Source organism: Burkholderia sp. PR2 (assembly GCF_052372875.1).
Lineage (GTDB): Bacteria > Pseudomonadota > Gammaproteobacteria > Burkholderiales > Burkholderiaceae > Burkholderia > Burkholderia diffusa.
Genome location: NZ_JBQRWH010000004.1, coordinates 1014776 through 1068935 on the forward strand (window position 1 = coordinate 1014776; position 54160 = coordinate 1068935).

Annotated in this window: 58 protein-coding genes and 2 tRNA genes (2 of these 60 cut by a window edge); 35 read left to right on the plus strand and 25 right to left on the minus strand. The window is 66.3% G+C overall.

Annotation, left to right across the window (positions count from 1 at the left end; translation table 11 throughout):
• The 9 genes from rpsA to cysM all read left to right on the plus strand — a co-directional run.
• Positions 1-1442: the 3' portion of a 30S ribosomal protein S1 gene (gene rpsA, locus ACT2FV_RS21950; RefSeq protein WP_059599019.1), read on the plus strand. 271 nt of this gene lie to the left of the window's left edge; only the last 1442 of its 1713 coding nucleotides appear in the window; its start codon lies off the left edge, out of view; its stop codon occupies positions 1440-1442.
• Between the two features lie 22 nt (positions 1443-1464).
• Entirely contained in the window at positions 1465-1788 is a 324-nt protein-coding gene (locus tag ACT2FV_RS21955; protein WP_006750752.1) for an integration host factor subunit beta, read from the plus strand.
• Positions 1789-1998: 210 nt separating this feature from the next.
• Positions 1999-2292 carry a lipopolysaccharide assembly protein LapA domain-containing protein gene (locus ACT2FV_RS21960; RefSeq protein ID WP_059530004.1) on the plus strand — a complete coding sequence of 98 codons (294 nt, stop codon included), beginning with the start codon at positions 1999-2001 and terminating at the stop codon, positions 2290-2292.
• Positions 2293-2345: 53 nt separating this feature from the next.
• The gene (gene lapB / locus ACT2FV_RS21965) at positions 2346-3518 is read left to right on the plus strand and encodes a lipopolysaccharide assembly protein LapB (protein WP_444504793.1); all 1173 of its coding nucleotides are present in this window, start codon (positions 2346-2348) and stop codon (positions 3516-3518) included.
• Between the two features lie 90 nt (positions 3519-3608).
• The gene (locus tag ACT2FV_RS21970; RefSeq protein WP_444504794.1) at positions 3609-5009 is read left to right on the plus strand and encodes a UDP-glucose dehydrogenase family protein; all 1401 of its coding nucleotides are present in this window, start codon (positions 3609-3611) and stop codon (positions 5007-5009) included.
• 7 nt (positions 5010-5016) lie between these two features.
• Positions 5017-5967, plus strand: a complete 951-nt coding sequence (gene rfaE1 / locus ACT2FV_RS21975) for a D-glycero-beta-D-manno-heptose-7-phosphate kinase (protein WP_170296363.1) — start codon at positions 5017-5019, stop codon at positions 5965-5967.
• A 64-nt stretch (positions 5968-6031) separates the two neighbouring features.
• Positions 6032-7024 carry an ADP-glyceromanno-heptose 6-epimerase gene (gene rfaD / locus ACT2FV_RS21980; RefSeq protein WP_059507155.1) on the plus strand — a complete coding sequence of 331 codons (993 nt, stop codon included), beginning with the start codon at positions 6032-6034 and terminating at the stop codon, positions 7022-7024.
• Positions 7025-7097: 73 nt separating this feature from the next.
• Entirely contained in the window at positions 7098-7442 is a 345-nt protein-coding gene (locus tag ACT2FV_RS21985; protein ID WP_059599012.1) for a ComEA family DNA-binding protein, read from the plus strand.
• Between the two features lie 206 nt (positions 7443-7648).
• Positions 7649-8551, plus strand: a complete 903-nt coding sequence (gene cysM / locus ACT2FV_RS21990; protein ID WP_124623402.1) for a cysteine synthase CysM — start codon at positions 7649-7651, stop codon at positions 8549-8551.
• Positions 8552-8627: 76 nt separating this feature from the next.
• Here the strand turns inward: cysM and mltB are convergent, their stop codons facing one another.
• Entirely contained in the window at positions 8628-9851 is a 1224-nt protein-coding gene (mltB, locus tag ACT2FV_RS21995) for a lytic murein transglycosylase B (protein ID WP_444504795.1), read from the minus strand.
• 168 nt (positions 9852-10019) lie between these two features.
• Between mltB and ACT2FV_RS22000 the strand changes: the two genes are divergently transcribed.
• Positions 10020-10943: a histone deacetylase family protein gene (locus ACT2FV_RS22000; protein WP_444504796.1), complete on the plus strand. Its 924-nt coding sequence runs from the start codon at positions 10020-10022 to the stop codon at positions 10941-10943.
• Between the two features lie 22 nt (positions 10944-10965).
• Here the strand turns inward: ACT2FV_RS22000 and ACT2FV_RS22005 are convergent, their stop codons facing one another.
• Positions 10966-11889: a lysophospholipase gene (locus ACT2FV_RS22005; RefSeq protein ID WP_444504797.1), complete on the minus strand. Its 924-nt coding sequence runs from the start codon at positions 11887-11889 to the stop codon at positions 10966-10968.
• Positions 11890-12105: 216 nt separating this feature from the next.
• Here ACT2FV_RS22005 and ACT2FV_RS22010 point away from each other — a divergent pair, with 216 nt between their 5' ends.
• The 5 genes from ACT2FV_RS22010 to ACT2FV_RS22030 all read left to right on the plus strand — a co-directional run bounded on the left by ACT2FV_RS22010 (position 12106) and on the right by ACT2FV_RS22030 (position 16536).
• Positions 12106-13140 (plus strand): methionine ABC transporter ATP-binding protein, encoded by a 1035-nt coding sequence (locus ACT2FV_RS22010; RefSeq protein ID WP_059599017.1) that lies wholly within the window; start codon positions 12106-12108, stop codon positions 13138-13140.
• The gene (locus ACT2FV_RS22015; RefSeq protein ID WP_124904429.1) at positions 13130-13783 is read left to right on the plus strand and encodes a methionine ABC transporter permease; all 654 of its coding nucleotides are present in this window, start codon (positions 13130-13132) and stop codon (positions 13781-13783) included. Before ACT2FV_RS22010 ends, ACT2FV_RS22015 begins: the two co-directional genes overlap by 11 nt.
• Positions 13784-13810: 27 nt before the next feature.
• Positions 13811-14605, plus strand: a complete 795-nt coding sequence (locus ACT2FV_RS22020) for a MetQ/NlpA family ABC transporter substrate-binding protein (protein WP_124623395.1) — start codon at positions 13811-13813, stop codon at positions 14603-14605.
• Positions 14606-14834: 229 nt separating this feature from the next.
• Entirely contained in the window at positions 14835-15584 is a 750-nt protein-coding gene (locus tag ACT2FV_RS22025) for an electron transfer flavoprotein subunit beta/FixA family protein (RefSeq protein ID WP_059678648.1), read from the plus strand.
• A 16-nt stretch (positions 15585-15600) separates the two neighbouring features.
• Complete coding sequence (locus tag ACT2FV_RS22030; RefSeq protein WP_444504798.1) at positions 15601-16536, plus strand: electron transfer flavoprotein subunit alpha/FixB family protein; 936 nt, start codon at positions 15601-15603, stop codon at positions 16534-16536.
• A gap of 321 nt (positions 16537-16857) precedes the next feature.
• On the opposite strand, the gene ACT2FV_RS22035 is transcribed toward ACT2FV_RS22030, so the two are convergent.
• On the minus strand, positions 16858-18144 hold the full coding sequence (locus ACT2FV_RS22035; RefSeq protein ID WP_124623391.1) for a D-amino acid dehydrogenase: 1287 nt from the start codon (positions 18142-18144) through the stop codon (positions 16858-16860).
• Between the two features lie 144 nt (positions 18145-18288).
• Between ACT2FV_RS22035 and ACT2FV_RS22040 the strand changes: the two genes are divergently transcribed.
• Positions 18289-18777, plus strand: a complete 489-nt coding sequence (locus ACT2FV_RS22040; RefSeq protein ID WP_006762687.1) for an Lrp/AsnC ligand binding domain-containing protein — start codon at positions 18289-18291, stop codon at positions 18775-18777.
• A 91-nt stretch (positions 18778-18868) separates the two neighbouring features.
• Entirely contained in the window at positions 18869-20047 is a 1179-nt protein-coding gene (locus ACT2FV_RS22045) for a PA0069 family radical SAM protein (protein ID WP_151047041.1), read from the plus strand.
• 22 nt (positions 20048-20069) lie between these two features.
• Here ACT2FV_RS22045 and ACT2FV_RS22050 read toward each other — a convergent pair whose 3' ends face one another.
• Together ACT2FV_RS22050 and ACT2FV_RS22055 are read right to left on the minus strand one after the other, a co-directional pair.
• Positions 20070-20540, minus strand: a complete 471-nt coding sequence (locus ACT2FV_RS22050) for an NINE protein (RefSeq protein ID WP_059599369.1) — start codon at positions 20538-20540, stop codon at positions 20070-20072.
• 110 nt (positions 20541-20650) lie between these two features.
• Positions 20651-21790: a PQQ-dependent sugar dehydrogenase gene (locus ACT2FV_RS22055; protein ID WP_151047075.1), complete on the minus strand. Its 1140-nt coding sequence runs from the start codon at positions 21788-21790 to the stop codon at positions 20651-20653.
• Between the two features lie 153 nt (positions 21791-21943).
• Here ACT2FV_RS22055 and rpsP point away from each other — a divergent pair, with 153 nt between their 5' ends.
• The 6 genes from rpsP to ACT2FV_RS22085 all read left to right on the plus strand — a co-directional run bounded on the left by rpsP (position 21944) and on the right by ACT2FV_RS22085 (position 26071).
• Positions 21944-22198, plus strand: coding sequence for a 30S ribosomal protein S16 (gene rpsP, locus ACT2FV_RS22060; protein ID WP_006476550.1), 255 nt, complete (start codon positions 21944-21946; stop codon positions 22196-22198).
• Between the two features lie 42 nt (positions 22199-22240).
• On the plus strand, positions 22241-22918 hold the full coding sequence (gene rimM / locus ACT2FV_RS22065) for a ribosome maturation factor RimM (protein ID WP_444504799.1): 678 nt from the start codon (positions 22241-22243) through the stop codon (positions 22916-22918).
• Positions 22918-23712: a tRNA (guanosine(37)-N1)-methyltransferase TrmD gene (trmD, locus tag ACT2FV_RS22070; RefSeq protein WP_444504800.1), complete on the plus strand. Its 795-nt coding sequence runs from the start codon at positions 22918-22920 to the stop codon at positions 23710-23712. Before rimM ends, trmD begins: the two co-directional genes overlap by 1 nt.
• A gap of 133 nt (positions 23713-23845) precedes the next feature.
• Positions 23846-24238 carry a 50S ribosomal protein L19 gene (gene rplS, locus ACT2FV_RS22075; protein WP_006753174.1) on the plus strand — a complete coding sequence of 131 codons (393 nt, stop codon included), beginning with the start codon at positions 23846-23848 and terminating at the stop codon, positions 24236-24238.
• Positions 24239-24325: 87 nt separating this feature from the next.
• A complete protein-coding gene (locus ACT2FV_RS22080) occupies positions 24326-25012 on the plus strand; it encodes a CoA pyrophosphatase (protein ID WP_444504801.1) in 687 nt (228 codons plus the stop codon).
• 120 nt (positions 25013-25132) lie between these two features.
• Entirely contained in the window at positions 25133-26071 is a 939-nt protein-coding gene (locus tag ACT2FV_RS22085) for a CobD/CbiB family protein (RefSeq protein WP_444504802.1), read from the plus strand.
• Between the two features lie 78 nt (positions 26072-26149).
• Here the strand turns inward: ACT2FV_RS22085 and ACT2FV_RS22090 are convergent, their stop codons facing one another.
• The 3 genes from ACT2FV_RS22090 to ACT2FV_RS22100 are packed head-to-tail and all read right to left on the minus strand — an operon-like array spanning position 26150 to position 28723.
• Complete coding sequence (locus tag ACT2FV_RS22090) at positions 26150-26467, minus strand: putative signal transducing protein (protein ID WP_124623378.1); 318 nt, start codon at positions 26465-26467, stop codon at positions 26150-26152.
• Between the two features lie 58 nt (positions 26468-26525).
• Positions 26526-27467, minus strand: a complete 942-nt coding sequence (gene rsgA / locus ACT2FV_RS22095; RefSeq protein WP_059599376.1) for a ribosome small subunit-dependent GTPase A — start codon at positions 27465-27467, stop codon at positions 26526-26528.
• Positions 27464-28723, minus strand: coding sequence for a M48 family metallopeptidase (locus tag ACT2FV_RS22100; RefSeq protein ID WP_059599377.1), 1260 nt, complete (start codon positions 28721-28723; stop codon positions 27464-27466). Before ACT2FV_RS22100 ends, rsgA begins: the two co-directional genes overlap by 4 nt.
• A 117-nt stretch (positions 28724-28840) precedes the next feature.
• Here ACT2FV_RS22100 and orn point away from each other — a divergent pair, with 117 nt between their 5' ends.
• Entirely contained in the window at positions 28841-29461 is a 621-nt protein-coding gene (orn, locus tag ACT2FV_RS22105) for an oligoribonuclease (protein ID WP_174906960.1), read from the plus strand.
• A gap of 16 nt (positions 29462-29477) precedes the next feature.
• Here the strand turns inward: orn and mog are convergent, their stop codons facing one another.
• Both mog and yjgA read right to left on the minus strand, forming a co-directional pair.
• A complete protein-coding gene (gene mog, locus ACT2FV_RS22110; RefSeq protein WP_081259227.1) occupies positions 29478-30095 on the minus strand; it encodes a molybdopterin adenylyltransferase in 618 nt (205 codons plus the stop codon).
• Entirely contained in the window at positions 30079-30681 is a 603-nt protein-coding gene (gene yjgA, locus ACT2FV_RS22115; RefSeq protein ID WP_275404604.1) for a ribosome biogenesis factor YjgA, read from the minus strand. Before yjgA ends, mog begins: the two co-directional genes overlap by 17 nt.
• Before the next feature lie 128 nt (positions 30682-30809).
• On the opposite strand from yjgA, the gene pmbA reads away from it, so the two are divergent.
• On the plus strand, positions 30810-32180 hold the full coding sequence (pmbA, locus tag ACT2FV_RS22120; RefSeq protein WP_059523791.1) for a metalloprotease PmbA: 1371 nt from the start codon (positions 30810-30812) through the stop codon (positions 32178-32180).
• An 83-nt stretch (positions 32181-32263) separates the two neighbouring features.
• On the opposite strand, the gene ACT2FV_RS22125 is transcribed toward pmbA, so the two are convergent.
• Together ACT2FV_RS22125 and ACT2FV_RS22130 are read right to left on the minus strand one after the other, a co-directional pair.
• Positions 32264-32764, minus strand: coding sequence for a dihydrofolate reductase (locus ACT2FV_RS22125; protein ID WP_124902128.1), 501 nt, complete (start codon positions 32762-32764; stop codon positions 32264-32266).
• Between the two features lie 295 nt (positions 32765-33059).
• Positions 33060-33353 carry a hypothetical protein gene (locus ACT2FV_RS22130; protein WP_239007111.1) on the minus strand — a complete coding sequence of 98 codons (294 nt, stop codon included), beginning with the start codon at positions 33351-33353 and terminating at the stop codon, positions 33060-33062.
• A gap of 534 nt (positions 33354-33887) precedes the next feature.
• On the opposite strand from ACT2FV_RS22130, the gene ACT2FV_RS22135 reads away from it, so the two are divergent.
• Positions 33888-35285 (plus strand): sigma-54 dependent transcriptional regulator, encoded by a 1398-nt coding sequence (locus ACT2FV_RS22135; RefSeq protein ID WP_151047031.1) that lies wholly within the window; start codon positions 33888-33890, stop codon positions 35283-35285.
• A gap of 42 nt (positions 35286-35327) precedes the next feature.
• Entirely contained in the window at positions 35328-36299 is a 972-nt protein-coding gene (locus ACT2FV_RS22140; protein WP_059607103.1) for a thymidylate synthase, read from the plus strand.
• 111 nt (positions 36300-36410) lie between these two features.
• Here ACT2FV_RS22140 and ACT2FV_RS22145 read toward each other — a convergent pair whose 3' ends face one another.
• Together ACT2FV_RS22145 and ACT2FV_RS22150 are read right to left on the minus strand one after the other, a co-directional pair.
• Positions 36411-38921: a DUF6600 domain-containing protein gene (locus tag ACT2FV_RS22145; protein WP_444504803.1), complete on the minus strand. Its 2511-nt coding sequence runs from the start codon at positions 38919-38921 to the stop codon at positions 36411-36413.
• Between the two features lie 162 nt (positions 38922-39083).
• On the minus strand, positions 39084-39791 hold the full coding sequence (locus tag ACT2FV_RS22150) for an ArsR/SmtB family transcription factor (RefSeq protein ID WP_124623362.1): 708 nt from the start codon (positions 39789-39791) through the stop codon (positions 39084-39086).
• A gap of 176 nt (positions 39792-39967) precedes the next feature.
• Between ACT2FV_RS22150 and ACT2FV_RS22155 the strand changes: the two genes are divergently transcribed.
• Positions 39968-40108, plus strand: coding sequence for a hypothetical protein (locus tag ACT2FV_RS22155; protein WP_444504804.1), 141 nt, complete (start codon positions 39968-39970; stop codon positions 40106-40108).
• A 144-nt stretch (positions 40109-40252) separates the two neighbouring features.
• Positions 40253-40765 carry an acyl-CoA thioesterase gene (locus ACT2FV_RS22160; protein ID WP_014897688.1) on the plus strand — a complete coding sequence of 171 codons (513 nt, stop codon included), beginning with the start codon at positions 40253-40255 and terminating at the stop codon, positions 40763-40765.
• A 56-nt stretch (positions 40766-40821) separates the two neighbouring features.
• Here ACT2FV_RS22160 and fumC read toward each other — a convergent pair whose 3' ends face one another.
• The 3 genes from fumC to ACT2FV_RS22175 all read right to left on the minus strand — a co-directional run bounded on the left by fumC (position 40822) and on the right by ACT2FV_RS22175 (position 44094).
• Positions 40822-42216, minus strand: a complete 1395-nt coding sequence (gene fumC, locus ACT2FV_RS22165; protein WP_151047001.1) for a class II fumarate hydratase — start codon at positions 42214-42216, stop codon at positions 40822-40824.
• Between the two features lie 141 nt (positions 42217-42357).
• Positions 42358-43746 carry a multidrug efflux MATE transporter NorM gene (gene norM, locus ACT2FV_RS22170; protein WP_444504805.1) on the minus strand — a complete coding sequence of 463 codons (1389 nt, stop codon included), beginning with the start codon at positions 43744-43746 and terminating at the stop codon, positions 42358-42360.
• 129 nt (positions 43747-43875) lie between these two features.
• Positions 43876-44094: an RNA-binding S4 domain-containing protein gene (locus ACT2FV_RS22175; RefSeq protein ID WP_006753074.1), complete on the minus strand. Its 219-nt coding sequence runs from the start codon at positions 44092-44094 to the stop codon at positions 43876-43878.
• 280 nt (positions 44095-44374) lie between these two features.
• Here ACT2FV_RS22175 and ACT2FV_RS22180 point away from each other — a divergent pair, with 280 nt between their 5' ends.
• Positions 44375-44785: a hypothetical protein gene (locus ACT2FV_RS22180; RefSeq protein ID WP_444504806.1), complete on the plus strand. Its 411-nt coding sequence runs from the start codon at positions 44375-44377 to the stop codon at positions 44783-44785.
• A 116-nt stretch (positions 44786-44901) separates the two neighbouring features.
• On the opposite strand, the gene ACT2FV_RS22185 is transcribed toward ACT2FV_RS22180, so the two are convergent.
• From ACT2FV_RS22185 to fdxA, 8 genes are all read right to left on the minus strand, one after another.
• Positions 44902-45678, minus strand: coding sequence for a DUF4088 family protein (locus ACT2FV_RS22185; RefSeq protein WP_444504807.1), 777 nt, complete (start codon positions 45676-45678; stop codon positions 44902-44904).
• A gap of 159 nt (positions 45679-45837) precedes the next feature.
• Positions 45838-46176 carry an AzlD domain-containing protein gene (locus tag ACT2FV_RS22190; RefSeq protein ID WP_124623352.1) on the minus strand — a complete coding sequence of 113 codons (339 nt, stop codon included), beginning with the start codon at positions 46174-46176 and terminating at the stop codon, positions 45838-45840.
• Positions 46173-46946, minus strand: coding sequence for an AzlC family ABC transporter permease (locus ACT2FV_RS22195; protein WP_444504808.1), 774 nt, complete (start codon positions 46944-46946; stop codon positions 46173-46175). Before ACT2FV_RS22195 ends, ACT2FV_RS22190 begins: the two co-directional genes overlap by 4 nt.
• A 121-nt stretch (positions 46947-47067) precedes the next feature.
• Positions 47068-47973 carry an AraC family transcriptional regulator gene (locus ACT2FV_RS22200; protein WP_444504809.1) on the minus strand — a complete coding sequence of 302 codons (906 nt, stop codon included), beginning with the start codon at positions 47971-47973 and terminating at the stop codon, positions 47068-47070.
• 62 nt (positions 47974-48035) lie between these two features.
• Positions 48036-48521: a CreA family protein gene (locus ACT2FV_RS22205; protein WP_059607001.1), complete on the minus strand. Its 486-nt coding sequence runs from the start codon at positions 48519-48521 to the stop codon at positions 48036-48038.
• A gap of 107 nt (positions 48522-48628) precedes the next feature.
• Positions 48629-48704 (minus strand) — tRNA-Asn (locus ACT2FV_RS22210).
• Positions 48705-48779: 75 nt separating this feature from the next.
• Positions 48780-48855, minus strand: a tRNA-Asn gene (locus ACT2FV_RS22215).
• A gap of 103 nt (positions 48856-48958) precedes the next feature.
• A complete protein-coding gene (fdxA, locus tag ACT2FV_RS22220) occupies positions 48959-49282 on the minus strand; it encodes a ferredoxin FdxA (protein WP_011544919.1) in 324 nt (107 codons plus the stop codon).
• Positions 49283-49571: 289 nt separating this feature from the next.
• Between fdxA and pncB the strand changes: the two genes are divergently transcribed.
• From pncB to ACT2FV_RS22245, 5 genes are all read left to right on the plus strand, one after another.
• The gene (pncB, locus tag ACT2FV_RS22225) at positions 49572-50771 is read left to right on the plus strand and encodes a nicotinate phosphoribosyltransferase (RefSeq protein WP_059607002.1); all 1200 of its coding nucleotides are present in this window, start codon (positions 49572-49574) and stop codon (positions 50769-50771) included.
• An 86-nt stretch (positions 50772-50857) separates the two neighbouring features.
• Entirely contained in the window at positions 50858-51520 is a 663-nt protein-coding gene (locus ACT2FV_RS22230) for a LutC/YkgG family protein (RefSeq protein ID WP_444504810.1), read from the plus strand.
• Positions 51521-51572: 52 nt separating this feature from the next.
• Positions 51573-53003, plus strand: coding sequence for a sodium:proton antiporter (locus ACT2FV_RS22235; protein WP_059607007.1), 1431 nt, complete (start codon positions 51573-51575; stop codon positions 53001-53003).
• An 81-nt stretch (positions 53004-53084) separates the two neighbouring features.
• Complete coding sequence (locus ACT2FV_RS22240; RefSeq protein WP_059607105.1) at positions 53085-54074, plus strand: 2-hydroxyacid dehydrogenase; 990 nt, start codon at positions 53085-53087, stop codon at positions 54072-54074.
• Positions 54071-54160, plus strand: partial view of a DNA recombination protein RmuC gene (locus ACT2FV_RS22245; RefSeq protein ID WP_124623345.1) — the 5' portion only. The gene runs 1389 nt beyond the window's last position; only the first 90 of its 1479 coding nucleotides appear in the window; its start codon is at positions 54071-54073; the stop codon falls past the right edge of the window. Before ACT2FV_RS22240 ends, ACT2FV_RS22245 begins: the two co-directional genes overlap by 4 nt.

The following is a 54160-nucleotide window of genomic DNA, read 5'->3' on the forward strand; positions in this document are numbered from 1 at the left end:
CGATCCTGTCGCGCGACAAGGCGAAGCGCCTTGCATCGTGGCTGTCGCTGGAAAAGGCTCTCGACAACAACGAACTCGTCACCGGCACGATCACCGGCAAGGTGAAGGGCGGCATGACCGTGATGGTCAACGGCATCCGCGCGTTCCTGCCGGGTTCGCTGGTCGACACGCGTCCGGTCAAGGACACGACCCCGTACGAAGGCAAGACGCTCGAGTTCCGCGTGATCAAGCTCGATCGCAAGCGTAACAACGTCGTGCTGTCGCGTCGTGCAGTGATCGAAGCAACGCAAGGCGAAGAGCGCGCAAAGCTGCTCGAGACGCTGAAGGAAGGCGCGATCGTCAACGGCGTGGTCAAGAACATCACCGATTACGGCGCGTTCGTCGACCTCGGCGGCATCGACGGCCTGCTGCACATCACCGACATCGCATGGCGTCGTGTGCGTCACCCGAGCGAAGTCCTGTCGGTTGGCCAGGAAGTCACCGCGAAGATCCTCAAGTTCGATCAAGAGAAGAACCGCGTCTCGCTGGGCATCAAGCAACTGGGCGACGATCCGTGGGAAGGCATCTCGCGCCGTTACCCGTCGGGCACGCGCCTGTTCGGCAAGGTCACGAACATCACCGACTACGGCGCATTCGTCGAAGTGGAATCGGGCATCGAAGGCCTGGTCCACGTGTCGGAAATGGACTGGACCAACAAGAACGTTGCTCCGTCGAAGGTTGTCCAGCTGGGCGACGAGGTCGAAGTCATGGTCCTCGAGATCGACGAAGACCGTCGTCGTATCAGCCTCGGCATGAAGCAGTGCAAGCCGAATCCGTGGGATGACTTCAGCCGTAACTTCAAGAAGGGCGACAAGATCACGGGCGCAATCAAGTCGATCACCGACTTCGGCGTGTTCATCGGTCTGCCGGGCGGCATCGACGGCCTGGTCCACCTGTCGGACCTGTCGTGGAGCGAAGCCGGCGAAGAAGCCGTTCGCAAGTACAAGAAGGGCGACGAAGTCGAAGCGATCGTGCTCGGTATCGACGTCGAGAAGGAGCGTATTTCGCTCGGCATCAAGCAGCTCGAAGGCGACCCGTTCAGCAACTACGTTGCAATGAACGACAAGGGTTCGATCGTCGACGGCGTGGTGAAGTCGGTCGATGCGAAGGGTGCGGTCGTCACGCTGACGGGCGACATCGAAGGCTACCTGCGCGCGTCGGAAATCTCGCAGGATCGCGTCGAAGACGCACGCAACGTGCTGAAGGAAGGCGACAAGGTCAACGCGATGGTGATCAACATCGATCGCAAGTCGCGTGGCATCAACCTGTCGATCAAGGCGAAGGATTCGGCTGAACAACAGGAAGCGATCCGCGGCCTGCAGTCGGACACCAGCGCTGCTGCGACCGGTACGACCAACCTCGGCGCGCTGCTGAAGGCGAAGCTCGACGGCCAGAACCAGTAAGCCTCACGAGGTCTGCTGAAGTATGACCAAATCCGAGTTGGTCGCGCAGCTGGCACTGCGATTTCCGCAACTTGTCCTCAAGGATGCGGATTTCGCGGTGAAAACGATGCTCGATGCAATGTCCGACGCTTTGTCGAAAGGGCATCGCATCGAAATTCGGGGTTTCGGCAGCTTCGGCCTCAACCGTCGCCCGGCGCGCGTTGGGCGCAACCCGAAGTCGGGGGAGAAAGTGCAGGTGCCCGAGAAGTTCGTGCCTCACTTCAAGCCCGGCAAGGAATTGCGTGAACGCGTCGACGGCCGCGCCGGCGAGCCGCTGAAAGCTGATGATCCGGACGACGAGCGTTGAGCGTCGTGCGGCTTGCCCGGAATCCGTCCGGCGAAGGCTGAAGAAAAAAGCGCCCCTTGCGGGCGCTTTTTTCATTTCCGGCGGCTGCGTGACAACGCGTACCCGCAGGATGTGCGGTGACGCGGAAACGCTTCCTTTACAATACGGGTCGATTCGGCGCCGCGAAGGGGAGTCGCGCGCCACGGCAAACCTCAACAAAGAGAGGGCTACATGAAGTTTATCGTCTGGCTGATCCGGGTATTGGTGTTCGTGCTGTTGCTGGTGCTCGCGCTGGCCAATACGCAAACCGCGACGCTGAATTTCGTTGCCGGCTACGCATGGCAAGCGCCGCTGATCCTGATCGGCCTCGCGTTCTTCGTCGTGGGGCTGCTGGCCGGCCTGCTGTCCGCGCTGCCGGCGATCTTCCGCATGCGCCTCGAGAACGGGCGCCTGAAGCGCGATCTGCGTACGGCGCGCGAAACCCCGGCCGTCGTCGACCAGCCGCCGATGCCGCCCGTCATTTAACACGGACGCCGCGCGACCCTGGCGCGGTTTTCGTCTCTGCTTCGATATTTCGCATGGATCTGGATTTTTGGTGGTTGCTCGCGATTCCGGTGGCGTTCGCGCTCGGCTGGGCGGCGTCACGCTATGACCTGAAGAACCTCCTGTCGGAGAGCGCCAACCTGCCGCGATCGTATTTCCGCGGCCTGAACTTTCTGTTGAACGAACAACCGGACAAGGCGATCGACGCGTTCATCGAGGTCGCGAAGCTCGACCCCGAGACGGTCGAGTTGCACTTCGCGCTCGGCAACCTGTTTCGCCGCCGTGGCGAAACGGACCGTGCGATCCGCGTGCATCAGAACCTGCTGAGCCGCACGGACCTGCCGGTGAACGAGCGCGACCACGCGCTGTACGAGCTCGGCCAGGATTTCCTGAAGGCCGGCCTGCTCGATCGTGCGGAGGAGACCTTCCACCGGCTCGCCGATGGCGATTACGCGCTGGGCGCGCAGCGGGCGCTGCTGACGATCTACGAGATCGAGAAGGACTGGAACAAGTCGATCGATACCGCGAAACGCATCGAATCGATGAGCGACAAGCCGCTCGGCACCGAAATCGCGCAGTTCCATTGCGAACTCGCGCAGGAGGCGCTGCAACGCAAGAACGCGGCGGCTGCGGCCGATCAATTGAAGCTCGCGCTTGCAGCGAACCCGCAGAACGTCCGCGCGACGATCCTGTCCGGCGACGCCGCGCAGGCGGCGAGCGATCACGCGGCCGCGATCGAGCACTGGAAGCGTGTCGAAGCGCAGAATTCGGCGTATCTGCCGCTCGTCGCCGACAAGCTGATGAAGGCCTACGTCGCGCTCGGCAAGCCGGTCGAGGGTGCCGAACTGCTGATGGGCTATGTCGATCGTTATACGTCGAACGACCTGCTCGATATTGCTTATCAGCACATCGCCGGGTTGCGCGGCCAGGAAGCGGCGCACACACTCGCGCGTACGCAGATGGAGAAGTCGCCGAACCTGTCGGGCATGCTGCACCTGCTCGATGCGCAGATCGCGGCCGCCGACGAGCCGCGCCGTAAGGAACTTGAAATGATGCGTGCGCTGATCAAGCAGCGCACCAAGAATCTGCCACGCTATACGTGCCAGAATTGCGGTTTCCGGGCACGGCTCTTCTACTGGCAGTGCCCCGGATGCAGCGGCTGGGAAACCTATGCGCCGCGCCGCGTCGAACCTGCGATGCCGGGCTGATCCCGGCGTTCGACGCGTTAGCGCTGCGGTTGTCGCCGGGCCCGCTCCGGCGGCCAAGTTAGTCATTTACCGGGACGTACCGGAACATCTATGAAAATCACCATCATCGGCACTGGCTATGTCGGTCTCGTCACGGGCTCCTGCCTCGCCGAGATCGGCCACGACGTCTTCTGTCTGGATGTCGATCCGCGCAAGATCGAGATCCTGAACAACGGCGGGATGCCGATTCACGAACCGGGCCTGCTGGACATCATCGCGCGCAACCGCGCGGCAGGACGTCTGCGCTTCTCGACCGACATCGAGGCGAGCGTTGCCCACGGTGAGATCCAGTTCATCGCGGTCGGCACACCGCCCGACGAGGACGGTTCGGCCGACCTGCAATACGTGCTCGAGGCGGCGCGCAACATCGGCCGGTACATGACCGGTTTCAAGGTGATCGTCGACAAGTCGACGGTGCCGGTCGGCACCGCGCAGCGCGTGCGCGCAGTGGTCGACGAGGCACTCGGCGCGCGCGGCCTTGCGGGCAGCGTCGCGCACCGTTTCTCGGTCGTGTCGAATCCGGAATTCCTGAAGGAAGGCGCGGCAGTCGAGGACTTCATGCGCCCGGACCGAATCATCATCGGTGTCGACGACGACGAGACGGGCACGGTGGCGCGCGAGAAGATGAAGAAGCTGTACGCGCCGTTCAACCGCAATCACGAGCGCACGATCTACATGGACGTGCGTTCGGCGGAATTCGCGAAATATGCGGCGAATGCGATGCTCGCGACGCGCATTTCGTTCATGAACGAGATGTCGAACCTCGCCGACAAGGTCGGTGCCGACATCGAAGCCGTGCGCCGCGGGATCGGTTCCGATCCGCGCATCGGCTATCACTTCCTGTACGCGGGCGTTGGTTACGGCGGCTCGTGTTTCCCGAAGGACGTGCAGGCGTTGATTCGCACCGCGAGCGAAAACGGTCAGCCGCTGCGCATCCTGGAGGCCGTCGAAGCGGCCAACTCCGCACAGAAGGACGTGCTGATCGGCAAGATCGAGCAGCGCTTCGGCGCAGACCTGACCGGTCGCGAATTCGCGGTCTGGGGCCTCGCGTTCAAGCCGAACACGGACGACATGCGCGAGGCGCCGAGCCGTCGGCTGATCGCCGCGCTGCTCGGGCGTGGCGCGACCGTGCGCGCGTACGATCCGGTCGCGATCGACGAGGCGCGCCGTGTGTTCGCGCTCGATCTCGGTGAGGCTCCCGACGCGCTTGCGCGCCTGCACTTCGTCGATACCCAGGACGCGGCCGTGACCGCCGCGGATGCGCTCGTGATCGTCACCGAATGGAAGGAATTCAGGAGCCCGGATTTCACGCGCCTGAAGGCCGAACTGAAGGCGCCGGTGATCTTCGACGGACGCAATCTGTACGAGCCGGACGCGATGGCCGAACTCGGCATCGACTACCACGCGATCGGGCGTCCGCATGTCGACCCCCAGTCCTCTCCCCGTGGATGAACGCACGATGACTACCCTTCGCGAAGTGGTGCCGGTACCGCGCGCGCAGCTCGCGCGTTCGCGCGTGCTCGTGGTCGGTGACGTGATGCTCGACCGCTACTGGTTCGGCAACGTCGAGCGCATTTCTCCGGAAGCACCGGTTCCTGTCGTGCACGTGCAGCGCCAGGAAGAGCGGCTTGGCGGTGCGGCCAACGTCGCGCGCAACGCGGTGACGCTCGGCGGTCAGGCCGGGCTCCTGTGCGTGGTTGGCTGCGACGAGCCGGGCGAGCGCATCGTCGAATTGCTCGACAGCAGCGGTGTGACGCCCCATCTCGAACGCGATGCGTCACTGCCGACGACGATCAAGCTGCGCGTGCTCGCGCGCCAGCAGCAGCTGCTGCGCGTCGACTTCGAGGCGATGCCGACGCACGAGGTGCTGCTCGCCGGGCTCGCGCGTTTCGATGCGCTGCTGCCGCAGCACGACGTCGTGCTGATGTCGGATTACGCGAAAGGCGGTCTGACGCACGTGACCACGATGATCGAGAAGGCGCGCGCGGCCGGCAAGCCGGTGCTCGTCGATCCAAAGGGCGGCGACTGGGCGCGCTATCGCGGCGCATCGCTGATCACGCCGAACCGTGCCGAGTTGCGCGAGGTCATCGGCCAGTGGCAATCGGAAGACGACCTGCGCGCGCGTGTCGCGAAGCTGCGTGCGGAGCTCGATCTCGACGCGTTGCTGCTCACACGTTCGGAAGAGGGGATGACGCTTTTTTCCGCAGCGGGCGAACTGCACGCACCGGCGCTCGCGCGCGAGGTGTATGACGTGTCCGGCGCAGGCGATACCGTGATCGCGACGGTCGCGACGATGCTCGGTGCCGGCGTGCCGCTCGTCGATGCCGTCGTGCTCGCGAACCGTGCGGCAGGCATCGTGGTCGGCAAGCTGGGTACGGCCACGGTAGCCTACGACGAGCTGTTTCACTGAGCGCATTCGGCGGCGCGCCGAGCGGGCCGCACGTATTTCTTGCAGTTTTTCAGGCAGAACGACCATGACCATCATCGTCACCGGCGCAGCCGGTTTTATCGGCGCGAACATCGTCAAGGCGCTCAACGAGCGCGGCGAGTCGCGCATCATCGCGGTCGACAATCTGACGCGCGCGGACAAGTTCCGCAATCTCGTCGATTGCGAGATCGACGACTATCTCGACAAGACGGAATTCGTCGAGCGCTTCGCGCGCGGCGATTTCGGCAAGGTACGCGCGGTATTCCATGAAGGCGCCTGTTCGGACACGATGGAAACCGACGGCCGCTACATGATGGACAACAACTTCCGCTACAGTCGCGCGGTGCTCGATGCGTGCCTCGCGCAGGGCGCGCAGTTCCTGTACGCGTCGTCGGCCGCGATCTACGGCGGCTCGACGCGTTTCGTCGAGGAGCGCGAAGTCGAGGCGCCGCTGAACGTCTACGGCTATTCGAAGTTCCTGTTCGACCAGGTGATCCGCCGCGTGCTGCCGAGCGCGAAGAGCCAGATCGCCGGGTTCCGCTACTTCAACGTGTACGGTCCGCGCGAGACACACAAGGGCCGCATGGCGTCGGTCGCGTTCCACAACTTCAACCAGTTCCGCGCGGAAGGCAAGGTCAAGCTGTTCGGCGAGTACAACGGTTATGCGCCGGGCGAGCAGACGCGCGACTTCGTGTCGGTCGAGGACGTCGCGAAGGTGAACCTGTTCTTCTTCGATCATCCGGAGAAATCGGGCATCTTCAACCTCGGCACCGGCCGGGCACAACCGTTCAACGACATCGCATCGACGGTCGTGAACACGCTGCGCGCGCTCGACAACCTGCCGCCGCTGACGCTCGCGCAGCAGGTCGAGCAAGGGCTGATCGAGTACGTGCCGTTCCCGGATGCGCTGCGCGGCAAGTACCAGTGCTTCACGCAGGCCGACCAGACGAAACTGCGTGCTGCCGGCTACGATGCGCCGTTCCTGACGGTGCAGGAGGGTGTCGATCGCTACGTGCGTTGGCTATCCGGCCAGGTTTAAGCCTGCGCGTCGCATCGCTAGACTGGGTCTCACGGTCGGCAGCCGCCGACCGTTTTCATCGGAGATCCAGTACATGATCAGGAAATGGTTTGCCGCCGCCGCCATGTTCGGCGCGATCGCGTCGGCCTGGGCGGCCGTCGACGTCAACACCGCGAACGAAGATGCACTCGTCGGCATCAAGGGCATCGGTCCCGCGCGAGCGAAGGCGATTCTCGACGAGCGCGGTGCACGGGGGGCTTTCAGGAATGCAGACGATCTCGCATCGCGCGTGAAAGGCATGGGCGGCCATACGGTCGAGCGCCTTCAGCGGGAAGGGTTGACGATCGGTACGGCCGGCCCAGGTGCTGCGGCACCGGCCGCGGGCAAGCCCGCGGCGGCGACGCCGGCTGCGGCACCTGCCCGCACCGCGCAGAAGTAACGCACGCAAGACAAAGGGCTCCTTCAGCCGCCGTCGTTGCGACGGCTTCCCGCGGCATGCCGCGGGTTTTTTGCGTGCATGCTGCAAATGCACAGTCGTCAATCGTGCGGCACATCTATTCCATCGTCACAATGGGGTTGCCGGCGCGAGCCCCGGTGCTGGTTTACAATCAATCGATTGATCGGCCTCGCACTCACGGTATCTCCATGGCTTACAAAACTATCGAAGACACGATCGGCAACACGCCGCTCGTGCAACTGGTCCGCCTGCCGGACGACGAGATTCGCGCACGCAACAACGTGGTGCTCGCGAAGCTGGAGGGCAACAATCCGGCCGGCTCCGTGAAGGATCGCCCGGCGCTATCGATGGTCAGCAAGGCCGAGGCGCGCGGTCGCATCAAGCCGGGCGATACGCTGATCGAGGCGACGAGCGGCAACACGGGCATCGCGCTCGCGATGGCAGCGGCGATCCGTGGCTACAAGATGGTGCTGATCATGCCGGAAGATCTGTCGATCGAGCGTCGCCAGAGCATGGCCGCTTACGGCGCCGAAATCATCCTGACGCCCGTAAAGGGCGGGATGGAACTGGCGCGCGACCTCGCGGAGCAGATGCAGCGCGAAGGCAAGGGGGTGATTCTCGATCAGTTCGGGAACCCCGACAATCCGATCGCGCACTACGAAGGAACAGGCCCGGAAATCTGGCGCGACACCGAGGGGCGCGTCACGCACTTCGTGTCGGCGATGGGCACGACGGGCACGATCATGGGCACGTCGCGCTTTCTGAAGGAACAGAATCCGGCGATCGAGATCGTCGGCGCGCAGCCGGAAGAAGGGTCGCGTATTCCGGGCATTCGCAAGTGGCCGGAAGCCTATATGCCGACGATCTTCGATCGCAGCCGCGTCGATCGCGTCGAGAGCGTGAGTCAGGCCGCGTCCGAAACGATGGCGCGTCGGCTCGCGGCCGTCGAAGGCATCTTTGCCGGCATCTCGTCGGGTGGCGCATGCGAAGTCGCGATGCGTATCGCGCGTCAGGTCGAGAACGCGACGATCGTGTTCATCGTCTGCGATCGCGGCGACCGCTACCTGTCGACCGGCGTATTTCCTGCCTGAGCCTGAACGGCATCAGCAGCGTCACGCGATAAAAAAGCGCCGCATGAGCGGCGCTTTTTCTTTGCGCGGACCGTGCTTACTGCGCCGGCGCTTCCGTGTCCGCCGCAGGCAGCTGCAGCGCGCCGTTCGCTTCCATCTGCGCCTTCACGGCTTCGCCGAGCTGGTACACGGCGAGTGCGTAGAAGAAGCTGCGGTTGTAGCGCGTCAGCACGTAGAAGTTCTTGAGGCCGAGCATGTATTCGGTCGCGCTTCCCGGCGACGGCAGATCGACCACGGTGACCGGCGTGCCAGCTTCGGTGGTGATGTTGACCATCGGCTCGTTGAGCGTCATGCCGGCGCGCAGAAGTTGCGACAGTGCCCAGTGCGGTTCGGGCTGACCGTCCGCGGCCGCCTGGGCAATGCCGAGGCTGCCCGTGTCGGGCGTGATTCGCCAGACTACCGGGCGATCGGTTTCCCAGCCGTGCTGCTTCAGGTAGTTCGCGACGCTGCCGATCGCATCGGCAGGACTGCTGCGCAGATCGACGTGGCCGCCGCCGTCGTAGTCGACCGCATACTCGCGGATGCTGCTCGGCAGGAACTGCGGGATGCCGATCGCGCCCGTGTACGAGCCGAGCACGGTGGTCGGGTCGAGCTGGTTGTCGCGGGTCCAGACGAGGAAGTCCTCGAGATTCTTGCGGAACGTTGCCTGGCGACTGTCGCGATTCGGCGTGTCTGGGTAGTCGAACGTGAGCGTCGTCAGCGCATCGAGCACCCGGAAGTTGCCCATGTAGCGGCCGTAGATCGTTTCGACGCCGATGATGCCGACGATCACTTCGGGCGGCACGCCGAATTCCTCGGACGCGCGCTGCAGCGTCGCCTGGTTCGCCTTCCAGAATTTCACGCCCGCGTTGATGCGGATCGGTTCGATGAAACGCGAACGATAGACGCGCCAGTTCTTTACCGAAGGCGTCGGAGCCGGCTTCACGAGCTTCACGGCGGTGGCCGAGTAGCTGATGCGCGAGAACAGCGCATGCAGGCTTGTGGAATCGAAGCCGTTGCGGCTCACCATCTCGTCGATGAACGCATCCACTTTCGCGTTGTTCGCGTAGCGCTGCGGAACGATTTCCTCTTCGAAGGTCTGGCCTTGCGGCGCCGGCTGCTGCGGTTGCGCCTGCGCGACGCGCGTGCCGGGAGACTTCGCGGGCTGCGTCTGCGCGACGGCGGGCGCGGCCGCCACGGTAGCGGCGACGGCAGCAGCAACGAGCGGAACGCGAACGCTGAACAGTGCGGAGAGAAGGGCGGCAGGCTTGCTGGAATTCATGTCGAAGCGGCGGACAGGGCGATGGGGTTCGGCGCAGTATACCCGACGCATCCTGCGTGCCGGGGCGAAGCAGCGTACCGTTGTGGTAAGTTAGCGGCGAATTCGCGGCAGACGATGGACATTATTGATGGAGACCTGCGGCGCACCCCGCGTCGCGGATGACAGATTATGGCAACCGCCTTCTATACGCACCCCGACTGCATGCTGCACGAGATGGGGGAATGGCATCCGGAATGCCCGGCCCGCCTGTCGTCGATCCAGGATCAACTGATCGCGAGCCGCATCGACGACCTGATCGTGCACGAAACCGCGCCGTTCGCGAGCGAGGTGGCGCTGGGCCGCGTGCATACGCAGGCCCACATCGACTACATCCGCAGCATGACGCCCGTCGACGGCTACGTCGAGATCGATCCCGACACGCTGATGAACCGCGACACGTGGCGCGCCGCGCTGCGTGCGGCCGGCGCGGCGATCGCGGCGACCGACGCCGTGATCGAAGGCCGCTACGCGAATGCGTTCTGCAGCGTGCGGCCGCCCGGCCATCACGCGGAGCCAGCGCGCGCGATGGGTTTCTGCTTTTTCAACAACGTCGCGATCGCCGCGCGGCATGCGCTCGACGTCCACGGCCTCGAGCGCGTCGCGATCGTCGATTTCGACGTGCACCACGGCAACGGCACCGAAGCCGCGTTCGCGAACGACGAGCGGGTGCTGATGTGCAGCTTCTTCCAGCATCCGCTATACCCGTTCTCGGGCGTGGATCACCAGGCGCCGAACATGGTCAACCTGCCGATGCCTGCGCGCAGCAACGGGATGGCGATCCGCGAAGCGGTCGACATGTTCTGGCTGCCGCGTCTCGACGCGTTCAAGCCGCAGATGCTGTTCGTGTCGGCCGGTTTCGACGCGCATCGAGAGGACGACATCGGCAGCCTCGGTCTCGTCGAGGCCGATTTCGAATGGCTGACCGCGCAGATCGTCGACGTCGCGCGCCGGCATGCGCAGGGCCGCATCGTGAGCTGTCTCGAGGGCGGCTACAACCTGTCCGCGCTCGGCCGCAGCGTCGTGGCGCACCTGCGCGTGCTGGCCGGCATCTGACCGGGAGCGGGGCGGGGCGCGCTCAGCGCGCCTGCACGTGCGCGTGAATCCACTCGATCAGCGCATCGATCACGCGGTCGCGCTCGAGATCGTTCATCGTTTCGTGGAATCCGCCTTCGTATAGCGTCAGCGTGCGATCGGGCGAGCCGACGCGTGCGCCGAACGCGCGGCTTCCGTCGGGCTCGGTCAGCTTGTCCTCGGTGCCGTGATAGACGAGCACCGGCACGCGCAGCGCGCCGCGACCGCGCTCGATGCGCGCCATCGCGTCGAGGACCTCGGCGCCGGTGCGCGCCGGCACCGCGCCGTGGTGCACGAGCGGGTCGGCACGATTGGCCGCGACGACGGCCGGATCGCGCGACAGCAGCGCCGCGTCGATCCTGATCGCGGGGAAGCTCGGCCACACGCGGCTGATGAAGCGGCTCATCGCGAGCATCCAGCGCGGCACGTCGCGTCCCGGCGCGAGCGCCGGGCTCGACAGCACGAGGCCCGCCAGCGCGTGGCCGCGAATCGGCGCGCGTTCGATCGCATACAGCGCCGCGACGGCGCCGCCCATGCTGTGCCCCATCAGGAAGAGCGGCGTATCGTCGCGGGCGGCTTCGGCGACGAGGGCATCCGCATCGTTCAGGTAATCGTCGAAACGCTCGACCCACGCGCGTTGACCGGGCGACTGGCCGTGCCCGCGCAGATCGATCGCCAGCACGTCGATGTCGGCCGCGTTCAATCTGGCCGCGAGCGCCGCGTAGCGGCCCGCATGCTCGGCGAGGCCATGCACGAGAGCAATCGTCGCGCGTGGCGGCTCCGTGCCGTCGCCAGCCGGCCAGCGATACGACGCCAGTTCGAGCCCGTCCGCGGTACGGAGCCGGCCCATCCGCGGGGCGGGCGGCGCTGCCGTGTCCCGTGCTGCGGTGGCGGCGGGTGCGGCGACCTGCGTGGTGGTGGCGGTCATCTGGCGGGTCCCCTGTTTGGTTGGCATCGGTGTTCCGGATCATAGTCGCGGCACTCACACGGCGGACCAGCAGTGCTCCTCTAATTTCGTCTGGTTATGAAAAGATCGAAATCGATTATTAAGTGGAATGAGGCGTTTGCGGTAAAATCGCCGGCTATTCCAGATGCATCGGCGGCCGACTGGCGGGCTTCGCCAGTCGGCCGCCGTTTTGTTTACATGATCGAATTACGCAATCTGTCGCAGCGTTTCCCCGGGCCGACCGGCTGGGTCGACGCATTGCACAACGTCAATCTGACGATCCCGCAGGGCGAGGTGTTCGGCATCATCGGCCGAAGCGGCGCCGGCAAGAGCACGCTCGTGCGCACCATCAACCTGCTCACGCGGCCGACCGAAGGCAACGTCGTCGTCGGCGGGCTCGATCTCACGCTGCTGTCGTCCGGCGCGCTGCGCGAAGCGCGCCGCGAAATCGGCATGATCTTCCAGCACTTCAACCTGCTGTCGTCCCGCACGGTCTTCGACAACGTCGCGTTGCCGCTCGAGCTTGCTGGCGCGAGCCGTGCCGACATCGAGGCCGCCGTGCTGCCGCTGCTCGACCTTGTCGGGCTGTCCGCGCAGAAGGACCGCTACCCTGCGCAGATCAGCGGCGGCCAGAAGCAGCGCGTCGGCATCGCCCGCGCGCTCGCGAGCAAGCCGAAGGTGCTGCTGTCGGACGAAGCGACATCGGCGCTCGACCCCGAGACCACGCGCGCGATCCTCGACCTGCTGAAGCGCATCAACCGCGAACTTGGCCTGACGATCGTGCTGATCACGCACCAGATGGAAGTGATCAAGCAAGTGTGCGATCGCGTGGCGGTGCTCGACGCGGGTCGCGTGGTCGAGGAAGGCCGCGTGATCGACGTGTTCCTGCAGCCGCATCACGAAGTGACGCGCGCGCTGATCGGCGACGTGATCGCGCAGGAACTGCCGCCCGCGCTGAAGGCACGCGTGGCCGAGCGGCTGAAGACGGGCAGTGGGCATTTGCTGCGGCTCGCGTTCACCGGCTCGGGTGTCGACCAGCCGATCCTGTCGGAGACGATTCGCCGGTACGAACTGGATTTCAACATCCTGCACGGCCAGATCGACGAGATCCAGGGGCAGGCGTTCGGGTCGCTCGCGGTGCTCGCGGGCGGCGAACCGGGCAAGGTCGGGCAGGCGCTCGCGTTCCTGCGCGAGCAAGGTGTGGTGGTAGAGGAGCTTTCGTATGTTGAGTGAGATGTTCGATATGTTCGTGCAGTCGTTCTGGGAGACGCTGATCATGGTCGGCATCTCGGGAGCGGTCGGCGCGCTCGTCGGGATGCCGCTCGGCGTGCTGCTCTACCTGACCGACCGCCAGGGCGTGCTGCAGAACCTCGGTGTGAATCGTGTGCTCGGCGGCGTCGTGAACGCGGTGCGCTCGACGCCGTTCATCATCCTGTTGGTCGCGGTCATTCCGTTCACGCGGCTCGTCACGGGATCGTCGATCGGCACGGCTGCGGCGGTCGTGCCGCTGACGCTCGCGGCCGCGCCGTTCGTCGCGCGACTGGTCGAGACCGCGCTGCGCGAAGTCGACCGCGGGCTGATCGAAGCCGCGCAGTCGATGGGCGCGACGACGTCGCAGATCGTGTTCAAGGTGCTGCTGCCCGAATCGCTGCCTGGCATCGTCGCGGGCCTGACGATCACGTTCGTGTCGCTCGTCGGTTATTCAGCGATGGCCGGTGCGATCGGCGGCGGCGGGCTCGGCGATCTCGGGATCCGCTACGGCTACCAGCGCTATCTGCCGGAAGTCATGTGGACGGTCGTCGCGATCCTGATCGTGTTCGTGCAGATCGTGCAATCGTTCGGCGACTGGCTCGTGCGCCGGCTGAGCCACAAGTAAAACGACATTCATTGGTAGGGGGAGACGATGCAACGACGCTTCATGCTGAAGTTCGCGGCCGCACTCGGCGCGGCCGCGCTGTTCGCGAGCGCGCACGCGCAGGCCGAAACCATCAAGGTGGGCGTGACGGGCGGTCCGCACGCGCAGATCATGGACGTGGTGAAGAAGGTCGCGGCCAAGAGCGGCCTCGACATCCGCATCGTCGAATTCTCGGATTACGTGCAGCCGAACGCGGCGCTCGCGTCGGGCGATCTCGACGCAAACAGCTACCAGCACGATCCTTATCTGCAGGCGCAGGTGAAGGATCGCGGCTACAAGCTGATCAAGGTCGCGGATACCGTCACATTCCCGATGGGCATCTATTCGAAGCGGGTGAAGTCGCTGGCCGAGCTGAAACCCGGCGCGCGCATCGCGGTGCCGAATGATCCGACCAATGGCGGCCGCGCGCTGCTGTTGCTGCAGAAGCAGGGGCTGCTGAAGCTGCGTGCGGACGCCGGGTTGAAGGCGACGCCGCTCGACATCGTCGACAATCCGCGCAAGCTGAAGATCGTCGAACTCGATGCGGCGCAGATTCCGCGTTCGCTCGGCGACGTCGACGCCGCGGCGATCAACACCAACTACGCGATGGAAGCCGGGTTGAAGCCGAAACAGGACGCGATCGCGATCGAGGGCCCGAACGGCCCTTACGCGAACGTTCTCGCGATTCGCGACGCCGACCGGAGCAAGCCATGGGTCGCGAAGCTGGTAGCGGCCTACCATTCCGCGGAAGTGAAGCAGTTCATCGAACAGAAGTTCGGCGGCGCGGTCATCGCCGCCTGGTAACACGTGGTGCTGGGCGCGCCCGGTGACGATTAGAGTTGATGATCGAAAACCCGGGCTTTGCGTCCGGGTTTTTTCTCTTTTAAAATAGAACGACCGTTCGCTATTGTCGGCGCGCCGAAGAGGAGCGTTATCCTCGATAGCCGCGATGGATTGGTCCGCTTGGCCGCGCAGTCATGAGGCCTCGCTATAGAATGGCCTCTGGTCGTATTCGTAACTTTGGAGCGTGTGCATGAAAATCCTGGTGCCAGTGAAAAGAGTGGTCGATTACAACGTGAAGGTCCGCGTGAAGTCGGACAACACGGGCGTCGACATTGCGAACGTGAAGATGTCGATGAACCCGTTCGACGAAATCGCGGTGGAAGAAGCGGTGCGCCTGAAGGAAGCGGGTGTGGCGACCGAAGTGATCGCGGTGTCGGTCGGTGTGACGCAAGCGCAGGAAACGCTGCGCACGGCGCTGGCGATCGGCGCGGATCGCGCGATCCTCGTCGAATCGAACGACAGCGTCGAGCCGCTGGCGGTGGCGAAGATCCTGAAGGCGCTGGTCGACAAGGAACAGCCGCAACTCGTGATCCTCGGCAAGCAGGCGATCGACGACGATTCGAACCAGACGGGCCAGATGCTGGCCGCGCTGGCGGGCCTGCCGCAAGCGACGTTCGCGTCGAAGGTGACGATCGCCGATGGCCGCGCCACGGTTGCACGTGAAGTCGACGGCGGCGCGGAAACGCTGTCGCTTCAACTGCCGGCAGTCGTCACGACCGACCTGCGCCTGAACGAGCCGCGCTACGTGACGCTGCCGAACATCATGAAGGCGAAGAAGAAGCCGCTGGAAACGGTGAAGCCGGAAGACCTGGGCGTGGACGTCACGCCGCGTCTGAAGACGCTGAAGGTGGCCGAGCCGCCGAAGCGCGCGGCCGGCGTGAAGGTGCCGGACGTGAAGACGCTGGTCGAGAAGCTGAAGACCGAAGCCAAGGTGCTGTAAGAGGGAGCGGAAAGAAATGACGATTCTGGTGATTGCAGAACATGACAACGCGTCGATCAAGGCCGCGACGCTGAACACGGTGGCGGCGGCCGCGAAGATCGGCGGTGACATTCACGTGCTGGTCGCGGGGCACAACGCGCAGGGCGCGGCCGATGCGGCAGCCAAGATCGCAGGCGTGTCGAAGGTGTTGCTGGCCGACGCGCCGCAGCTCGAAGCGGGCCTGGCGGAAAACGTCGAAGCGACCGCGCTGAACATCGCGAAGGACTACTCGCACATCCTCGCGCCGGCAACCGCCTACGGCAAGAACATCGCGCCGCGCATCGCCGCGAAGCTGGACGTCGCACAGATTTCGGACATCACGGCGGTCGATTCGGCCGACACGTTCGAGCGTCCGATCTACGCAGGCAACGCGATCGCGACGGTTCAGTCGAGCGATCCGATCAAGGTGATCACGGTGCGTGCAACGGGTTTCGATCCGGTGTCGGCGGAAGGCGGCAGCGCGTCGGTCGAGAAGATCGAAGCGGCGGCCGATGCAGGCAAATCGCAGTTCGTGAGCCGTGAGGTGACGAAGCTGGACCGTCCGGAGCTGACGTCGGCGAGCATCATCGTGTCGGGCGGCCGTGGTCTGGGCAGCGGTGAAAACTACACGAAGGTGCTGGAGCCGCTGGCCGACAAGCTGAACGCCGCACTCGGTGCATCGCGCGCGGCAGTCGACGCCGGCTACGTGCCGAACGACTATCAGGTCGGCCAGACCGGCAAGATCGTCGCGCCGCAGCTGTACATCGCGGTCGGCATCTCGGGTGCGATCCAGCACCTGGCCGGCATGAAGGATTCGAAGGTGATCGTCGCGATCAACAAGGATCCGGAAGCGCCGATCTTCAGCGTGGCCGATTACGGCCTCGTCGGCGACCTGTTCGCGCTCGTGCCGGAGCTCGTGAACGAACTGGGCTGACACGGCGTGACTTGACGCTTCGGCGGCAAGTACGCAGGACGAGGGGGCGCGATATGCGCCCCTTTTTTTGTGCGACGACAGAAGCGGGCGGGGGGGCTGTCGGGCAGCGAGCCGTGCTCGCTCAATGCCGCGCCGAACATGTCGTCGTGCGGACAGGTGGGCCAGAAGAGTTGATCGTCGGCGCGAATGGCAACGACCGTGCGCGAGTCGACGGAGGCCCTGTTCCGAGCCCGCAACGCATTCGCTGTAACGAAAAAGGCGCCCTCGGGGCGCCTTTTTCGTTGATGCGGACCGGCCTGCGTCGCGGCGGGCCGTTCCGACTTATGCGTATGCCGGGCGCGTCTGGCCGGCTACGTCCTTCAGGTAGCGATGCACCGACAGGTCGTCGGCCTGGATTGCCGGCTTCTTGCCCGAGATCAGGTCGGCGAGCAGCTGGCCCGACCCGCAAGACATCGTCCAGCCGAGCGTGCCGTGGCCGGTGTTCAGAAACAGGTTCGAGACCGGCGTGCGGCCGACGATCGGCGTGCCGTCCGGCGTCATCGGGCGCAGGCCTGTCCAGAACGTTGCCTTCGACGTGTCGCCGCCGCCCGGGAACAGGTCGTTCACGCACATTTCGAGCGTCTCGCGACGCGCGGCACGCAGGTTCTTGTCGAAGCCGACGATCTCCGCCATGCCGCCGACGCGGATGCGCTGGTCGAAACGCGTGATCGCGATCTTGTAGGTTTCGTCCAGCACCGTCGACACGGGCGCGGCCGTCTCGTCGACGATCGGCGCGGTGATCGAATAGCCCTTCAGCGGATAGACGGGGATCTTCATCAGGTTTGAGATGAAGTTGGTGGAGTACGACCCGAGCGCGACGACATATGCATCCGCGCGCACCGTCTCGCTGCCGCACTGCACGCCGGCGATCTTGCCGCCCGCGATCGCGAGCGCGTCGATCGGCGTGTTGTAGCGGAACTTCACGCCGAGCGATTCTGCGAGCGCCGCGAGGCGCGTCGTGAACAGCTGGCAGTCGCCGGTTTCATCGCCCGGCAGGCGCAGGCCGCCCGTCAGCTTGTGCGACACGGCGGCGAGCGCCGGTTCGGCATTCTTGAGCTCGGCCGGAGACAGCAGTTCGAACGGCACGTTGGCTTCCTGCAGCACCGCCATATCCTTCGCCGCGCCGTCGAGTTGCTGCTGCGTGCGGAACAGTTGCAGCGTGCCGCCCGTGCGGCCTTCGTACTGGATACCCGTGTCGGCGCGCAGCGCCTGCAGGCAATCGCGGCTGTATTCGGCGAGGCGGACCATGCGGCCCTTGTTGACTGCATAGCGCTCGGCCGTGCAGTTGCGCAGCATCTGCCACATCCACTGGAGCTGGAAGCGCGTGCCGTCGAGGCGGATCGCGAGCGGCGCGTGCTTCTCGAACATCCACTTGACGGCCTTCAGCGGCACACCGGGCGCGGCCCACGGCGCGGCATAGCCGGGCGAGATCTGACCTGCGTTCGCGAAGCTCGTCTCGAGCGCCGGACCGGCTTCCCGGTCGATCACCGTGACTTCATGACCGGCGCGCGCGAGGTAATACGCGCTTGCCACGCCCACCACACCGCTGCCCAGAATGACGACTCGCATAGCTGCTCCAGATGGAAGGATCAGGTCGAGGCCGGGCGCACCTGCGTCTCCGTGTAACCTCTAGCTGATCTAGTTTTTTGCGCTATGGTATTGTCGAATGTGTAGGTTTTGTTATCGTATTTTTCAGGTTTTCAGCATAAACAAATGAGAACGCAACGCCAGCCAGTACGCTCGCTCGACAAGCTCGACCGGCGCATCCTCAAACTGCTCCAGGACGACGGCCGGATGGCGATGAAGGACCTCGCGGAGCAGGTCGGGCTGACCGTCACGCCGTGCATCGAACGCGTGCGGCGCATGGAGCGCGACGGCGTCATCACCGGCTATCACGCACGCGTCGATCCGGGACAACTGGGTGCCGCGTTGCTGGTGTTCGTCGAGATCACGCTCGGCCACAAGGGCGGCAACATGTTCGAGCAGTTCCGGCGCGAAGTGATGAAGATCGACGAGGTGCTCGAATGTCATCTCGTGTCCGGCGACTTCGACTACCTGATCAAGGCGCGGATCGGTGAAATGGCCGACTATCGCAAGCTGCTGGGCGACATCTTGCTGCAGCTGCCTGGCGCGGTGCAGTCGAAGAGCTATGTCGTGATGGAAGAAATCAAGGAGACGCTGACGATCTCGGTCGGCGAATGACCCTGGCTGTGGCCGACAGTCCGTCCCTCTATCTCGCCCTTGGCATGCTGCACCCAATACTGTATAAATGTACAGTATTGGGTGCAGGCGAATGGGTGAGTGCATGGGCGGTCGGTCCGACAACGAATTTCCTATAGCGCCGCCGGCGCCCCGCAAGGGGCGTGGTGCGGTCGACAACCTCCAGGGGCGATACGAAACGGCGCTGCGTGAAGCGGTCGACGACGGCTGGACCCACGAATCGGCCGACACCGATCTGCCGGCTCCGCTGCGCACGCAGGTGTTCGAGGAGCGCGCGAAGAGCATCCTCACGCACAACCAGTCGCCAGACATACCGTTCAGCGTGTCGCTCAATCCGTATCGCGGCTGCGAGCATGGCTGCATTTACTGCTTTGCACGGCCGACCCATAGTTATCTCGGTCTGTCGCCGGGGCTCGATTTCGAGAGCCGCATCTATGCGAAGGTCAACGCTGCCGAATTGCTCGAGCGCGAGATTTCGCGCAAGCGCTACGTGCCGGAGCCTATCGCGCTTGGCGTCAACACCGATGCATACCAGCCCGTCGAGCGCGATCTGCGCATCACGCGCAGCGTGATCCAGGTGATGCACGATCACGGGCTGCCGTTCGCCGCGATCACGAAATCGTCACTGATCGAGCGCGATCTGGATCTGCTGGCCCCGATGGCCGAGCGCGGGCAGGTGATGGCCGCGGTCACGATCACGACGCTCGATGCCGATCTCGCGCGTACGCTCGAGCCGCGTGCGGCGACGCCGGCGCGCCGGCTGCGCACGATCCGCGCGCTGCGCGACGCGGGCGTGCCGGTGGGCGTCAGCATTGCACCGATGATCCCGTTCGTCACCGAGCCGGACATGGAGCGTGTGCTGGAAGCCTGTGCGGAAGCCGGCGCAACGCACGCGAGTTACATCATCCTGCGGCTGCCGTGGGAGGTCGCGCCGCTGTTCAAGAACTGGCTCTCCGCGCATTTCCCCGATCGCGCGGAGCGCGTGATGAACCGCGTGCGCGACATGCGCGGCGGGAAGGACTACGACTCGGATTTCGCGAAGCGGATGAAGGGCGAGGGAATCTGGGCAGACCTGTTGCGGCAGCGGTTCCGTCAGGCCGTGAAGCGGCTCGGGTTGAACGAGCGCGCGAACGGCATTCTGGATCTGTCGCAGTTTCGCGGTGCGCCGGCGACCGGGGCGGCAGCGCAGCGCCCGATGGCGGGCGCAACCGGCGCGACGTCGCGTGACGACGTGCAGCTGAGGCTGTTCTGAGCTGACCGACGCGCGTCGGTGCTTATTGCGAGATTTGCTTCGCCGCTTCGACTTGCGATTCGAAATATGTCTGGAAGGACAGCGCGAGCGCGGTCATCAGCAGGAACGCACCGATCAGCAGCGAGAAGATCACGATGAAGATCACAGTCCAGCCTGACTGGCTGTGCTTGCCGGTATCGGCATTGAATTGCGCGTCCCATTTCTCGTCGGGGCGCAGGCCGTAGACGAGCGCGGCGAGGAACGCAGCCAGAAGCGAGATCGCACCCGGCACGGCGAGCCACCAGCCGAGGTTGGCACTGCGCTGGGTCGCGGCGAGCAGCAGGAAACCCGGGATCCCGACGATCGTCGCGAGCAGGTGCGCCCAGCCGTACACGTCGCGAAAGCCGTACAGGTAGAAGCGGTGCGCACCGAGCGAGCCGAGGAGGAACGCGAGGGCGGCGGTGAGCGTCTTGGAGCGAAAGCGGCGGGACGACGATGCGGTGCTGCTGGACATGGATGGCGGCGGATTATCGTTGGCATGGGCGGCCGGCAGGCCGGCGCGGGGCGCGTGGCCCGGCAGGCATTCTACGATGCCCGGTCCGGCCGGGTCACCCCTTGCCTGCGTCAAGGTGCCGCATAGGTGACGCGATAGATGGTGCCTGCGTAGTCGTCGCTGACGAGCAGCGAGCCGTCGGGCAGCGGCAGTACGTCGGCCGGGCGCCCCCACACGGTGCCGTCCGCTCGCAGCCAGCCGGTGATGAACGGTGTCTGGCTTGCGTGGCTGCCGTCGGCCGACACGACCGCGCGCATCACGCGATAGCCGACCTTCGTGCTGCGATTCCACGAACCGTGCTCGGCAATGAAGATGTTGTTGCGATATGACGCCGGAAACATCGGCCCCGTATAGAAGCGCATGCCGAGCGCCGCGACGTGCGCGCCAAGTTTCAGCACGGGCGGCACGTAGCGGTGGCACACGTCGGCGCTCCCGAATTCAGGGTCAGGCGTGTCGCCGCCGTGGCAGTATGGAAAGCCGAAATCGAGGCCTGCGCGCGGCGCACGGTTCAGTTTGTCGTCGGGCACGTCGTCGCCCATCAAGTCGCGCCCGTTGTCGGTGAACCACAGCTCGCGCGAATCGGGGTGCCAGGCAAAGCCGACGGTATTGCGCACGCCGCGGGCAAACACTTCTCGGCCGCTGCCGTCCGCGTTCATGCGTGCGATGATCGCGTATCGGCCGCGATCGGCGAGGCACACGTTGCACGGTGCGCCGGTTGGCACGTAGAGCTTGCCGTCGGGGCCGAATGCGATGAATTTCCAGCCGTGATGATGATCGGTCGGCAGCGCGTCCGTCACGACCGCCGGCGCCGGAGGACTGGCGAGCCGGTCGTCGATGTGGTCGAGGCGCAGAATGCGCGACACGGCGGAGATATAGAGCGCGCCGTCGCGATACGCGACGCCGACGGGCATGTCGAGCCCCGATGCGATCACGTATCCGGCCGTGATCCGGCCCTCCTGCATCACGAATGCATGCACGCGACCTTCCCGCGACCCGACATACAGGATTCCGCGGGGCGACCATGCCATTTCGCGGGCGGTCGGCACGGCGTCGGTCAGCACGTCGACATGGAAGCCGGATGGCACGACGAGTTTGTCCACCGGCGTTGCGGCGCAAGCCGCGGCGGCTGCGAGACAGGTGACGAGGCCGGTCAGCAAGCCCGCGAGGCGGTGCTGCGCGCGGCGCGCCTGGGTGACGCAAAATAGCGGCATGGCGGCGGTGAGCGTCGTGGACACGACGATTGTATGCCTGGCGCGCAGGGAGTCCGTGGAATTTTTGCGCGTAAGTGTTTGTTGTGGCTTTGGTTTCCGGCTATAATCGCACGTTTCAGTAGTTTCGAACCCGGTTTCCCCGAAGGATTTCATATGGTTATCATCCGTCTGGCTCGCGGCGGCTCGAAGAAGCGCCCGTTCTACAACATCGTCGCTACCGATTCGCGCAACCGTCGTGACGGCCGCTTCATCGAGCGCGTCGGCTTCTACAACCCGGTCGCCACGAAGGGCGAATCGCTGCGTATCGCTCAGGACCGTCTGACGTACTGGCAAGGCGTTGGCGCACAACTGTCGCCGACCGTTCAGCGTCTCGTGAAGGAAGCGCAAAAGGCGCAACCGGCTGCCTAACATGGCGCGGTGTGCCGGTCGTGCCGGCTGCAAGGAGCATTGATGTCCGGTCACGATTCCGGTAACGCAAAGCGCGGGCGAGCGTCGTTTGGCGCATTCGTCCGCAAGCCGGTCGAGCGCGACACTGTCGCGAGCGCCGGTGAGGCTGCCGAGTCGGGCAGTCTCGAGGCGGTGCAAGCTTGGCCCGACGATGCTGTCGAGGTCGGGGCGGTAGTCGACGCCTACGGCCTGAAAGGCTGGGTCAAGGTGGCGACGCATGCCGACGCCAGTCGTGGCGGCAATGCGTTGCTCAACGCGCGCTGCTGGTGGCTGGAACGGGGTGGGGAGCGGTTGTCCGCTCGCATCCTGCAGTCGAAGACGCACGGCGACACTGTCGTCGCGCATACCGCGGGTGTCAGCGACCGCGATGCCGCGCTGGCTTTGCGCGGCTTTCGCGTGTTCGTGCGCCGGGAAGATTTCCCGGTATTGGCCGCGGACGAATTCTATTGGGTCGACCTGATCGGCCTCGAGGTCGTCAACGAGCAATCGGTGGCGCTCGGGACGGTGAGCGGGATGATCGACAACGGCGTGCATTCGATCATGCGCGTCGAGTATCCGGCAGTCGGCAAGGATGGTCGGCCGACCACCGGCGAACGGCTGATTCCGTTCGTCGGCGTCTACGTCAAAACGGTGGATCAGGCGGCACGTCGCATCGTCGTCGACTGGGAAGCCGATTACTAATGAACCAGGTTACGGAGAGCGCGGTGCAGTTTGACGTCGTCACGCTCTTTCCCGAAATGTTCCGCGCGCTGACCGACTGGGGTATCACCAGCCGTGCCGTGAAGCAGGGGCGCTTCGGGCTGCGCACCTGGAATCCGCGTGATTTCACGACGGACAACTACCGCACGGTCGACGATCGTCCGTACGGCGGCGGTCCGGGCATGGTGATGCTGGCCAGGCCGCTCGAGGCTGCGATCGGTGCGGCGAAAGCAGCGCAGGCGGAGCAGGGTGTCGCGAGCACGCGTGTGGTGATGATGTCACCGCAAGGTGCGCCGTTCACGCACGAACGTGCGGTGCGAATGGCGCAGGAGCCGGGTGTCATCGTGCTGTGTGGCCGCTACGAGGCGATCGATCAACGTCTGCTCGACCGTTGCGTTGACGAGGAAATCAGCCTCGGCGATTTCGTTCTGTCCGGCGGCGAACTGCCGGCGATGGCGGTGATGGATGCCGTTGTGCGCCTGCTGCCCGGCGTGCTGAACGATGCGCAGTCGGCCGTGCAGGACAGCTTCGTCGACGGGCTGCTTGATTGTCCGCATTACACGCGCCCCGAGGAGTACGAGGGGATGCGCGTGCCGGACGTGCTGCTCGGTGGCCATCATGCCGAGATCGAGCGGTGGCGGCGCCAGGAAGCATTGAGAAATACGTTGCGGAAGCGGCCGGACCTGATCGTCCGGGCGCGCCGCGAGAAGTTGTTGAGCCGTGCCGACGAGGCCTGGCTTGCGAACCTCGCACGCGAAGCGAAGAACGCCTCCTGAGGCGGCGTCGCGGGCGGGAAATGGCGGTGCCGTGCATGCGTGCGCGGCGCCTGATGTGAATCCATCCTCTATCGGGGCCAAGCCTGGAAGCAGGCGGGTGCAAACGCCGACAAGATGGCTTTAGGAGTCAGTGATGAATCTGATTGCAAAACTTGAGCAGGAAGAGATCGAGCGCGCGCTCGCCGGCAAGACGATCCCCGAATTCGCCCCGGGCGACACGGTGATCGTGAACGTGAACGTGGTTGAAGGTAACCGCAAGCGCGTTCAGGCGTACGAAGGCGTCGTGATCGCGATTCGCAACCGTGGTCTGAACTCGAACTTCATCGTCCGCAAGATCTCTTCGGGCGAAGGCGTCGAGCGTACGTTCCAGACCTACTCGCCGCTGCTGGCGAGCATCGTCGTGAAGCGTCGCGGTGATGTGCGTCGTGCGAAGCTGTACTACCTGCGCGAGCGTTCGGGCAAGTCGGCTCGAATCAAGGAAAAGCTGGTGTCGAAGGATCGCGCCGCAGCAGCTTCCCAAGAGTAAGAGCTGTAAGGAAAAAGCACCCACCCGGGTGCTTTTTTCATTCTGGCGCGACAATATGCTCGATACGTCACGAACTCGAGACCCCGATTGAATCGCCGCCCCATCATTGATCCCGAAGTGCTGCCGGTCGAAGGCACCGGCGCCGGCCTGCCGTCCATCGAATCCCGCTTGATGACGCCGCCCGGGCTGCGCGAGCGTTTCGCGCGCACGCTCGAATGGAGCGTCGAGCCCGGAGAGGTACGGCTGCAGGAGGACGTCGATCCGCGCAGCGCTGCCGTCCTCATCCCGCTCGTCGTTCGCGAGAGCGGTCTCACGGTGCTGCTGACCCAGCGCGCCGATCACCTGAACGACCATGCCGGGCAGATCAGCTTTCCCGGTGGTCGCCGCGAGCCGTTCGATCGCGATGCGACGGCGACCGCGTTGCGCGAGGCGAAGGAAGAAATCGGCCTGGCCGCCGAACCGGTGGAGATTCTCGGTGCGCTACCCGACTACCTGACGGGGACCGGCTTCTGCGTGACGCCCGTCGTGAGTCTCGTGCATCCCCCGTTCACCGTGCAGGCCGACACGTTCGAAGTTGCCGAGATTTTCGAGGTGCCGCTCGCGTTCCTGATGAGTCCGTCGAACCACCAGGTGCGCGTGTTCCGCTGGGAAGGCGGCGAGCGTCGTTTTTTTGCGATGCCCTATCCGAACGGCGAATCGGCCGGGTATTACTTCATCTGGGGCGCAACTGCCGGCATGTTGCGCAATCTGTACCGCTTCTTGGCAGCCGGATAGCATCCCACCCTAACCTGCGCACGCGGCCGGCTGCCGGCCCGTCGCGTCGGCAGCCATGCGCCCCTTACGCTGTGCTATCGTTATGCAAAAAATGACATAACTCCGAAGACGGCACCACGCATGACTTTCTTTTCGGTTCTTCTCGCCCTCATCATCGAACAGGTCCGCGCGTTGTCACCGAGCAATCCGGTGTTCGCGCTGTTCCAGTTTCATGCGGAAACCGTCGCCCATGGCCTCGACGCCGGCAAGCAAAAGCATGGCCTGCTCGCATGGATCGCAGTCGTGCTGCCGTGGATTCTGGTCGTCGCGCTGATCTACTTCCTGCTGTTCAAGGTGAGCTTCGTGCTCGCGTTCATCTGGAACGTCGTCGTCGTGTATTTCACGCTCGGCTTCCGCCAGTTCAGCCACTACTTCACCGATATCCATCTCGCGCTCAACAACGACGACGTGCCGCGCGCGCGTGAAATCCTGCACGAGTGGACCGGCCTCGATACGGTCGACATGCCGGTCGGTGAAATCGTCCGCCATACGCTGATTCATGCGGTCGTAGCGTCGCATCGCCACGTGTTCGGCGTGTTCTTCTGGTACGTGCTGCCGATCGGTCCGGCCGGAGCCGTGCTGTACCGCATCTCCGAATATCTCGCGCGCAGCTGGTCGACGCCGGGCGACGATCGCACGGCCGCGTTCTCGACGTTCGCGCAGCGCGCGTTCTTCGTGATCGACTGGATTCCGTCGCGACTGACCGCGCTCGGCTTCGCGATCGTCGGCAACTTCGAGGATGCGATCTACGCGTGGCGCAATCACACGCGCCAGTGGCCCGACCCGAACGATGGCGTGCTGCTCGCGGCCGGCAGCGGCGCGCTTGGCGCGCGCCTCGCGGGGCCGCTCGCGGAACCGTCGAGTCTCGACGCGTTGGCGGTTGGTGACAGCGGCCCGTTGACGGTCGGTGATGATTGCACGCCGCGCACGCTGCAGTCCGCGGTCGGCCTGGTTTGGCGCGCCGTGATCCTGTGGATGATCCTGCTGTTGATGCTGACGCTGGCCGTCTGGGTGTCTTGACGCGGCAGCGAACATGCGCGATGAAACGAAAAGGCCGGCTTCATGCCGGCCTTTTTGCTGTGCGTCCGGTCAGTCCGCTCAGTCGTCGAGCGGATCGCGTACGGCGCCGCATTGCCAGCAGGCGGTGAACTGGGCCTCCAGCGCCTCGCCGCATTGGCGGCAGCGCCACGAAACCGCGCCGGCCGACGGGCCGTGCGACGCCGCATCGAGGAGCCGCCGGGCGAGTGCATCGTCGCGCTCGTCGTCGAGCCACAGCTCGGGGGCGCAAGCGTCGGCGGGCAAGCCGCCGAGCGCGCCGGTCGCGTAACAGTTGTGCAGTTCGCAGCCGATGCCGGCCACCTGCAGCACATTCGCCCAGTGCTGCGCGGTGGCGAGATCGGGGGCCTTGAAACGCATCGCGGCTCCTGTCGGTGAAGGCCGGGCCGGCCCCGGCCGCCTTCTGTCCGCCGTGCGGTCAGCGGACGATCTGGCTTGCCTCGTGCACGAGCTGCGCGTAAAGCGCATGCCGCGACGGTGAAATGCGGCCGTCGGAGACTGCTTCGAGAATCGCGCAGCCCGGCTCGTGCAGATGATGACAATTATAGAAACGGCAGTCCGCGAGCAGCGGGCGGAATTCCGGGAACGCGCGCTCGAGGCGGCCTTCCGTCAGGTGGTAGAGGCCGAATTCCTGGAAGCCCGGCGAATCGATCAGTGCGCCGCCGCCTTCGAGCGGGTAGAGGCGTGTGAACGTCGTCGTATGGCGGCCGCTGTTGAGCGCGGCCGAGATTTCGCGGGTCGCGGCTTCGGCATCGGGCACGAGCAGGTTCACGAGCGTCGACTTGCCCATCCCGGACTGGCCGAGCAGGATCGTCGAATGCCCGGCCAGATGCGGCATCAGTTGCGCGCGCGCATCGTCGGGCGAGCCCTTCACCGACAGTTCGAGCACGTCGTAGCCGAGTGCGCGGTAGGGCGCGAGGCGCTCGCGGGCGACCGGCAGCGCGGCCTCGACGTCGATCTTGTTCAGCACGACGAGCGGCTTCAATTCGTTCGCTTCGGCCGCGATCAGCGCACGGCCGAGGAGGTCCTCGCTGAAATAGGGCTCGGTTGCGAGCACGATCAGCAGCTGGTCGAGGTTGGCCGCGAACAGCTTCGACTTGAACTGGTCGGAACGGTACAGCAGGTTGCGCCGCTCGCCGATCTCGACGATCACGCCCTGGTCCGCCGACGCCTGTTCGTACACGACGCGGTCGCCGACCGCGATCTCGCTTTTCTTGCCGCGGGGGAAGCACTGCAGCATCGGGCCGCCGTCGTCGGGCGCGACGATGTAGTGGCGGCCGTGCGCCGCGATCACGCGGCCTTCGACACGCGACGCGCCTGATGCGCGCGGAGCCGGCTTGCGGGAGGTCGGCCGGCTCATGCGTGCTGCATCAGGCGGTCGATCCGCTGCGACGCCGGCGGATGCGAGTAGTAGAAGGCCGTGTAGACCGGGTCAGGCGTGAGGGTCGACGCGTTGTCCTCGTAAAGCTTCACGAGCGCGCTGATGAGATCCTGCGCGTCGGTCTGGCTGGCCGCGAACGCGTCGGCCTCGAATTCATGCTTGCGCGACGTGAGGCTGCTGAACGGCGTCGCGAAAAACAGGAACACGGGGATCGCGAGGAAGAACAGCACGAGCGCGGCGCCCGCGTTGCTCGTGTCGAGCGAAGGCGTGACGCCGAGCCCCGTGTAGAACCACGTGCGCTGCGCGAGCCAGCCGAGTAGCGCGAGCAGCACGAGACTCAGCACGAACGACACGAGCATCCGCTTCATTACGTGGCGGCGCTTGAAGTGGCCGAGTTCGTGCGCGAGCACCGCCTCGATCTCCTGGCCGGACAGCCGCGCGAGCAGCGTGTCGAAGAACACGATCCGCTTCGATGCGCCGAAGCCCGTGAAATACGCGTTGCCGTGCGCGGAACGGCGGCTGCCGTCCATCACGAACAGGCCCTTCGCCGCGAAGCCGCACCGTTTCATCAGCGACTCTATGCGGGTGCGCAGCGCTTCGTCCTTCAGCGGTTCGAACTTGTTGAAGATCGGCGCGATGAAGGTCGGGTAGATCAGCAGCACGAGCATCTGGAATGCGACCCAGACGATCCAGGTCCACAGCCACCACAGGCTGCCGGCCTGGTTCATCAGCCACAGCACGACGAACAGGAGCGGCAGGCCGAGCACGGCGCCGAGCAGCGTGTTCTTCAGCATGTCGGTGAAGAACAGGCGCTTGGTCATGCGGTTGAAGCCGAACCGCTGTTCGATCCCGAACTGGCGGTAATACTCGAACGGCACGTCGATCACGCTCATGGTTGCGAGCACGGCGGCGACGAGCGCGACCTGCTGCCCGTAGCCGCGGCCAAACCAGCCCGTCAGCAGCGTGTCGAGGGCACCGACGCCGCCGAGCAGCGTGAGGCCGACCAGCACGGCCGCGCTGACAACAATTTCAAACATCGCCAGCCGGGTGCGCTCGACCGTGTAGTCGGCCGCGCGCTGGTGGGCGGTCAGCGGAATGGTGGCGCTGAACTGCGCGGGCACGCCGTTGCGGTGCGCGGCGACGAAGCGGATCTGCCGCGACGCGAGCCACAGCTTGGTAACGACCATCGCGAGCACGGCGAGCGCGAACAGCAGGGTGAACGAAAAGGGTGACATCGAAGGCGCCAAAGGGTTCTATGCGAGAATTATATGTTCTTGCGGACCGGGCCCGCTCACGCGATGCCGGCCGCCCGGGCGGCGCCGCGCGCCGTCCGCCATTTTCCAGGATGACTCATGACCGATACCGCCGCTTCCGCCAGCCAGCCCGCGCTCGTGCGCAACGAGTTGAACCTCGTCTGGCTCGACATGGAGATGACGGGCCTCGACCCGGATAACGACCGCATCATCGAAATCGCGGTCGTCGTGACCAATTCCACGCTCGACATCGCCGTCGAAGGCCCCGTGTTCGCGATCCACCAGAACGACGAAACGCTCGCGAAGATGGACGACTGGAACAAGTCGACGCACGGCCGCTCGGGCCTGATCGACCGCGTGCGCGCGTCGACCGTGACCGAGGCGGACGCCGCCGCGCAGCTGCAGGCGTTCCTCGCGCAGTACGTATCGCCCGGCAAGTCGCCGATGTGCGGCAATTCGATCTGCCAGGATCGCCGTTTCATGGCGCGCTGGATGCCGGAATTCGAGAAATTCTTCCACTACCGCAATCTCGACGTCAGCACGCTGAAAGAGCTGTGCCGCCGCTGGCAGCCCGCGATCTACAAGGGCTTCCAGAAGCGCGCGATGCACACGGCACTCGCGGACATCCACGAGTCGATCGACGAACTGAAGTACTACCGCGAGCATTTCCTGATTCCGGCCGCGTCGGCGCCGGCAGGCGAGTCCGCACCGGCCGCCTGAGCGGGCCGGCACGCGCTCAGCGCGGCGCGCGTTGAGCGCTCTTCGGCCGGAACGCCGCGACCACTGCGGCGTCGGTCTCGATGTACGGGCCGCCGATCAGGTCGATGCAGTAGGGCACGGCCGCGAAGATGCCGGGCACGGTCGACTTGCCGTCGGCGTCGCGCAGCCCTTCGAGCGTTTCCCGGATCGACTTCGGCTGGCCGGGCAGGTTGATGATCAGGGCCGCGTGGTCGGCCGTCTCGCGGATCACCGCGACCTGTCGCGACAGGATCGCGGTCGGCACGAAATTCAGGCTGATCTGCCGCATCTGTTCGCCGAATCCCGGCATTTCCTTCGTCGCAACGGCCAGCGTGGCTTCCGGCGTCACGTCGCGCCGCGCAGGGCCGGTGCCGCCGGTCGTCAGCACCAGATCGCAGCCTGCCACGTCGACGAGTTCCGCCAGCGTGGCGGAGATCGTCGGCGCGTCGTCCTGGATCAGCCGGGTTTCGGCGCGCCACGGCGAGCGCAATGCGCCGGCGAGCCATTCCTGCAGCGCCGGAATGCCCTTGTCCTCATAAACACCCGTGCTCGCGCGGTCGCTGATCGACACGAGGCCGACCACGAGCTCGTCCGGGTGGTTACGCTTCGTCGTCATGGTCGTCTCCGGCGTCGTCGGCCGCTTCGTCATCCCCGTCGGGCGTACCGCTCGCGGTTTTGATCCACTGGAACAGCTCGCGGAAATAGCGCGGCGGCTTGCCTTGCTGCGCTTCCTTGCGCGCGTTGCGGATCAGCGTGCGGCCTTCCTGGATGTCGGCTTCGGGGTGCTGGCGGAGGAATTCGGTCAGCGCGTCGTCGTTGGCGAGCAGCTGTTCGCGCGTGCGCTCGATCCAGTGCAGGCGAGCGGTCGCGGCCTTGTTCACGCCTCGCTGGGCGTCCAGCGCGGTGCGCAGCGCGGCCGTTTCATCCTCGGTCAGCGAGCGCATCACGCGGCCGACGTACTGGAGCTGGCGGCGCTTGCCTTCGTGGTCGGTGATCCGACGTGCCTCGCGCACGGCGTCGGCGAGGTCCTCGGGCATCGGCATGCGCTTGAGCGCGTCCTTCGGCAGGTCGACCAAGGCCTGGCCGAGCTCCTGCAGCGCGTGCATCTCGCGTTTCAACTGGGATTTGCTGGGGCGATCGTAGCCGTTGCCGACGTCGTCGTCGGCATGCTCGATCGGCTGGATTCGGGTTTTGCGTGTCATGGGCGGCATTGTATCGCGGCGCGAACACCCCAAGCTTGTCGGTATGCGGCCCCGGACCTTGCTATGATCGCGGGATACGCAACATTTTGAACATGCGGGCGGCTCGCCCGCCACCGGATATCACGACGATGGCAGCCAATCTCGACGTACAAGCGCGCTATTTCCCGCACACGCAGGACCAGCTCAAAGAAATTGCCTCGGACATCCTTCGCCATGCGAAGGCGCTCGGCGCGACGGACGCCGCGACCGAAATCTCCGAAGGCGACGGCCTGTCGGTGTCGGTGCGCCGCGGCGAGGTCGAGACGATCGAACACAACCGCGACAAGATGGTCGGCGTGACGGTGTTCATCGGCAAGAAGCGCGGCAACGCGAGCACGTCGGACTTCTCGCCGGCCGCGATCAAGGATACCGTCGCCGCCGCGTACAACATCGCGCGCTTCACGGCCGAGGACGACGCGGCCGGCCTCGCCGAGGCCGAGCTGCTCGAAACCGACCCGCGCGACCTCGATCTCTACCACCCGTGGGCGCTGACGGCCGATGAGGCCGTCGAGCTCGCCCGTCGCGCGGAGGACGCCGCGTTCGCGGTCAGTCCGCAGATCCGCAACTCGGAAGGCGCGAGCGTGTCGGCGCAGCATTCGCAGTTCGTGCTCGCGACGTCGCGCGGCTTCCTTGCCGGCTACCCGTACTCGCGCCACTACATCGCGTGTGCGCCGATCGCGGGCACCGGCCGCCACATGCAGCGGGACGACTGGTATTCGTCGAAGCGCAGCGCGGTCGACCTCGCTGCGCCGGAAGCCGTCGGGCGCTATGCGGCCGAGCGTGCGCTGGCGCGGATGGGCGCGCGCCGTCTCGACACCCGCAAGGTGCCCGTGCTGTTCGAGGCGCCGCTCGCGGCCGGCCTGCTCGGCGCATTCGTGCAGGCCGTCAGCGGCGGCGCGCTGTACCGCAAGACGTCGTTCCTCGTCGACAGCCTCGGCAAGCCGGTGTTCGCACCGCACGTGCAGGTCGTCGAGGATCCGCACGTGCCGCGTGCAATGGGCAGCGCGCCGTTCGACGAGGAAGGCGTGCGCACGCGTGCGCGCAGCGTCGTCAGCGACGGTGTCGTCGAAGGCTACTTCCTGTCGACCTATTCGGCGCGCAAGCTCGGCACGCAGACGACCGGCAACGCGGGCGGTTCGCACAACCTCGCGCTGCGCAGTTCGAACACGCAGCCGGGCGATGATTTCGACGCGATGCTGAAGAAGCTCGGCACGGGCCTGCTGTTGACGGAGCTGATGGGGCAGGGCGTGAACTACGTGACCGGCGACTATTCGCGCGGCGCGGCCGGCTTCTGGGTCGAGAACGGCGTGATCCAATATCCGGTCGAGGAAATCACCGTCGCGAGCACGTTGCAGGAGATGTTCCGGCATATTGTCGCGATCGGCGCGGATTCGATCGTGCGCGGTACGAAGGAAACGGGCTCGGTGCTGATCGAGCAGATGACGATCGCCGGCCAGTAAGCGGCGCGGCGTCGGCCGCCATGAAACGAAAAAGCCCGACTGGCGTGAGTGCGCCGGTCGGGCTTTTTGTCGTGTGCCGCGTGTCAGTCGCGCTTGCGCGCGTAGACGACGAACGCATAGCCGAACGTGTTCGGCGCGGCGGCCTGGTGCGGATCGCGCGACACTTCTTGCCAGTGCGCGGGATCGGGCGCCGGGAACGACGCATCGCCGTCGAAGTCCGCGTCGATCTCGGTGACGACCAGCTTGTCGGCGAGTTCCAGACCTTCCGCATAGAGCTGTGCGCCGCCGATCAGGAATGCTTCGGCCACCCCGTCGCGCGCGGCGAGCGCGAGCGCATCGGCGAGCGACGTGACGGTGTCGCAGCCGTCGAAGCGGCGCGCTGCGTCGCGCGTGACGACGATATTGCGGCGGCCCGGCAGCGGCCGGCCGATCGACTCGTGGGTCTTGCGGCCCATCACGATCGGCGCGCCCATCGTCGTGCGCTTGAAGAACGCGAGGTCCTCGGGAAGTTTCCAGGGCAACTGGTTGTCGCGGCCGATGATGCCGTTGCGGGCGCGCGCGACGATCAGGGTCAACGTCGTCATGAAGGTCGGAGAAGAGGAGAACCGGAATGGCGCCGATTCTACCGGAATGGCGGCGCGCGACCGCATCGATGCGGATGCGCGGGCGCCTTGGCAGATTCCGGTCCGCCGCACCTCGCCGACGGTGGCGACGAGGTGCGGCCTTTGCGCCGTAATGTCCTGAATAAAAAGAGTGCCCGCCGGGGGACGGACACAAAAACGGTTCGCGTCGAGATATCGGCGCTGTGTGAATTGACCTGACTCATCTCGCTCGTCTGTAATCCTCATCAATTGAGCGGCATGTGGCGTCGTGAGCAGATTATTGATGCACGCGGTTTCCGGCGTTTCCCTCCATCGCATGCTGTGCGTTGCCGGGAAGCGGAACAGGAATCGGTACCGGCAGCGGAGTAGGCGGGGCGAGCTCGTCCCACAGCGTCACCCATGTCTTGCTCGACGAACGCGGTTGGGGTGCGGCGACCGGCACGATACCGATGCGGTTGTCCTGTTGCGTGTGCGGCGCGTTATCGGCAAGCAGCATCGCGCGTTCGGGCCGCGCGCTTTCTTCCGCGCGGGCCGGCATGAACGGACACGCGAGCGCGAATGCAATCGTCATCTGCACACAAGACCGTGAAAAAAGTGTTCGCATGGCTGCCTTCTCCGATCCGTTGCACATTCAGCGAAATACATGCCATCGGGCGAAGAGCATTGTCGCGTCTGCGATTCGCGGGGGAGCATCGTGAATCGCAATCGAAAACGCCGGGAAATGTTTCAAGCGTGAAACGAAGGGGCTTGGGAGTACTGCGGATTCATTCGATACGCTTCAAGGATGAAAATCTGGGCGTGTGTCGATGCAGGTACGCGTCACTGCGCGTGTGCTTATGTGCAGATGATTGATAAACGTCGACCATTGAGCGATTCGGCCGCTCGCCCATTTGCGCTGCAATCGGTTTGTCGTATTCAGCGCCTATAACTAAGCCGTCGTGACCCAAAAATAACTGGACGCGAGACAAGCGCCATCATGCGAGGCTGGTCGTCGCCGCGCATCGGCATGGCGAATCGAGCCGCTTCGGCTGACCCGGTTCGATCCTTTAGCACGCGACTTGGCGTGTGCTGCAATCGTTAGACGGTTGATGAACGGGGTGGGCATATGGGAGCCGAGCAGCGGCATGTGATCTATTTCTCGCGCGAGCCGAACGACGCGTTGCGCGGGCGTTTCGACGAATGCGGGTGGCGCGTCGATCTTGCGGAAAGCGCACGCGACGTGCGGCGTGTCGTGCAGCACGGCGTGGCAACCGCCGGCCTGCTTGATTTCTCGCCGGGCTTTCGGCCCGCGGATCTGCGCGAACTCGAAACGTGTCTGAGCATCCAGCACATCGGCTGGATCGCGGCGACCCGGCGTGGGCAGTTGCAGGACGCGTCGCTGCGGCATCTCATTCGCGACTATTGCTTCGACTACGTGACGATGCCGTACGAGGCGTCGCGCATCGTCGAGACCATCGGCCATGCGCACGGCATGGTCGCACTGACCGACCCGGTGGCGGCGCCCGTCGGCGCCGGGCGCGCCGAAGGCGAGATGGTCGGCACCTGCGACGCGATGCTCGGACTCTTCAGGACGATCCGGCGCGTCGCCACGACCGATGCGCCGGTGTTCATCTCCGGCGAATCGGGTACCGGCAAGGAACTGACGGCCGTTGCGATCCACGAGCGCTCGGCGCGCGCGCAGGCGCCGTTCGTCGCGATCAATTGCGGTGCGATTCCGTCGACGCTGCTGCAAGCCGAGCTGTTCGGCTATGAGCGCGGCGCTTTTACGGGCGCGAACCAGCGCAAGATCGGCCGTGTCGAGGCCGCGAACGGCGGCACGCTGTTTCTCGACGAGATCGGCGACCTGCCGCTCGAGAGCCAGGCGAGCCTGCTGCGATTCCTGCAGGAAGGCAAGATCGAGCGGCTCGGCGCGCATGTGTCGGTGCCGGTCGACGTGCGCGTGATCTGCGCGACGCACGTGAACATGGAAGCGGCGCTGCGCGACGGGCTGTTCCGCGAGGACCTGTTCCATCGGCTGTGCGTGCTGAAGATCGAGGAGCCGCCGCTGCGCGCGCGCGGCAAGGATATCGAGTTGCTGGCGCGCCACATGCTCGAGCGTTTCAAGGGTGATGCGCATCGCCGCCTGCGTGGCTTCTCGCCGGATGCGATCGCCGCGCTGTACGGCTATTCGTGGCCCGGCAACGTGCGCGAGCTGATCAATCGCGTGCGCCGCGCGATCGTGATGTCGGAGGGCCGGATGATTACCGCAGCCGATCTCGAACTCAACGAATTCGCGATCCTGGCGCCCGTCTCGCTGACCGAGGCGCGGGAAGCGGCCGAACGGCAGGCGATCGAGCAGGCGCTGCTGCGCCACCGCGGCCGTTTCGCCGATGCGGCGCGCGAACTCGGCGTGTCGCGTGTCACGCTGTACCGGCTGATGTGCGCGCATGGCATGCGCGATCGCAGCGACCCGCTGGGAGGGTTTTCGGCGCCGTTGCCGGAGGTTCCGCGTCACGCTTGCTAAAATTGGCGGGTGACGGCCGCCCTCGCGGCCGAAGGAACCCGCATGAAACAGTACCTCGACCTCGTTCGCACCATCCTCGACACCGGCACCTGGCAGGAGAACCGCACGGGCATCCGCACCATCAGCATGCCCGGTGCGATGCTGCGGTTCGACCTGCAGCAAGGTTTCCCGGCCGTGACGACCAAGAAGCTCGCGTTCAAGTCCGCGATCGGCGAACTGGTCGGCTTCCTGCGGGCGTCGCGCAGCGCGGCCGATTTCCGCGCGCTCGGCTGCAAGGTGTGGGACGCGAACGCGAACGACAATGCGCAGTGGCTCGCGAACCCGTACCGCCAGGGCGTCGACGACCTGGGCGACGTGTACGGCGTGCAATGGCGCCAGTGGCCCGGCTACAAGGTGCTCGACGCGGGCGCCGACGCGCAGGTCGCCGACGCGACGCGCCGCGGTTTCCGGATCGTCACGCGCTTCGACGAGGACGGTGCGCCGAAGGTGCTCCTGTACAAGGCGATCGACCAGTTGCGCCAGTGTCTCGACACGATCATGGAGAACCCGGCCGATCGCCGCATTCTGTTTCACGCGTGGAATCCGGCCGTACTCGACCAGATCGCGCTGCCCGCGTGCCATCTGCTGTACCAGTTCCTGCCGAACGTCACGAAGCGCGAGATTTCGCTGTGTCTGTACATCCGCAGCAACGACGTCGGGCTCGGCACGCCGTTCAACCTGACGGAAGGGGCTGCGCTGCTGTCGCTCGTCGGTCGGCTGACGGGTTATACGCCGCGCTGGTTCACGTACTTCATCGGTGACGCGCATATCTACGAGAACCAGCTCGACATGCTGCAGCAGCAGCTCACGCGCGAACCGTACGACAGCCCGCGGCTCGAGATTGCCGAGCGCGTGCCGGACTACGCGAAGACGGGTGTTTATGCGCCCGAGTGGCTCGAGCAGATCGAGCCGTCCGACTTCTCGCTCGTCGGCTATCGGCATCATGAGCCGCTGACCGCGCCGATGGCGGTCTGAGCCCCGGCGGTTGACGGCGCGGCGGTGCGGGTTACGCGATCCGCGCCAGACGGAATGAAGAAGGCCCGACCGGCATTCGCCGGTCGGGCCTTTCCGTTTCATCGGGCGCGGTTACTGGCGGTGCCGCTCGTCGTGGCCGCCGGGCGGCGGGTTGCTCGGGTGCGGCGCCTCGACGTGTGGCGCCGGTTGCGGCCGTGGTTCCATGTGCGGCGCGGGCATCGACGGCCGGGGCTCCATGCGCGGAGCCTGCGGCTGCGGTCGCGGCATTTCGTGTACGGCCGGCGCGGGCGGGCGGTACTCGTTCACGCGCGGCGGCGCGACTTCGTGCCTTGGTGCCGGTTGCGCGAATTCGGGGCGCGGTTGCGGTGTCGGGGCGGCCCGCTCGGGCCGCGGCTGCGCATGCTGCGCCGGTGCCGCGAAGTCAGGACGCGGACGCGGCTGCGGAATCTGCGCGGTCGTATCGAGCCGTGGTTGCGGCAACGCGCGCGGCGTTTCCTGCCGCCCGCCGAGTTGCGTACTGGGCGCGGCTTCCGGATGCTGGGCCGGTGCCGCGCCGCGCACGGGCGGCAGTGCATTCTGTCCCGCTGCGTGGAGAGCCGTCGGCGGCGTCGGGCGCTGACGCTCCATCGGCGTATGCGGTTGCATCCACGCGGGCGCGGGCGCCGCGGCAGCATGCGTGTTGTCGTGCCCGGTCGGCGTGTTGGCGGACGTCGGCGGGTGCGGGACGCCATTTCCAGGGCCCAATGCCTGATGCGCAGCCGGATTGCCCGGTGCCTGCGGCGTGGTGCCGTTCGTGAAGCGCGGCGCATTGGGGCCTTCGCCGTTCGTCGGCCGCGCGCCATTCGGCACGACAGGCATCGGCGCACCCGGCCGTGCGGCCAGTGCCTGTGCCGGGGCTGGCTGCCCGTCGCGCGGCGCGTGCGCCGGTTGCACGACAGGACCGTGCGGGTTCACGAGCTGAACGTTGCGCATCGCCCATGCACCGGCCTTCGGGTTGCCCGGAACGCGGACCGGGCGAGCCGTATAGTCGGCCGGCACGTTCGTCTTCGCGACGGGCGCGCCCGCGCCCGGCACGCGCGCGCCTTGCCGGGCGAGATGCGCGGCCGCCTGGTCCCGATATGCGGCCGGTACCGCCGGATTGCGCGTCGCGACGAACGTGTGCTGTCCGATCGCTGCCGGCGGGCGGTAGCTGGCCGTGCGCAGTCCGCCGGTAAAGCTCTGGCGTACCGGCGCAATGCCGGGGGTGCCCGGCATCACGTGCGCGTTGCGCCATTGCTGCGGATCGACGCGCTGCGAGAAGTGCGCGACTGGCTGACCGTGCACGAACGCGGACGCCGGCACGGCCGTGATCGCGTGCGGCGCGCGGAAGTTCACGTACGTCTTGTTGATGTTCGTGATGTTGGTGATGTTCGTCACGTTCACGGTCTTGTTGACCGTCACGTTGTTGACCACGATGTTCCGGTTCACGCGATCGTAGTAATGCGGGCTCCAGCCACCCCAGCCGGGATGCCAGGCTTCGCCCGGGCCGAGTGCGAACCACGCGCAGCCGGCCGCGGCGACGCCGCCGACCGTCAGGGCGACGCTCCAGTCGGGACCGCCGCCTCCACCCACGAACGCGACGAGCGCTGGCGCGTAGACGGGCGGCTGGCTGACGACCATCGGGCCGGGCACCCATGCCCAGCTATCGTCGACATAGGCCCAGCGGCCGTAGTGATAGGGCGCGAAGCCCCACGGTGCATCGTCGACCCACGTCCAGCCCCACGGCGCTTGCCAGATCCAGTGACCGTCGTGATACGGCGCCCAGTCGGCCGGCGTGTCGTTCGGCACCCAGACCTCGCCGTAATTCGGGGTTTCGCGCCACGTACCGTTCGCGTCGAGGTCCTGATAGCCGGGAACGTCGCGCGATACGTAGCGGGCCGACACCGAGCGCTGCTCGGCCGCATCGCGGCTGGCGGCCCACTGGTCGAGCCCATCGGGGGCCGGTGCGGCCGATTGCTGTGCGACCTGCAGGTCGGTGCCGGCGAACACGACCTGCTGCCCGGGCGACAGCGGATACTGCCCGTTGCTGCCGTAGACGGTCGCGCTACCGCTGCGGACGGTGACCGTCGTGGTCGCACCGTTCGGCGCGACATCGACGCGATAGTCGCCGGGGCCCGTGATGCCGAGCGCGAGATTGGGCGTATCGATTTCGTAGGCTCCGCCGGGCGGCAGATCGCGTACGTGGGTCGACACGGTGCCGAGCCCGACTTTCAGCTGCGTCGTGTTGTCGTCGAGGTTCAGGACCGACAGGTTCGTCGATTCGCCGAGACGCACCGCGGTCGAGCCGATGTGCAGTTCCGAGCGCGCGCCGGCATCGTTCCACAGCTGGTCGCCGGTCGTCAGAGGCCGGTTCACGGCGGCGTACGACCAGGTATCGGTGCCGGCGGGTTCCGTCGTCACGGCACCCGACATGTAGTTGAGCCGGGCGACGCGGCTCGGCGGATCGCCACCCGGCTGTCGGGCGGCGGCCGCATACGCCGCGGCCTGTGTCGCTTGCGCGAATGCGGACGGCAGGGTCGCCAGCGTGGCGACAGCGAGCAGCGTGCAGTGGGCGGTTCGCTTGAGCGTGAACAGGGAGGCCATGATGAGCGTCTTCGTCGTTATCGCGGCGCGTCGATTCGTGCCGTCGAGTTCACAATATCCGCTCGGCCTGTTTCAGTGCTCAGTGTTTTGTAAGTCGTATGGCACGCGATGTAACAAAACCTGTCCATCGCGCGCCGTTGTCATCCGGTCGCAATGCGCACGTCAAGCGGACGTAAGCCAGTCGTCGAAAATCTGCTGTCCGGGCACGGTGACGCGCAGCACGCGCGGCCGCACGGTGCGCTCGATCCAGCCATGCGCGCAGAAGCTGTCGAGCAGTGCCGCGCCCAGCGCGCCGCCGAGATGCGGGCGGCGCTCGCTCCAGTCGAGGCAGCGGCATGCGAAACGGCGGCGGCGCGTGCGCTGCTGTGCGACGTCGATGCCCCAGCGCCCGAGCGCCTGCGTGCCGAGTTCGGTGGCTTCGATCGCATCGCCGTCCGCCTGCAGCCAGCCGCGTGCGGTGAGCCCGTCGAAGATGCGGACCGCGAGCTCGCCGGCCATGTGGTCGTAGCAGGTGCGCGCGTAGCGCAGTTCGGCCGGCACCGTGCGCGACGGCGGCGGCACCGGACGGTTCGGCGCGGCCGCGCGGGCCACGTTTGCGAGTGCCTCGAGCGACGCCGCGATGTCGACCGACGCGAGCCGGTAGTAGCGGTGCCGGCCACGCACGTCGAGCGCGAGCAGGCCACCTTCGGTCAGGCGCGCAAGGTGCGCGCTCGCCGCGGAAGGCGACAGCCCCGCGATCATCGTCAGTTCGCCGGCCGGCCGCGCGCTGCCGTCCATCAGCACCCACAGCATCGCGGCGCGGCCGGGATCGGCGATCAGTGCGCCGATCCGGCTCAGGCCTGGAAAGTGGTGGTCGTCTTGATCGGTCATCGTCGTGTCTCGTCAGGCGGAATGCCTGCAGTGTAGGCGCTGCGCGCATTCGATGTTTCGCGTTCGGATGAAATGTCAGATGCGGCGGGGCGGTGTGCGACGCGCGGTTGCCGGTCGCGCGCGTAGAATGACCCGACGCGGCGGCAGTGGGCCGCCGGATGCGACACGATGCAACGATGAAGACGATTTTCTGCCTGTTGGTGGCCGCGTTCCTCTGCGCGGCCTGTGCGCAGGGCGGTGCGGGTGCCGCCGGCGCGCGGGGCGGCAGCCTCGAGATGTACGGGACGATCGACCAGGGCATCACGATGCGCCGCTGACGGGCGCCAGCTTGCGGTGCCGATGCCGGCTCAGTGCTCGGGTGGGCGTGCCGTCGCTGCGGCGCGGCGGGCACCGCGACGTGTTGCCGCAGTGCAACGTATAATGCGCCGATTGCAGTGCCCCCGCCGCCTGGAGCTACCACGATGTCCCAACCGTCCCCCGTACCGGCCGCCCTCGACCGCACCGAAACCGTATTCCGCTTCCTCGCCGAGCCGTCGTCCGTGAACTTCGGCGGCAAGGTGCATGGCGGCGCGCTGATGAAGTGGATCGACGAGGTCGCGTATGCGTGTGCGGCGGTCTGGTCGAGCCGCTATTGCGTGACGGTCAGCGTCGGCAACATCCGCTTCCAGCGGCCGATCCTCGTTGGCAACCTGGTCGAACTGAAGGCGCGCGTCGTCGCGACGGGGCGCACCAGCATGCACATCCATGTGTCCGTGCACGCCGGCGATCCGAAGGGCGGCGTACTGCGCCAGACGACCGATTGCCTCGTCGTGTTCGTCGCGGTCGATGAGAACGGCAACCCGGTGCCGGTGCCGCCGTTCGTGCCCGAGACCGACGAACAGAAGGTGCTCGCAAAATATGCGGCCGACGTGCGCGCCGCGCTCGACAAGATCGTCGAGATGAAGCCCGAGGAAGTGGCGAAGGGCACCGTCTGACGACAACGGGCGCCGCGCATGCGTGCCGCGCCCGTCATCGCGTCGCCTCCCCGCGATTACCGCGATCCGATCATCTCTTCGGGCCGCACCCACGCGTCGAATTCCGCCTCGGTCAGGTAGCCGAGCGCGAGCGCGGCGGCTTTCAGCGTCGTGCCTTCCTTGTGCGCCTTCTTCGCGATCTGCGCGGCCTTGTCGTAGCCGATGTGCGGATTGAGCGCCGTCACGAGCATCAGCGATTCGTTCAGCAGCAGGTCGATGCGCGCGCGATTCGGCTCGATGCCCACCGCGCAGTGGTCGTTGAAGCTCTGCGCGCCGTCGGCGAGCAGCCGCACCGACTGCAGCACGTTGTGCGCGATCATCGGTCGGAACACGTTCAGCTCGAAATTGCCGCTGGCGCCGCCGACGTTGACCGCGACGTCGTTGCCGAACACCTGGCAGCACAGCATCGTCACGGCTTCCGACTGCGTCGGGTTCACCTTGCCCGGCATGATCGAGCTGCCCGGTTCGTTTTCCGGAATCGACAGTTCGCCGAGCCCGCAGCGCGGCCCGCTCGCAAGCCAGCGGACGTCGTTGGCGATCTTCATCAGGCCGGCCGCGACCGTCTTCAGCGCGCCGTGCGCGAACACCAGCGCGTCGGCGGCTGCCATCACCTCGAACTTGCTCGGGGCGGTCACGAACGGCAGCTTCGTCAGCCGGCCGATCTCGTCGGCCACGCGCACCGCGAACTCCGGATGCGCGTTCAGCCCGGTGCCGACGGCGGTGCCGCCGAGCGCGAGTTCGTACAGGTGCGGCAGCGCGGATTCGACGTGCCGGACGCCCTGGTCGAGCTGCGCGACGTAGCCGGAAAACTCCTGCCCGAGCGTGAGCGGCGTCGCGTCCTGCAGGTGCGTGCGGCCGATCTTCACGATGTCGGCGAAAGCCTTCGACTTCGCGTCGAGCGTCGCGCGCAGCGTGCGCAGCGCGGGCAGCAGGTGGTTGACAATCGCGTAGGCGGCCGCGATATGCATCGCGGTCGGGAACACGTCGTTCGACGACTGGCCGCGGTTCACGTCGTCGTTCGGGTGGACCTTGCGTGCTTCGCCGCGCTCGCCGCCGAGCAGCTCGCTCGCCCGGTTCGCGATCACCTCGTTGAGGTTCATGTTGGTCTGCGTGCCGGAGCCCGTCTGCCAGACCGCGAGCGGGAATTCGCGCGGATGCTTGCCCGCGATGATCTCGTCGGCCGCGTCGATGATCGCGCGCGCCTTTTCGTCGGCCAGCACGCCGAGCGACTGGTTCACGGCGGCCGCGGCACGCTTGACGATCGCGAGCGCGTGGATCAGCTCGGGCGACTGCTTCTCCGTCGAGATCCGGAAATTCTGCAGCGAGCGTTCCGTCTGCGCGCCCCAGAGCCGGTTGGCCGGCACGGCGATCTCGCCGAACGTGTCGCGTTCCATCCGAACTGCTTCGTTCATGATGCACTCCTCTTGGGGAAGGGAAAAGCCGCGGGTCGTGCGGCGTCTGGCGTATCGTGAGGCAATCGCGCCGTTGGCGCGGCGTCCTGGGGCTTCAACCGACAAGCATAGCGCCGGCTGCGATTTTGCGTCGTGCCGAGCTCAACGCGTCGGCGCGACGAGCGACGAGGTCTTCCGGTGAAAGCGCCAGGCCATCAGCACGGCGACGCTCGCGAGGCCGGCCGCGAGCCCCCACCACAGGCCGCGAGCGCCGAGGCCGGCATGGAATGCCAGCCAGTAACCGGTCGGGAAGCCGATGCCCCAGTAGCCGAAGGTTGCCGCGAGCATCGGGATGCGCGTGTCCCGCAGTCCGCGCAGTGCGCCAGACCCGACGGTCTGCATGCCGTCGACGATCTGGAACACCGCGGCGATGCCGAGGAGCGATGCGGCCAGCGACACGGTCGCCGCGTTGGCCGGGTCGTCGAGTTGCAGATACAGGCCGACGATCGCATGCGGCGCGACGATCAGCACGAGCCCCGACAGCGACATGAACGCGACGCCGAGGCCGAGCGCGACGAAACCCGCATGTCGCGCGGCGACCGGCTGGCCGGCGCCGACCCAGTAGCCGACCCGCACGTTGGCGGCCTGGCCGATCGCGAGCGGCACCATGAACGCGACCGACGCGACGTTCAGCGCGATCTGATGCGCGGCAAGCGACGTCGCGCCGAGCACGCCGATGGTGAGACCCGTGGCGAGAAAGAGCGTCGATTCGACCCCGTACGTGATCGCCACCGGCCAGCCGATGCCGATCAGCTCGCCCATCAAGGGCAGTTTCGGACGGGAGGCGGTCACGAAATGGCGGAACCGCTGGCGGCCGTGCAGCAGCCAGATCAGCGCGAGCGCGGTGAGCCAGATGGTGATGGTCGTCGCGACCGCCGAGCCGAGGAAGCCGAGCCGCGGCAAGCCGAATGCGCCGTGGATCAGCCCGTAGTTCAACACGCCGTTGATGCCGACGCCGCCGATCGAAACCCACAGCAGGCGTCGTGCGGCGCCGATCGCCGGCAGGAATGCGCGCATCAGTCCGACGCCGATCAGGCTGCCGAGCGCCGCGAACCGCAGGATGCCGGTGTACTCGCCGACGTGATGCGCGAGCGTCGGCGGCTCGTGGAACATCAGCAGGATCGGTTCGGACAGCGACAGCGCGACGATCGCCGGAATCGCGAGCAGCACGGACAGCACGAAGCCGGTCCAGTAGATGTGCGGCACGCGGTGTTCCGCCTGCGCGCCGCGCGCATGCGCGACGCTCACGCTGACCGACGAGAGCACGCCCTGCAGGACGGTCACGATGACGAAGAAGAAGTTCGCTCCGAGGCCGCCCGCCGCGAGCGAATCGGGGCCGAGCGAGCCGAGCAGTACCGTGTCGGTGACGCTCATCGCCATCTGCGAGAGCTGCGCGATCGCAAGCGGCGCGGCGAGGCGCGCGGTATCGGCGGCATGACTGGACAGGGACGGCGGCGCGGCGGCCGTCCGCGTAAGACCGGAATGCGACATGGAATGAGCGCTCGCGCGGGTGCGGGCCCGCGCTGTCTGTATTTATTTTGAGAGACGGCTAGCTTACGGCTTTATTCGAACGGTGTCGAACGCGCGGGCCGATGGCTATGTCACGGTCAGGGGGAACCGCTACGCGTCGTGAACCGCGATCCGCGTGTCGCCGAACAGCACGACCTGACCCGCGCGGATCTTGCAGGTCTTGCGCAGTTCGACCACGCCGTCGACTTTCACCGCGCCGGACGCGACGAACATCTTCGCCGTGCCGCCGCTGTCCGCGAGGCCGGTGATCTTGAGAAGGTTGTGCAGCTCGACGTATTCGCCGGTCAGCGTGAAATCCAGATTGGGCATGACGAAGGATGCGCGCGATGCGCGGGAGGAATCGCCCCGCATCATACGGCACCGAGGGCCGGCGCGCGAGTGCGGACGGTCGTGCAGGCCCGCGCGCAGCAGTTGTTAAGGACTGTGAGCGATTCGTCAGCAAATGAAACGGTGGGTAACAGTCTGAGAGATTGGAGAACCGGACGTGCGGCCTGCGGGTCTTTCGTCGTACCTGCTGCGTGTTGCGGCAGGGGACGCGACGGATCGCATCGAGGCGGTCCGCGCCCACAACTTCTTGAGGAGGATTCTCATGTCCAAGATTCGTACGATGCTGATCGGTGCCGCGCTGACGGCGTTTGCCACTTCGGCCGCATTCGCGCAGACGGGCGTCGCGGCACAGGGCACCGCAGGTGCCGGCGTGCAGGCGCAGGCGCCGGCAGCAGGGGCAGGCGCTGGTGCGGGCATGCAGGGCGGTGCCGGCGCGAACGCGTCGGGCAATGCGGTCGGCGGCGCGACCGACGCGGTCGGTGCGGCAGCCGACGGCGCGAAGGACACGGCGGCGTCGTCGGTCCACTCGGCCAAGAAGCACGCGAAGCACGCGGCGAAGTCGGCCAAGCATCATGCCGGCTCGGCGAAGTCGAAGGTGGGCGACGAGGCGGTCGAAGGCGGCGCGTCGGCCGGCGTGCAGGGCGGTGCATCGGCCACGGGCGCCGCGCAGTAAGCGGCCCCCGACGTCGCACGACGTTCGCCCCGGACGGCGCGTCGTGACGGCGATCGATCGACGGCCCGGTTCGCTTCGCGCGAACCGGGCCGTTCTTCATGCGTGGACGCGGGCCGTCATGGCCGGTGCTGTTCCGGCCCCGGTCCGTGCGCCGGCCGCGCGACGGACGGCGTGAATACGCTGCGCAGCCACGCGGCAAGCCGCGCGAATACGTCGTACGGCTCGTCGACGAAGATGTCGGGCTTCAGCAGCCGCAGGTATTCCATGATCTGCTGCGCTTCCTGTTTCTGGAACGAACCGTGCGCGAGCCCGAGCCGCAGCAGGCCGCGCAGTTCGCCGAGCTTGTCGCGCGCGGCGCTGCCGACGCTCATCTCGCACGCGAGCTTCGCCTCGTAGACGCGCTGGCGCAGCGATTCCGCAAGCCGCCATGCGGGCGTCTGCATCGTTTCCTCGAGCGTCTGGATGTCGTGCACCGCGCCCTTGATCTGCGCGGCGAGCGGATCGACGAGCGACGCGTCGCCCTGCGCTTCGGCGACGATCGCCTTGGCCCAGTCGCGGCATGCCTTCGCGAGCTCGTCGGGGGTCCATTCGGAGCGCGACGCGAAGCCGAAGCCGAATTCGCCGGCCTGCCGCATCAGGATCGCGACGACGTCGGGAAATTCCTTGTCGAGCGTGCGCTTCGCCCACGCGTACTGGCCGCCCTCGAGCATCCGCTGCACGGCATGCTCGGTCAGCGGCACCATGTTGTCGAGCAGCTTGGCGCGCAGGAAATCCTCGAACGACGGCGTCGCGAACTGCGGGTCGAGTTTCAGCGACACGCGCACGAATGCGTCGTAGTCCTTGCGCAGGGACGCAAGCGTGTCGTCTTTGAGGGAAAGGGTGATCTGGCCCATGAATCGTCTCGATGGCGGCCCGCGCGGGTCGGCGGCCGACACCGCGCACCGGTGCGGGCGCAGCGTCGACGGACCGGTTCGCGCCGAGGCCGATGGCGGGTCTTCATACCCGATATCGGCGCGCCGGGCGAAAACTTGAGCACGGCCGGCGACGTTCGCTCAGGCCGGCAGCCAGTGCGGCATCACGATCCCTTGCCAGATGAAGAACACCGCGAGCCCGACCGCGATCGTCACGAGCGGCCGGCGTGTCGTCGCCGATACGGCCACGGCGGCGAGCGCGCCGACGAGCTGCGGATTGCGCCAGGTCAATTCGGCCGTGCCGCCGTGCGGCGAGACGGTCATCGGCACGATGATCGCGGTCAGCACGGTGACGGGCACGAAGCCGAGCGCGGTCCGCACGAGCGGTGGGAAGGTCAGCCGCTCGCCGAACAGGAACAGTGTCGTCCGGATCGCATAGGTGATCACGGCCATCCCGAGGATCAGCAGCGCGTAGCTCACGATGCGGTCTCCGTGCGTGAAGCGGTGCGCGAACGCTCGTGCCGCAGCGTCAGCGCGACGCCGACCACGACGCCGGCGGCGACCGCGCCCAGCAGCCCGAGCTTGTACGGCCAGCCCTGCCAGAAGTACGCGAGCGTGCCGGCCGTCGCGGCGGCCGCGAAATAGCGCAGCGTGCCGAGTTGCGGAACGACGATCGCGATGAATGTCGCCGCCATCGCGAAATCGAGGCCGAGCGATTGGAGGCCCGGGAAGGCCGCGCCGAAGCCGATGCCCGCGAGCGTCCAGACCTGCCAGTTCAGGTACATCGCGAGGCCCGAGCCGAAGAAGTAGTGGGGGCCGATTGCACCGGGCGGGAAGTGCCGGTAGTGCGCGTAGGCGACTGCGAACACTTCGTCGGTCATCAGCGCACCGAGCGTCGCGCGCCAGCGCAGCGGCAGGTGCGCGACGTACGGCGCGAGCGTCGCGCTGTACAGCAGATGACGCAGGTTCACGATCAGCGTCGTCGCAAGCACGACGACGAAGCTTGCGCTGCCGGCGATCAGGCCGAGCGCGATGAATTGCGCGGAGCCCGCGAACACCGCGAGCGACATCAGCGTGCCGTGCCATGCGGCGAGCGGGCCGCCACCGACCAGCGTGCCGAAGATCACGCCGAACGGCGCCGCGCCGATCATCATCGGGATCGTGTCGCGTGCGCCGTCGAGCCATTCGTTGAGCGGGCGGCGGGGCGGGGGCGAGTTTGTGGGTGCGGGATTCAAGGGGTGCGTCTCCATGAAATGCAGGATAGCGGAGCGCTGCCCGTGGCGGCTTGTACGTTCTTGCGCCCGCGGTGCCGGCGGCGCAACCTGCGTGCCAGTTGCCGCGTATTGTCGAATGCAGGGTGGGGCGTGCGCGTCAGCGCGCTTGCCAGCGTCCGGGCGGTACGCCGAACATTCGTTTGAAATGTCGGGAGAAGTGACTCTGGTCGACGAAGCCGCTGGCCGCGGCGACGTCGGCGATCGACACGCCCGCGCGCAACGGCGCCAGTGCGCGCTGCAGCCGCAGCTGGTTGCGCCATGCATGCGGCGGCATCCCGATCGTCCGGGTGAACAGGCGCGCTGCGTGGAACGGCGACAGGCCGGCAGCCTGCGCGACGTCGTCGAGCGTGACAGTGCAGGAGAGATCGGCGGCGAGCCTCTCGCGCATCGCGTCGACGCGCGGCTCGTCGGCCGCAAGGACTGCCGGCTGCAGCCGCGCGTCGGCATGGCGCGCGATCAGTGTCGACAATGCATCGAGCATCGCCGTTTCGGCGGCGAGCGGATCGTAGACGCGCGCTGCCGCGGCGGCCGGAGCGTCGGCGGCCGGCTGCTCGTGCGGATAGAACGCCGGCATGCATTCGCTGCCGGCCTCCATCATCCGGTGGGCCAGCGCGAGCCGTGCCGCGAGATCGGCGTCGCGGATCACGTCGGACGGGAACCATGGCGCGTCCTGCGGGCGCCCCGCGATCGCGCTCGCGAGCGCGCGAATGTAGTCGACCGGCACGTAGCTCACGCGATAGCACCAGCCTTCGTCGGTCGCGCGCGAGCCCGTGTGCACTTCGCCGGGATTGATCACGGGCACGGTGCCCGTTTCGGCGACATGGCCGCTGCCGCGACAGGTGTAGCGCTCCGCGCCCTCGAGGATCACGGGGATCGTGTACGCGTCGTGCCAGTGCGGCGCGAACGTATGGTCGCGATAGGTAGCCGTGAGCAGATCCGCGCCTGGCAGCAGCGGCGTGCGCCAGTAACGTGCGGAGTCCGGAAGAAGGCGGGTGGCGGACATGGTCGGGCGCGGGGGGCGGTCGAATCGACAGTGTATCGCTCGAGCGCCCGGCCGGCGCGGGCTTACTTGACCGGAATCGTCGTGCCGGCCGGCATCGGCACCGCGGTCACGGCGTTCTTCGGGCTGCCGCTGACGATGCGGTCGCTGTAGGTCAGGTAGACGAGCGTGTTGCGCTTCTTGTCGACCACACGCACGACGTGCAGCGTCTTGAAGATGAACGACATCCGCTCGCTGAACACGTCGGTCTGCTGCTTGAGCGGCTCCTTGAAGCTGAGCGGGCCGACCTGCCGGCACGCGATCGACGCTTCGCTCGGATCCTCGGCGACGCCGAGCGTGCCCTTGATCCCGCCGGTGCGCGCCCGCGACACGTAGCAGGTGACGCCCGTCACGAGCGGATCGTCGTACGCTTCGACGACCACGCGGTCAGAGCCCGTCACGCGGAAATGGGTGTTGACGCTGCCGACTTCCTCCGCGTGCGCGAGCGGCGCGGCGGCAAAGGCGGAGAGGAGAAGGGCGAACGGCGCGGCGGAAAGGAGGCGATGCTTCATCGACGGAACCGGATGCGAATGCGGGACAGAGACTCTAGCATGCGCGGCGGTGACCGACGGGCGCGGGAAAAACAAAAGGCCCGTCGAATGACGGGCCTTTTGCTGTCTGGCTCCCCGACCTGGGCTCGAACCAGGGACCTACGGATTAACAGTCCGGCGCTCTACCGACTGAGCTATCGGGGAATAAATCGGTACATCTGCGTGCTTGTTTGATGGCCAACAAAAAACCCGTCCACTTTCAACGGGCTCTTGCGTTTTTGGCTCCCCGACCTGGGCTCGAACCAGGGACCTACGGATTAACAGTCCGGCGCTCTACCGACTGAGCTATCGGGGAACAAACAACAACAGCAGAGAAACGAGATTTTATGGAGCGTTCGCTAACCTGTCAACTCTTTTGAGCGGCGGAGTGCAAAAAAATTTGCGGCGCCGCTGCGCGATCAGCGTTCGAGCAGGTGCAGCTTGTCCTGCACGTCCTTCCACTCGTCCGCGTCGGCCGGTGCCGGCTTCGTTTTCGTGATGGACGGCCAGTTCTTCGCCAGTTCGGCGTTCAGCTCGGTGAACTGCTGCTGGTCGCCCGGAACGTCTTCTTCGGCATAGATCGCATTGGTCGGGCACTCGGCGACGCACACGGCGCAGTCGATGCACTCGTCCGGATCGATGGCGAGAAAGTTGGGACCTTCACGGAAGCAATCCACCGGGCACACATCCACGCAATCCGTGTATTTGCACTTGATGCAGCCTTCGGTCACAACGTGAGTCATTAAAACGCTCCTGCTTCGCGGTATATATGGGGTGGCGTTTGCGCCAAAAGCGGCATTGTAACTGAAGCGCAAAACCCGCATGGCGTGGTCGGCTTTCCGGCTTATATCGTTTCGTGATTAGTTTATGGGGCCGACCGTGGGCGCGGTGCGTGCGGCCGGCCGCACGACGCGGTGGGCAAGGGGGAGGCGGTTTCACGATGGTCGGGCCCGCATTCGGGTAACATGGCCGGCAGACCGGGCGGCGCGCGGTGCGCCGGGGCCGTGTCTCGATATTGGCGGTACCGCAATCATGATCATCACTTCGCTGCTCGACACGGATCTCTACAAGTTCACGATGATGCAGGTCGTCCTGCATCACTTTCCTGCCGCACACGTCGAGTACCGGTTCCGGTGTCGCACGCCCGGCGTCGATCTCGTCCCGTACATCGACGAGATCCGCGACGAGGTGCGCGGCCTGTGTTCGCTGCGCTTCACCGACGACGAACTCGACTACCTGCGGCGCATGCGCTTCATCAAGAGCGACTTCGTCGACTTCCTCGCGCTGTTCCATCTGAACGAGAAATACATCTCGATCACGCCTTCTCCGAAGGGCAACGGCGAGATCGACATCGTGATCGAGGGGCCGTGGCTGCACACGATCCTGTTCGAAATTCCGGCGCTCGCGATCGTCAACGAGGTCTATTTCCGCAATACGCAGCGCGAGCCCGATTATCGCGAAGGCCGCGAACGGCTGCGCGAGAAGATCAAGCTGCTCGGCGCGAAGCCCGAGTTCGCCGACTGCAAGATCGCCGACTATGGCACGCGCCGGCGCTTCTCGAAGGTGTGGCACGAGGAGGTCGCGCTGACGCTGCGCGACGGGCTCGGGCCGCAGTTCGCGGGCACCAGCAACGTGTTCTACGCGATGAAGCACGGCCTGACGCCGCTCGGCACGATGGCCCACGAATACCTGCAGGCCTGCCAGGCGCTCGGCCCGCGGCTGCGCGATTCACAGACCTATGGTTTCGAGATGTGGGCGAAGGAGTATCGCGGCGACCTCGGGATCGCGCTGTCGGACGTCTACGGGATGGATGCGTTCCTGAACGACTTCGACATGTACTTCTGCAAGCTGTTCGACGGCGCGCGCCACGATTCGGGCGATCCGTTCGAGTGGGGCGAGCGCATGCTGCGCCACTACGAGGCGAACCGCTGCGACCCGCGTACCAAGGTGCTCGTGTTCTCCGACGCGCTTGACATCCCGAAGGTCATGCAGCTGTACGAACGGTTCCGCAACCGCTGCAAGCTCGCGTTCGGCGTCGGCACCAACCTCACGAACGATCTCGGCTACGTGCCGCTGCAGATCGTGATCAAGATGGTCCGCTGCAACGGACAGCCGGTCGCGAAGCTGTCGGATTCGCCGGGCAAGAGCATGTGCGACGACAAGGCGTATCTTGCGTACCTGCGCCAGGTGTTCGGCATCGCGCAGCCGGTCGACGAGGACGCATCGCAGTAAGCGTCGGCCATGCGGCCAGGTGCGTCGCGGCGAGGGCGGCCGGTATAATCCGACGGTATCGCACGCCAACGTCACGAGGACCGTTCATGGACACTTCCGCTGCGCGTCGCCAGATCCTCGCACGCATTCGCGCGTCGCAACGACGCGCGCCCGAACCCGATGCAGCGGAGCGCGACGGCGTCGCCGACTACCTCGCCCGCCATCCCGAGGGGCCGCGCCCGCCGATGCCGGCCGACCTCGTCGCCGCATTCGGCGATGAAGCGGTTCGCCTCTCGACGACGGTCGACGAAGTCGCGACACTGGCTGACGCGCCGTCCGCCGCCGCCCGCTATCTTTCCGCTCACCGCCTGCCGATGCAGGCCGTCGCATGGCGCACGCTGGCCGAGCTCGACTGGGCCGGCGCCGGCCTGTCGGTCGAATGCCGCAAACCGAGCGACGGCGATCTCGTCGGCCTCACCGGCTGCTTCTGCGCAACCGCCGAAACGGGTTCGCTGGTGTTGCTGTCCGGCCCCGACACCTATGCATCGGCCGCGCTGCTGCCGGAGACGCACATCGCGATCGTGCCGGCGTCGCGGATCGTCGCGGGCCATGAAGACGCATTCGCGCTGATTCGCGCGGAGCGCGGCGAATTGCCGCGCGCGGTCAATTTCGTATCGGGCCCGTCGCGCACGGGCGATATCGAGCAGACCATCGTGCTGGGCGCGCACGGCCCGTACCGCGTTCACGTGATCGTCGTACGCGGCGCATGACGCACGCACCTGATCCCTCCTCACTCGACTCACTCGCACAAGGAAGTTCTGCATGAAACGACATGCCGCCTGGGCGGGCATGGCGTCGGGAGCCGCGCTTGGCGCCGTTCCCGCGCTTGCATCGGCCGCCACGCTCGACGGTGCCACGCTGTCCGCACTCTGGGGCATCCCGTTCGCCGGGATCCTGCTGTCCATCGCGGTGTTCCCGCTCGTCGCGCCGGTGTTCTGGCATCACCACTTCGGCAAGATCGCCGCAGCGTGGGCGATCGTGTTCCTGGTCCCGTTCGCCGTCGCGTTCGGTGCGAGCACGGCGTTCGGTACGCTCGTGCACGCGCTGCTCGAGGAGTACATCCCGTTCATCGTGCTGTTGACGGCGCTCTATACGGTCGCCGGCGGCATTTGCGTCAACGGCAACCTGCACGGCACGCCGAAGCTGAACACCGCGATCCTCGCGCTCGGCACGCTGCTCGCGAGCGTGATGGGCACGACGGGCGCAGCGATGTTGCTGATCCGGCCGCTGCTGCGCGCGAACGATAACCGCAAGCACGTCGTGCACGTCGTGATCTTCTTCATCTTCCTCGTCGCGAACGCGGGCGGCTCGCTGTCGCCGCTCGGCGATCCGCCGCTGTTCCTCGGCTTCCTGAATGGCGTGAGCTTCTTCTGGACGACCACGCATCTCGCGCTGCCGATGCTGTTCATCTGCGCGGTGCTGCTGACGCTTTTCTTCGTGCTCGATACGTACTTCTACCGGAAGGCCGGTGAGGAGCGGCCGGCCGCACTCGACCCGACGCCCGACGGCGGCGCGCTGTCGATCGACGGCAAGGTCAACTTCGTGCTGCTCGCGGCCGTGATCGGCCTCGTGCTGATGAGCGGCATCTGGAAGCCGGGCATCTCGTTCGACGTGTGGGGCACGCACGTCGCACTGCAGAATCTCGTGCGCGATGTCGCGCTGGTCGTCGTGGCGCTCGCGTCGCTCGCGCTGACGCCGCGCTCGGCGCGCGAAGGCAACGCATTCAACTGGGCGCCGATCGAGGAGGTCGCGAAGCTGTTCGCGGGCATCTTCGTGACGATCGCGCCGGTGATCGTGATCCTGCGCGCGGGTGCGGACGGCGCGTTCGCACAGATCGTTCATCTCGTCACGGGGCCCGACGGCAAGCCGATCGACGCGATGTATTTCTGGGCGACCGGCCTGCTGTCGTCGTTCCTCGACAACGCGCCGACCTATCTCGTGTTCTTCAACCTCGCGGGCGGCGATGCGCAAGCGCTGATGACGACCGGCGCGACGACGCTCGCCGCGATTTCCGCGGGGGCGGTGTTCATGGGAGCGAACAGCTACATCGGCAATGCGCCGAACTTCATGGTGAAGGCGATCGCGGAATCGCGCGGCGTGAGGATGCCGAGCTTCTTCGCCTATCTCGGCTGGGCGCTCGTGATCCTGGTGCCCGTATTCCTGCTGACGTCGTGGATCTTCTTCCCGGCGTAGGCTGACGATTTTCAACCAAGCGCGGACGGCTCCGGCGGCGTACGAAGTGCCGCGTGCCGGCCGCGGCATGCGGAGATGGCGATGCAGAAGATCCTGGTCGCACGTCCGATCTTTCCGGACGTGATCGAACGGCTCGAGCAGTATTTCGAAGTCGACTGGAACAATGGCGATGCGCTCGCCCCCGACGCGCTCGCCGCGCGCCTCGCGGACAAGGACGGCGCGCTGACGGCGGGCGACCCGGTCGGCGCGGCCGCGCTCGCGGCGGCGCCGCGCCTGCGCGTCGTGTCGAACATGGCGGTCGGCTACAACAATTTCGACATGGCCGCGTTCAACGCTGCGAACGTGCTCGGCACCAATACGCCCGACGTGCTGAACGAATCCACCGCGGATTTCGGCTGGGCGCTGATGATGGCCGCCGCGCGGCGGATCGCCGAATCCGAGCACTGGTTGCGCGCCGGACACTGGAAGAAGTGGGCGTACGACGGTTTCCTCGGCAGCGACATTTACGGCTCGACACTCGGCGTCATCGGGATGGGGCGCATCGGTCAGGCACTCGCACGGCGCGCGCGCGGCTTCGGGATGCAGGTGATCTATCACAACCGGTCGCGGGTTGCGCCCGAGATCGAGGCCGAGCTGAACGCCGAATACGTGTCGAAGGATGCGTTGCTGGCGCGCGCCGATCACGTCGTTCTCGTGCTGCCGTACACGAAGGAGAACCATCACACGATCGGCGCGGCCGAGCTCGCGAAGATGAAGCCCACCGCGACGCTGACCAACATCGCGCGCGGCGGCATCGTCGACGACGCAGCGCTGGCCGTCGCGCTGCGCGCCGGGACGATCGCCGCGGCCGGCCTCGACGTCTATGAAGGCGAACCGAGCGTCCATCCAGCGCTGCTCGAGGTACCGAACGTCGTGCTGACGCCGCACATCGCGAGCGCGACCGAGAAGACGCGCCGTGCGATGGCGAACCTCGCGGCCGACAACCTGATCGCCGCGCTGGGCGAAGGGCCGCGCGCGGGGCAGCCGCCGAACCCGATCAACCCTGACGTAATCGGGAAGCCGCGCGCATGACGACGATGTTGTTGCTGGCGGCGGTCGTCGTGCTGGCCGTCGCGCTCGCGGTGGCGATCGTCGCGATCGTGCGCGGCGGCGGCCGC

What these genes read in the sequence shown, in the direction of transcription:
- ACT2FV_RS21955 (WP_006750752.1), top strand. Translation starts at nt 1,465, where the DNA reads ATGACCAAATCCGAGTTGGTCGCGCAGCTGGCACTGCGATTTCCGCAA.
- ACT2FV_RS21960 (WP_059530004.1), top strand. Translation starts at nt 1,999, where the DNA reads ATGAAGTTTATCGTCTGGCTGATCCGGGTATTGGTGTTCGTGCTGTTG.
- lapB (WP_444504793.1), top strand. Translation starts at nt 2,346, where the DNA reads ATGGATCTGGATTTTTGGTGGTTGCTCGCGATTCCGGTGGCGTTCGCG.
- ACT2FV_RS21970 (WP_444504794.1), top strand. Translation starts at nt 3,609, where the DNA reads ATGAAAATCACCATCATCGGCACTGGCTATGTCGGTCTCGTCACGGGC.
- rfaE1 (WP_170296363.1), top strand. Translation starts at nt 5,017, where the DNA reads ATGACTACCCTTCGCGAAGTGGTGCCGGTACCGCGCGCGCAGCTCGCG.
- rfaD (WP_059507155.1), top strand. Translation starts at nt 6,032, where the DNA reads ATGACCATCATCGTCACCGGCGCAGCCGGTTTTATCGGCGCGAACATC.
- ACT2FV_RS21985 (WP_059599012.1), top strand. Translation starts at nt 7,098, where the DNA reads ATGATCAGGAAATGGTTTGCCGCCGCCGCCATGTTCGGCGCGATCGCG.
- cysM (WP_124623402.1), top strand. Translation starts at nt 7,649, where the DNA reads ATGGCTTACAAAACTATCGAAGACACGATCGGCAACACGCCGCTCGTG.
- mltB (WP_444504795.1), bottom strand. Translation starts at nt 9,851, where the DNA reads ATGAATTCCAGCAAGCCTGCCGCCCTTCTCTCCGCACTGTTCAGCGTT.
- ACT2FV_RS22000 (WP_444504796.1), top strand. Translation starts at nt 10,020, where the DNA reads ATGGCAACCGCCTTCTATACGCACCCCGACTGCATGCTGCACGAGATG.
- ACT2FV_RS22005 (WP_444504797.1), bottom strand. Translation starts at nt 11,889, where the DNA reads ATGACCGCCACCACCACGCAGGTCGCCGCACCCGCCGCCACCGCAGCA.
- ACT2FV_RS22010 (WP_059599017.1), top strand. Translation starts at nt 12,106, where the DNA reads ATGATCGAATTACGCAATCTGTCGCAGCGTTTCCCCGGGCCGACCGGC.
- ACT2FV_RS22015 (WP_124904429.1), top strand. Translation starts at nt 13,130, where the DNA reads ATGTTGAGTGAGATGTTCGATATGTTCGTGCAGTCGTTCTGGGAGACG.
- ACT2FV_RS22020 (WP_124623395.1), top strand. Translation starts at nt 13,811, where the DNA reads ATGCAACGACGCTTCATGCTGAAGTTCGCGGCCGCACTCGGCGCGGCC.
- ACT2FV_RS22025 (WP_059678648.1), top strand. Translation starts at nt 14,835, where the DNA reads ATGAAAATCCTGGTGCCAGTGAAAAGAGTGGTCGATTACAACGTGAAG.
- ACT2FV_RS22030 (WP_444504798.1), top strand. Translation starts at nt 15,601, where the DNA reads ATGACGATTCTGGTGATTGCAGAACATGACAACGCGTCGATCAAGGCC.
- ACT2FV_RS22035 (WP_124623391.1), bottom strand. Translation starts at nt 18,144, where the DNA reads ATGCGAGTCGTCATTCTGGGCAGCGGTGTGGTGGGCGTGGCAAGCGCG.
- ACT2FV_RS22040 (WP_006762687.1), top strand. Translation starts at nt 18,289, where the DNA reads ATGAGAACGCAACGCCAGCCAGTACGCTCGCTCGACAAGCTCGACCGG.
- ACT2FV_RS22045 (WP_151047041.1), top strand. Translation starts at nt 18,869, where the DNA reads ATGGGTGAGTGCATGGGCGGTCGGTCCGACAACGAATTTCCTATAGCG.
- ACT2FV_RS22050 (WP_059599369.1), bottom strand. Translation starts at nt 20,540, where the DNA reads ATGTCCAGCAGCACCGCATCGTCGTCCCGCCGCTTTCGCTCCAAGACG.
- ACT2FV_RS22055 (WP_151047075.1), bottom strand. Translation starts at nt 21,790, where the DNA reads ATGCCGCTATTTTGCGTCACCCAGGCGCGCCGCGCGCAGCACCGCCTC.
- rpsP (WP_006476550.1), top strand. Translation starts at nt 21,944, where the DNA reads ATGGTTATCATCCGTCTGGCTCGCGGCGGCTCGAAGAAGCGCCCGTTC.
- rimM (WP_444504799.1), top strand. Translation starts at nt 22,241, where the DNA reads ATGTCCGGTCACGATTCCGGTAACGCAAAGCGCGGGCGAGCGTCGTTT.
- trmD (WP_444504800.1), top strand. Translation starts at nt 22,918, where the DNA reads ATGAACCAGGTTACGGAGAGCGCGGTGCAGTTTGACGTCGTCACGCTC.
- rplS (WP_006753174.1), top strand. Translation starts at nt 23,846, where the DNA reads ATGAATCTGATTGCAAAACTTGAGCAGGAAGAGATCGAGCGCGCGCTC.
- ACT2FV_RS22085 (WP_444504802.1), top strand. Translation starts at nt 25,133, where the DNA reads ATGACTTTCTTTTCGGTTCTTCTCGCCCTCATCATCGAACAGGTCCGC.
- ACT2FV_RS22090 (WP_124623378.1), bottom strand. Translation starts at nt 26,467, where the DNA reads ATGCGTTTCAAGGCCCCCGATCTCGCCACCGCGCAGCACTGGGCGAAT.
- rsgA (WP_059599376.1), bottom strand. Translation starts at nt 27,467, where the DNA reads ATGAGCCGGCCGACCTCCCGCAAGCCGGCTCCGCGCGCATCAGGCGCG.
- ACT2FV_RS22100 (WP_059599377.1), bottom strand. Translation starts at nt 28,723, where the DNA reads ATGTCACCCTTTTCGTTCACCCTGCTGTTCGCGCTCGCCGTGCTCGCG.
- orn (WP_174906960.1), top strand. Translation starts at nt 28,841, where the DNA reads ATGACCGATACCGCCGCTTCCGCCAGCCAGCCCGCGCTCGTGCGCAAC.
- mog (WP_081259227.1), bottom strand. Translation starts at nt 30,095, where the DNA reads ATGACGACGAAGCGTAACCACCCGGACGAGCTCGTGGTCGGCCTCGTG.
- yjgA (WP_275404604.1), bottom strand. Translation starts at nt 30,681, where the DNA reads ATGACACGCAAAACCCGAATCCAGCCGATCGAGCATGCCGACGACGAC.
- pmbA (WP_059523791.1), top strand. Translation starts at nt 30,810, where the DNA reads ATGGCAGCCAATCTCGACGTACAAGCGCGCTATTTCCCGCACACGCAG.
- ACT2FV_RS22125 (WP_124902128.1), bottom strand. Translation starts at nt 32,764, where the DNA reads ATGACGACGTTGACCCTGATCGTCGCGCGCGCCCGCAACGGCATCATC.
- ACT2FV_RS22130 (WP_239007111.1), bottom strand. Translation starts at nt 33,353, where the DNA reads ATGACGATTGCATTCGCGCTCGCGTGTCCGTTCATGCCGGCCCGCGCG.
- ACT2FV_RS22135 (WP_151047031.1), top strand. Translation starts at nt 33,888, where the DNA reads ATGGGAGCCGAGCAGCGGCATGTGATCTATTTCTCGCGCGAGCCGAAC.
- ACT2FV_RS22140 (WP_059607103.1), top strand. Translation starts at nt 35,328, where the DNA reads ATGAAACAGTACCTCGACCTCGTTCGCACCATCCTCGACACCGGCACC.
- ACT2FV_RS22145 (WP_444504803.1), bottom strand. Translation starts at nt 38,921, where the DNA reads ATGGCCTCCCTGTTCACGCTCAAGCGAACCGCCCACTGCACGCTGCTC.
- ACT2FV_RS22150 (WP_124623362.1), bottom strand. Translation starts at nt 39,791, where the DNA reads ATGACCGATCAAGACGACCACCACTTTCCAGGCCTGAGCCGGATCGGC.
- ACT2FV_RS22155 (WP_444504804.1), top strand. Translation starts at nt 39,968, where the DNA reads ATGAAGACGATTTTCTGCCTGTTGGTGGCCGCGTTCCTCTGCGCGGCC.
- ACT2FV_RS22160 (WP_014897688.1), top strand. Translation starts at nt 40,253, where the DNA reads ATGTCCCAACCGTCCCCCGTACCGGCCGCCCTCGACCGCACCGAAACC.
- fumC (WP_151047001.1), bottom strand. Translation starts at nt 42,216, where the DNA reads ATGAACGAAGCAGTTCGGATGGAACGCGACACGTTCGGCGAGATCGCC.
- norM (WP_444504805.1), bottom strand. Translation starts at nt 43,746, where the DNA reads ATGTCGCATTCCGGTCTTACGCGGACGGCCGCCGCGCCGCCGTCCCTG.
- ACT2FV_RS22175 (WP_006753074.1), bottom strand. Translation starts at nt 44,094, where the DNA reads ATGCCCAATCTGGATTTCACGCTGACCGGCGAATACGTCGAGCTGCAC.
- ACT2FV_RS22180 (WP_444504806.1), top strand. Translation starts at nt 44,375, where the DNA reads ATGTCCAAGATTCGTACGATGCTGATCGGTGCCGCGCTGACGGCGTTT.
- ACT2FV_RS22185 (WP_444504807.1), bottom strand. Translation starts at nt 45,678, where the DNA reads ATGGGCCAGATCACCCTTTCCCTCAAAGACGACACGCTTGCGTCCCTG.
- ACT2FV_RS22195 (WP_444504808.1), bottom strand. Translation starts at nt 46,946, where the DNA reads ATGGAGACGCACCCCTTGAATCCCGCACCCACAAACTCGCCCCCGCCC.
- ACT2FV_RS22200 (WP_444504809.1), bottom strand. Translation starts at nt 47,973, where the DNA reads ATGTCCGCCACCCGCCTTCTTCCGGACTCCGCACGTTACTGGCGCACG.
- ACT2FV_RS22205 (WP_059607001.1), bottom strand. Translation starts at nt 48,521, where the DNA reads ATGAAGCATCGCCTCCTTTCCGCCGCGCCGTTCGCCCTTCTCCTCTCC.
- fdxA (WP_011544919.1), bottom strand. Translation starts at nt 49,282, where the DNA reads ATGACTCACGTTGTGACCGAAGGCTGCATCAAGTGCAAATACACGGAT.
- pncB (WP_059607002.1), top strand. Translation starts at nt 49,572, where the DNA reads ATGATCATCACTTCGCTGCTCGACACGGATCTCTACAAGTTCACGATG.
- ACT2FV_RS22230 (WP_444504810.1), top strand. Translation starts at nt 50,858, where the DNA reads ATGGACACTTCCGCTGCGCGTCGCCAGATCCTCGCACGCATTCGCGCG.
- ACT2FV_RS22235 (WP_059607007.1), top strand. Translation starts at nt 51,573, where the DNA reads ATGAAACGACATGCCGCCTGGGCGGGCATGGCGTCGGGAGCCGCGCTT.
- ACT2FV_RS22240 (WP_059607105.1), top strand. Translation starts at nt 53,085, where the DNA reads ATGCAGAAGATCCTGGTCGCACGTCCGATCTTTCCGGACGTGATCGAA.